This window comes from Candidatus Nitrospira bockiana, from assembly GCF_965152565.1.
In genome coordinates, this window is the sequence record NZ_OZ224215.1 from 1180209 (window position 1) to 1237879 (window position 57671).

Annotated in this window: 57 protein-coding genes (2 of these 57 cut by a window edge); 52 read left to right on the plus strand and 5 right to left on the minus strand. The window is 57.2% G+C overall.

The features are described 5' to 3' along the window. The 16 genes from ACWHYV_RS05855 to ACWHYV_RS05930 all read left to right on the plus strand — a co-directional run. Positions 1 to 926: the 3' portion of an O-antigen ligase family protein gene (locus tag ACWHYV_RS05855; RefSeq protein ID WP_447979720.1), read on the plus strand. 361 nt of this gene lie to the left of the window's left edge; the window shows 926 of its 1287 coding nt (coding positions 362-1287); its start codon lies off the left edge, out of view; it ends in the stop codon at positions 924 to 926. Positions 927 to 950: 24 nt separating this feature from the next. Continuing rightward, a complete protein-coding gene (locus ACWHYV_RS05860; RefSeq protein WP_447979721.1) occupies positions 951 to 1733 on the plus strand; it encodes an ABC transporter permease in 783 nt (260 codons plus the stop codon). Beyond that, entirely contained in the window at positions 1730 to 2479 is a 750-nt protein-coding gene (locus ACWHYV_RS05865; RefSeq protein ID WP_447979722.1) for an ABC transporter ATP-binding protein, read from the plus strand. Before ACWHYV_RS05860 ends, ACWHYV_RS05865 begins: the two co-directional genes overlap by 4 nt. A gap of 86 nt (positions 2480 to 2565) precedes the next feature. Further along, on the plus strand, positions 2566 to 3885 hold the full coding sequence (locus ACWHYV_RS05870) for a phenylacetate--CoA ligase family protein (protein ID WP_447979723.1): 1320 nt from the start codon (positions 2566 to 2568) through the stop codon (positions 3883 to 3885). After that, complete coding sequence (locus tag ACWHYV_RS05875; RefSeq protein ID WP_447979724.1) at positions 3882 to 4628, plus strand: class I SAM-dependent methyltransferase; 747 nt, start codon at positions 3882 to 3884, stop codon at positions 4626 to 4628. Before ACWHYV_RS05870 ends, ACWHYV_RS05875 begins: the two co-directional genes overlap by 4 nt. Further along, positions 4625 to 5659, plus strand: a complete 1035-nt coding sequence (locus tag ACWHYV_RS05880) for an NAD-dependent epimerase/dehydratase family protein (protein WP_447979725.1) — start codon at positions 4625 to 4627, stop codon at positions 5657 to 5659. The genes ACWHYV_RS05875 and ACWHYV_RS05880 overlap by 4 nt, the downstream gene beginning before the upstream one ends. An 8-nt stretch (positions 5660 to 5667) precedes the next feature. Further along, the gene (rfbD, locus tag ACWHYV_RS05885) at positions 5668 to 6534 is read left to right on the plus strand and encodes a dTDP-4-dehydrorhamnose reductase (RefSeq protein ID WP_447979726.1); all 867 of its coding nucleotides are present in this window, start codon (positions 5668 to 5670) and stop codon (positions 6532 to 6534) included. After that, complete coding sequence (locus tag ACWHYV_RS05890) at positions 6510 to 7742, plus strand: glycosyltransferase family 4 protein (protein WP_447979727.1); 1233 nt, start codon at positions 6510 to 6512, stop codon at positions 7740 to 7742. Before rfbD (ACWHYV_RS05885) ends, ACWHYV_RS05890 begins: the two co-directional genes overlap by 25 nt. Further along, on the plus strand, positions 7739 to 8713 hold the full coding sequence (locus ACWHYV_RS05895) for a glycosyltransferase (RefSeq protein ID WP_447979728.1): 975 nt from the start codon (positions 7739 to 7741) through the stop codon (positions 8711 to 8713). The genes ACWHYV_RS05890 and ACWHYV_RS05895 overlap by 4 nt, the downstream gene beginning before the upstream one ends. A gap of 21 nt (positions 8714 to 8734) precedes the next feature. Beyond that, the gene (locus tag ACWHYV_RS05900) at positions 8735 to 9382 is read left to right on the plus strand and encodes a histidine phosphatase family protein (protein WP_447979729.1); all 648 of its coding nucleotides are present in this window, start codon (positions 8735 to 8737) and stop codon (positions 9380 to 9382) included. 146 nt (positions 9383 to 9528) lie between these two features. Continuing rightward, entirely contained in the window at positions 9529 to 10440 is a 912-nt protein-coding gene (locus tag ACWHYV_RS05905; protein WP_447979730.1) for a glycosyltransferase family 1 protein, read from the plus strand. Between the two features lie 5 nt (positions 10441 to 10445). Continuing rightward, the gene (locus ACWHYV_RS05910; RefSeq protein WP_447979731.1) at positions 10446 to 11303 is read left to right on the plus strand and encodes a hypothetical protein; all 858 of its coding nucleotides are present in this window, start codon (positions 10446 to 10448) and stop codon (positions 11301 to 11303) included. A 107-nt stretch (positions 11304 to 11410) separates the two neighbouring features. After that, positions 11411 to 12562 (plus strand): glycosyltransferase family 4 protein, encoded by a 1152-nt coding sequence (locus tag ACWHYV_RS05915; RefSeq protein WP_447979732.1) that lies wholly within the window; start codon positions 11411 to 11413, stop codon positions 12560 to 12562. A 100-nt stretch (positions 12563 to 12662) separates the two neighbouring features. After that, positions 12663 to 13475, plus strand: a complete 813-nt coding sequence (locus ACWHYV_RS05920) for an IS1595 family transposase (protein ID WP_447979733.1) — start codon at positions 12663 to 12665, stop codon at positions 13473 to 13475. Between the two features lie 51 nt (positions 13476 to 13526). Further along, entirely contained in the window at positions 13527 to 14855 is a 1329-nt protein-coding gene (locus ACWHYV_RS05925) for a glycosyltransferase family 2 protein (RefSeq protein WP_447979734.1), read from the plus strand. 26 nt (positions 14856 to 14881) lie between these two features. After that, complete coding sequence (locus ACWHYV_RS05930; RefSeq protein WP_447979735.1) at positions 14882 to 16741, plus strand: glycosyltransferase family 4 protein; 1860 nt, start codon at positions 14882 to 14884, stop codon at positions 16739 to 16741. Positions 16742 to 16752: 11 nt separating this feature from the next. Here ACWHYV_RS05930 and rfbC read toward each other — a convergent pair whose 3' ends face one another. After that, positions 16753 to 17310 carry a dTDP-4-dehydrorhamnose 3,5-epimerase gene (gene rfbC / locus ACWHYV_RS05935; RefSeq protein ID WP_447979736.1) on the minus strand — a complete coding sequence of 186 codons (558 nt, stop codon included), beginning with the start codon at positions 17308 to 17310 and terminating at the stop codon, positions 16753 to 16755. Between the two features lie 309 nt (positions 17311 to 17619). On the opposite strand from rfbC, the gene ACWHYV_RS05940 reads away from it, so the two are divergent. The 35 genes from ACWHYV_RS05940 to ACWHYV_RS06110 all read left to right on the plus strand — a co-directional run bounded on the left by ACWHYV_RS05940 (position 17620) and on the right by ACWHYV_RS06110 (position 53070). Beyond that, on the plus strand, positions 17620 to 18801 hold the full coding sequence (locus tag ACWHYV_RS05940; RefSeq protein WP_447979737.1) for an AZOBR_p60025 family cell surface glycopolymer formation protein: 1182 nt from the start codon (positions 17620 to 17622) through the stop codon (positions 18799 to 18801). Positions 18802 to 18817: 16 nt separating this feature from the next. Further along, on the plus strand, positions 18818 to 19528 hold the full coding sequence (locus tag ACWHYV_RS05945) for a glycosyltransferase family 2 protein (RefSeq protein WP_447979738.1): 711 nt from the start codon (positions 18818 to 18820) through the stop codon (positions 19526 to 19528). Further along, entirely contained in the window at positions 19525 to 20268 is a 744-nt protein-coding gene (locus tag ACWHYV_RS05950; protein WP_447979739.1) for a class I SAM-dependent methyltransferase, read from the plus strand. The genes ACWHYV_RS05945 and ACWHYV_RS05950 overlap by 4 nt, the downstream gene beginning before the upstream one ends. Positions 20269 to 20340: 72 nt before the next feature. Further along, a complete protein-coding gene (locus tag ACWHYV_RS05955; protein WP_447979740.1) occupies positions 20341 to 22035 on the plus strand; it encodes a hypothetical protein in 1695 nt (564 codons plus the stop codon). Beyond that, the gene (gene wecB, locus ACWHYV_RS05960; RefSeq protein ID WP_447979741.1) at positions 22032 to 23159 is read left to right on the plus strand and encodes a non-hydrolyzing UDP-N-acetylglucosamine 2-epimerase; all 1128 of its coding nucleotides are present in this window, start codon (positions 22032 to 22034) and stop codon (positions 23157 to 23159) included. The genes ACWHYV_RS05955 and wecB overlap by 4 nt, the downstream gene beginning before the upstream one ends. A gap of 378 nt (positions 23160 to 23537) precedes the next feature. After that, positions 23538 to 24359, plus strand: coding sequence for a glycosyltransferase (locus ACWHYV_RS05965; RefSeq protein ID WP_447979742.1), 822 nt, complete (start codon positions 23538 to 23540; stop codon positions 24357 to 24359). A gap of 50 nt (positions 24360 to 24409) precedes the next feature. Continuing rightward, positions 24410 to 25567 carry a glycosyltransferase gene (locus ACWHYV_RS05970; RefSeq protein ID WP_447979743.1) on the plus strand — a complete coding sequence of 386 codons (1158 nt, stop codon included), beginning with the start codon at positions 24410 to 24412 and terminating at the stop codon, positions 25565 to 25567. After that, positions 25561 to 26961 (plus strand): undecaprenyl-phosphate glucose phosphotransferase, encoded by a 1401-nt coding sequence (locus tag ACWHYV_RS05975; protein ID WP_447979744.1) that lies wholly within the window; start codon positions 25561 to 25563, stop codon positions 26959 to 26961. The genes ACWHYV_RS05970 and ACWHYV_RS05975 overlap by 7 nt, the downstream gene beginning before the upstream one ends. 252 nt (positions 26962 to 27213) lie before the next feature. Then, complete coding sequence (locus ACWHYV_RS05980; protein ID WP_447979745.1) at positions 27214 to 27453, plus strand: DUF433 domain-containing protein; 240 nt, start codon at positions 27214 to 27216, stop codon at positions 27451 to 27453. A gap of 2 nt (positions 27454 to 27455) precedes the next feature. Beyond that, positions 27456 to 27791, plus strand: coding sequence for a DUF5615 family PIN-like protein (locus tag ACWHYV_RS05985; RefSeq protein ID WP_447979746.1), 336 nt, complete (start codon positions 27456 to 27458; stop codon positions 27789 to 27791). An 88-nt stretch (positions 27792 to 27879) separates the two neighbouring features. Beyond that, positions 27880 to 28968, plus strand: a complete 1089-nt coding sequence (locus ACWHYV_RS05990) for a glycosyltransferase family 4 protein (RefSeq protein ID WP_447979747.1) — start codon at positions 27880 to 27882, stop codon at positions 28966 to 28968. Positions 28969 to 29479: 511 nt separating this feature from the next. Then, positions 29480 to 29941, plus strand: coding sequence for a nucleotidyltransferase domain-containing protein (locus tag ACWHYV_RS05995; protein ID WP_447979748.1), 462 nt, complete (start codon positions 29480 to 29482; stop codon positions 29939 to 29941). A gap of 24 nt (positions 29942 to 29965) precedes the next feature. After that, positions 29966 to 30973 carry a UDP-glucuronic acid decarboxylase family protein gene (locus ACWHYV_RS06000; RefSeq protein ID WP_447979749.1) on the plus strand — a complete coding sequence of 336 codons (1008 nt, stop codon included), beginning with the start codon at positions 29966 to 29968 and terminating at the stop codon, positions 30971 to 30973. Positions 30974 to 31005: 32 nt separating this feature from the next. Then, complete coding sequence (gene hepT, locus ACWHYV_RS06005; RefSeq protein ID WP_447979750.1) at positions 31006 to 31383, plus strand: type VII toxin-antitoxin system HepT family RNase toxin; 378 nt, start codon at positions 31006 to 31008, stop codon at positions 31381 to 31383. Next, positions 31367 to 31780: a nucleotidyltransferase domain-containing protein gene (locus tag ACWHYV_RS06010; RefSeq protein ID WP_447979751.1), complete on the plus strand. Its 414-nt coding sequence runs from the start codon at positions 31367 to 31369 to the stop codon at positions 31778 to 31780. The genes hepT and ACWHYV_RS06010 overlap by 17 nt, the downstream gene beginning before the upstream one ends. A 103-nt stretch (positions 31781 to 31883) precedes the next feature. Then, entirely contained in the window at positions 31884 to 32615 is a 732-nt protein-coding gene (locus tag ACWHYV_RS06015; protein WP_447979752.1) for a sugar phosphate nucleotidyltransferase, read from the plus strand. A gap of 150 nt (positions 32616 to 32765) precedes the next feature. After that, entirely contained in the window at positions 32766 to 33134 is a 369-nt protein-coding gene (locus ACWHYV_RS06020) for a four helix bundle protein (protein WP_447979753.1), read from the plus strand. Between the two features lie 19 nt (positions 33135 to 33153). Further along, entirely contained in the window at positions 33154 to 34182 is a 1029-nt protein-coding gene (gene rfbB / locus ACWHYV_RS06025) for a dTDP-glucose 4,6-dehydratase (RefSeq protein ID WP_447979754.1), read from the plus strand. Further along, entirely contained in the window at positions 34167 to 35015 is an 849-nt protein-coding gene (gene rfbD / locus ACWHYV_RS06030) for a dTDP-4-dehydrorhamnose reductase (protein ID WP_447979755.1), read from the plus strand. The genes rfbB and rfbD (ACWHYV_RS06030) overlap by 16 nt, the downstream gene beginning before the upstream one ends. A 19-nt stretch (positions 35016 to 35034) precedes the next feature. Beyond that, positions 35035 to 36012 carry a GDP-mannose 4,6-dehydratase gene (locus ACWHYV_RS06035; RefSeq protein WP_447979756.1) on the plus strand — a complete coding sequence of 326 codons (978 nt, stop codon included), beginning with the start codon at positions 35035 to 35037 and terminating at the stop codon, positions 36010 to 36012. A 270-nt stretch (positions 36013 to 36282) separates the two neighbouring features. Further along, a complete protein-coding gene (locus ACWHYV_RS06040) occupies positions 36283 to 36858 on the plus strand; it encodes a KdsC family phosphatase (RefSeq protein WP_447979757.1) in 576 nt (191 codons plus the stop codon). Then, the gene (locus tag ACWHYV_RS06045; RefSeq protein ID WP_447979758.1) at positions 36855 to 38294 is read left to right on the plus strand and encodes a mannose-1-phosphate guanylyltransferase/mannose-6-phosphate isomerase; all 1440 of its coding nucleotides are present in this window, start codon (positions 36855 to 36857) and stop codon (positions 38292 to 38294) included. Before ACWHYV_RS06040 ends, ACWHYV_RS06045 begins: the two co-directional genes overlap by 4 nt. A gap of 130 nt (positions 38295 to 38424) precedes the next feature. After that, a complete protein-coding gene (locus tag ACWHYV_RS06050; RefSeq protein WP_447979759.1) occupies positions 38425 to 38850 on the plus strand; it encodes a four helix bundle protein in 426 nt (141 codons plus the stop codon). Positions 38851 to 38867: 17 nt separating this feature from the next. Further along, positions 38868 to 40268 carry a phosphomannomutase/phosphoglucomutase gene (locus ACWHYV_RS06055; protein ID WP_447979760.1) on the plus strand — a complete coding sequence of 467 codons (1401 nt, stop codon included), beginning with the start codon at positions 38868 to 38870 and terminating at the stop codon, positions 40266 to 40268. Positions 40269 to 40286: 18 nt separating this feature from the next. Further along, positions 40287 to 41069 carry a DUF3108 domain-containing protein gene (locus ACWHYV_RS06060; RefSeq protein WP_447979761.1) on the plus strand — a complete coding sequence of 261 codons (783 nt, stop codon included), beginning with the start codon at positions 40287 to 40289 and terminating at the stop codon, positions 41067 to 41069. Positions 41070 to 41249: 180 nt separating this feature from the next. Next, positions 41250 to 42269: a class 1 fructose-bisphosphatase gene (fbp, locus tag ACWHYV_RS06065; RefSeq protein WP_447979762.1), complete on the plus strand. Its 1020-nt coding sequence runs from the start codon at positions 41250 to 41252 to the stop codon at positions 42267 to 42269. 210 nt (positions 42270 to 42479) lie between these two features. After that, the gene (locus ACWHYV_RS06070; RefSeq protein WP_447979763.1) at positions 42480 to 43403 is read left to right on the plus strand and encodes a class I fructose-bisphosphate aldolase; all 924 of its coding nucleotides are present in this window, start codon (positions 42480 to 42482) and stop codon (positions 43401 to 43403) included. Between the two features lie 102 nt (positions 43404 to 43505). Further along, the gene (locus ACWHYV_RS06075; protein ID WP_447979764.1) at positions 43506 to 45062 is read left to right on the plus strand and encodes a DegQ family serine endoprotease; all 1557 of its coding nucleotides are present in this window, start codon (positions 43506 to 43508) and stop codon (positions 45060 to 45062) included. 48 nt (positions 45063 to 45110) lie between these two features. Next, positions 45111 to 46133, plus strand: a complete 1023-nt coding sequence (locus ACWHYV_RS06080) for a PIN domain-containing protein (RefSeq protein WP_447979765.1) — start codon at positions 45111 to 45113, stop codon at positions 46131 to 46133. Positions 46134 to 46341: 208 nt separating this feature from the next. Then, a complete protein-coding gene (ispD, locus tag ACWHYV_RS06085) occupies positions 46342 to 46989 on the plus strand; it encodes a 2-C-methyl-D-erythritol 4-phosphate cytidylyltransferase (RefSeq protein ID WP_447979766.1) in 648 nt (215 codons plus the stop codon). 114 nt (positions 46990 to 47103) lie between these two features. After that, entirely contained in the window at positions 47104 to 47586 is a 483-nt protein-coding gene (gene ispF, locus ACWHYV_RS06090; protein WP_447979767.1) for a 2-C-methyl-D-erythritol 2,4-cyclodiphosphate synthase, read from the plus strand. Positions 47587 to 47589: 3 nt separating this feature from the next. Further along, positions 47590 to 48234 (plus strand): serine O-acetyltransferase, encoded by a 645-nt coding sequence (gene cysE / locus ACWHYV_RS06095; RefSeq protein ID WP_447979768.1) that lies wholly within the window; start codon positions 47590 to 47592, stop codon positions 48232 to 48234. A 347-nt stretch (positions 48235 to 48581) separates the two neighbouring features. Further along, a complete protein-coding gene (locus tag ACWHYV_RS06100; protein ID WP_447979769.1) occupies positions 48582 to 50177 on the plus strand; it encodes a DHA2 family efflux MFS transporter permease subunit in 1596 nt (531 codons plus the stop codon). Beyond that, positions 50174 to 51682 carry an efflux transporter outer membrane subunit gene (locus tag ACWHYV_RS06105; RefSeq protein WP_447979770.1) on the plus strand — a complete coding sequence of 503 codons (1509 nt, stop codon included), beginning with the start codon at positions 50174 to 50176 and terminating at the stop codon, positions 51680 to 51682. Before ACWHYV_RS06100 ends, ACWHYV_RS06105 begins: the two co-directional genes overlap by 4 nt. Then, on the plus strand, positions 51679 to 53070 hold the full coding sequence (locus ACWHYV_RS06110) for an HlyD family efflux transporter periplasmic adaptor subunit (protein WP_447979771.1): 1392 nt from the start codon (positions 51679 to 51681) through the stop codon (positions 53068 to 53070). Before ACWHYV_RS06105 ends, ACWHYV_RS06110 begins: the two co-directional genes overlap by 4 nt. A 281-nt stretch (positions 53071 to 53351) precedes the next feature. On the opposite strand, the gene ACWHYV_RS06115 is transcribed toward ACWHYV_RS06110, so the two are convergent. The 3 genes from ACWHYV_RS06115 to ACWHYV_RS06125 form a co-directional block, all read right to left on the minus strand. After that, a complete protein-coding gene (locus tag ACWHYV_RS06115) occupies positions 53352 to 54368 on the minus strand; it encodes a class I SAM-dependent methyltransferase (RefSeq protein WP_447979772.1) in 1017 nt (338 codons plus the stop codon). A 35-nt stretch (positions 54369 to 54403) separates the two neighbouring features. Then, complete coding sequence (gene truA, locus ACWHYV_RS06120; RefSeq protein ID WP_447979773.1) at positions 54404 to 55141, minus strand: tRNA pseudouridine(38-40) synthase TruA; 738 nt, start codon at positions 55139 to 55141, stop codon at positions 54404 to 54406. 243 nt (positions 55142 to 55384) lie between these two features. Continuing rightward, entirely contained in the window at positions 55385 to 56680 is a 1296-nt protein-coding gene (locus ACWHYV_RS06125) for an N-acetylmuramoyl-L-alanine amidase (protein ID WP_447979774.1), read from the minus strand. A 126-nt stretch (positions 56681 to 56806) separates the two neighbouring features. On the opposite strand from ACWHYV_RS06125, the gene ACWHYV_RS06130 reads away from it, so the two are divergent. Next, complete coding sequence (locus tag ACWHYV_RS06130; RefSeq protein ID WP_447979775.1) at positions 56807 to 57322, plus strand: NYN domain-containing protein; 516 nt, start codon at positions 56807 to 56809, stop codon at positions 57320 to 57322. 44 nt (positions 57323 to 57366) lie between these two features. Here ACWHYV_RS06130 and ACWHYV_RS06135 read toward each other — a convergent pair whose 3' ends face one another. Further along, positions 57367 to 57671: the final stretch of a TatD family hydrolase gene (locus tag ACWHYV_RS06135; RefSeq protein ID WP_447979776.1), read on the minus strand. The gene runs 535 nt beyond the window's last position; 305 of the gene's 840 nt are visible here — the last part of the coding sequence; its start codon lies beyond the right edge, outside the window; its stop codon occupies positions 57367 to 57369.

The window sequence follows — 57671 nt, forward strand, 5'->3', positions numbered from 1 at the left end:
TTGTCCTCCGAGACCAGGCCCCGGAAACAGTCGCCTCAAGGGTGCTGTTCGCAGTGCTGGTGGGGGCGGGCGCTTTGTCCTGTGTGTCCATACAAGACTTTATCGCGCGCGGGGGAACATGGCGGGATCGAGTGGTCAGGGCCTGGGCGCTAGGGTCGGATTACAACTGGCTGACAACCTACATGGTCATCGCCATTCCGCTCATCGTGTCGGCGTTCGCTTCGTTTAAGGAGCGCTGGAAGCAGGGGCTAGCCGTACTTGTCGCTGCAGGGGCTTTGATAGCCCAAGCGGCCTCATACACGCGTGCGGGTTGGCTTGGAATGGTAGCAGAAGGGTTAACACTGGCTGCTCTGACAGCCCGGCGGAAGATCGTGGTCGGCATAGTACTTGGAATCCTGCTCAGCACTGCCGGGCTATTCTATCTGGCCCAACTCGGGTATCAGAAGCAGACTGTAGATCCGTGGACATTCGATGCTCGGCTAGCCGTGTGGAAGTTACAAGCCTCGGAGGTACTGGAGCATCCTCTAACGGGTATTGGCTACGGCAGTCAAACGTTCATGAAGCGGTTCGAGAGCTACGAAGAAGCTCAAAAGGCCAACGGACCGCATAGTACGTTCTTGATGGTGGCGATGGGGAGCGGTATACCTGCCGTCCTTTGCCTGCTGTGGGTCTTTATCGCTTCTTGGCGAGCGCTATTGGCAGTGGCAAGGAAATCAAGTGGAGTACAGCACTACTTCCTACTAGCAGTAATCGTGATGCTGGCTGGCTTTTTCATCCGCAACCTTTTTGACTATATGTTCGCCGGGAGTTTGGGGTATCTGTTCTGGGTTGTCCTAGCTGCCGGCCATGTCATTATCACATCAATGCATTCTCCAAGATCTACTGTTACCGGACGCCACATTGATCTCCTAAAATCTGATTCCTAAGTATTGCTGGGCGGAGGAAAGAAGTTGTTTGTAGCGAGCGAGACAATTGAATATGGGAAGGATTTGTTATGCGTTCTTCTTCAGAAGGAGTTGAAAGTCCGCTATAAGAGCAGCTGGCTGGGGTATGCATGGTCAATCGGTAACCCCCTTGCATTTGCGCTTCTATATATTCTGGCTTTTGGAGTATTTATGCGTGTCCAAGTGCCTGGAGTTCCGTACGCGCTGTTTCTGATAGCCGGACTTTTCCCTTGGCAGTGGGTGGCTAATTCCATCAATGCGTCGCCGACCATCTTTCTGAACAATGCCACGCTCTTGAAAAAAGTTCGGTTTCCTCGCCAGATCCTCGTGGCGGTCACTGTACTTAATGATGCGTTGCATTTCACGCTCGCGGTACCCGCTATCACAATCTTTCTCTTTATATACGGCTTGAAGCCTTCCTGGATTTGGTTGGTTGGCATCCCAATCATCGCGATCGCTCAATTCTTGACGGTTTACGGCATTGCCTTGGCCTTGGCCTCCACAAACTTGTTCTTTCGCGACTTGGAGAGACTCACGGTTTTAGGTGTTACTTTCCTGTTTTTCCTCACACCAATCGTCTATTCCGCAACAATGGTCCCAATGCAGTATCGCGCAATTCTGGAACTGAACCCTATTGCGCCATTGATCCTGAGTTGGCAGCAACTATTCCTGTCGGGATCTCTTGACCTTGAACTGATAGTCAAATCCTATATCAGTGCCGGTTTCTTCTGGGGCATCGGTGGCCTAATCTACCGCAGGCTGTGCTGGCGCTTTGCAGAGGTCGTGTGACTGTCATCTCGTTTGATCATGTGACCAAGTGGTATCTCCGATACCATCATGTCCTGACAGGGATTAAAGCTTCGCTTCTGCATTTGCCCGAAACACTCCGCGCATTTCGCAGGGAGCGTTTTAAGGCTCTGGACGACGTATCCTTTCAGATTAAGCAAGGAGAGGCTGTCGGTATCATCGGTGCGAATGGATCCGGCAAGAGCACCTCACTTGCCCTAATGGCGGGTGTTCTGAAACCGCAACTGGGGAATGTAGAAGTGCGGGGACGAATCTGCCCTTTGCTTGAGCTCGGTGCAGGATTTCACCCGGAACTGACCGGTTACGAAAACATCATTCTGAACGGAGTTCTCCTCGGGCTCCGGCGTAACGAGGTCCTAACGAGGATGAAGGATATTATCGCGTTCAGTGAGCTGGAAGAGTTTTTGGATCAACCGATCCGTACATATTCCACCGGTATGGTGACCAGATTGGGGTTTGCAGTGGTAGCACATCTCGATCCCGATGTCTTACTAGTCGACGAAGTGTTGGCGGTCGGTGACCTTCATTTTCAGGACAAGTGCTACAAGAAGATTCTGGAATTTAAGAGACAAGAAAAGACGATTGTGCTAGTGTCCCACGCAATTGAAGAGGTCCGGCGCCTGTGTGATCGGGTGATTTGGTTGAGAGGGGGTAAGGTGGCCGAAGACGGGGAGACTGACCAGGTACTGGCTCGTTACCAGGAGTTTCAGATGCAGTCGGTTGGTTAATAACGGATGGAACGTTGTTCGTCTCAAATCAGCTTTAGCAACTCTTCCTTGGAATGCTGAGAAGTCTTCTCACCCAGCATGTCTATGTGCCCCTGTACGAGTTACAGGCGGAACGTAAGATCCGTGAGCGCGTTCGCGAGATCGAGGGGCTTCAATGGCTTTCCCCACAGGGATTGCAAGCTTATCAGCAGGAGCGGTTTGCACAACTCATTCACCATGTTGCTAAGGATGTACCTTACTATCAGCGAGTTTTTAAGGAACAGGGCATCCTGGCATCTGATATTCAGAGGCCTGAGGACCTACGTTACATTCCCGTTCTGACTAAGCAGACCATCGTCGAGCATGGTCAGGAGCTTGTTGCCGGGTCTGCGCAAGGAAAACCTCTAGAGTTGAGACAAACCGGAGGGTCCACGGGACCTTCTATGAAGATTTATTACGATCGTGCGGCACTCGACCTTACAGCCGCCGTTAATATTCGCAACTTGAGTTGGACGGGTAAGCATCTTGGCGATCGGGAAGTGCACATTACTAATGCGAATCCGAATACCCCGCAGTTCCGTGACAAGGTGAGGGAAGCGGTTAAATGCCATTTCCTAAATCGCGTGAACATCTTTGTGCTGAATCTCGGCGAAGCGGGACTAGATCATCTGTGGAAGGCGTTGCGCCGGGCGAGGCCGGTCTTAGTTCAAGCGTACCCCACTATTTTGGCTAGCCTTGCCGAACACGTGCAGCGCCACGGAGGCCTCAGTGCTCCGCTCTTTCGTGTTGCAGAAGTTACAGGGGAGACACTCTTTGAGTGGCAGCGGACCAGCATAGAAAAGGAGTTGGGCTGCAAGGTATTCAATCGTTACGGCCTTGCAGAATTCGGGATCATTGCCCATGAATGCGAAGCGCACTCAGGGCTTCACGTGAACGCTGATACAGTGATTCTTGAATGCTTGGACGGCAATCGACCGGTCAAGCCCGGAGAAATCGGGGAGTTGGTCATTACTGGATTGACCAACTATGCCATGCCATTGATTCGCTATCGCACAGGAGATTGCGCGAGGGTTCTGGATAAGTCGTGTGTGTGTGGGCGAGGCTTCCCTCTCGTCTCCGATATCCAAGGGCGAGTACACGATCGAATCCAAACCCCAAGAGGCGGCCATTTGTATGGCCACTTTTTCCAGGATTTGATGCTCGCTATCGGTGGTGTTCGCCGGTTTCAAATTATTCAAATGAAGCTTGATCAGCTTGTCGTAAAAATCGTCCCGGGGGATGGATTTGCGGACGACACTCGAAAACGTATCGATCAGTGTCTGCGGGAGGCACTGGGGGATGGTATCAACGTAGACCTCCAGGTGGTTAGCGAGATCGATACGACAAAAACCGGCAAATATCGGTATACGGTTTGTCAAATGTCATGAAGGGTCCATTGCGTCATTGCTTACCGGAGGTTCCGATAGCCCGTGGCGACCGAGTCCTTGAAATCGGCAGCGGACACGCCCCGAGCCAGCGAGCCGATGTTCTTTGCGACAAATACTTGCATACGAAGGAACGACCAGAAGACAAGCTGGTCGTTGACCGTCCGCTCGTGATAGCAGATGCTCACAACCTGCCCTTCAAATCCAAGAGCTTCGACTACATCATTTGCAGCCATGTCCTAGAGCATGCCGAAGACCCCAAGCAGTTTCTGGCCGAACTCGAGCGGGTTGGAAAGGCGGGCTACATCGAGACACCAAGTGAGATCGCAGAAAACCTCTTTTATTTTGAGTATCACCGGTGGTCTCTCGTCATACGTGATGAGACCCTCATATTGAAGAGGAAGGTCCCTGGAGTGATCTGGTCGGGGAATCTGTTTCACCATCTCTTTCAAACCGACAAGGCTTTCCGATTCTTTTTTCATAGCCATCCGGATATGTTCCGCATCAAGTATTACTGGCGAGATCACATTGACGCGATGATTGTGGAGCAGGGCACGAACACCATGCCGGAGCTTGAGGATTGGGAGTTTCTAAAGGGATTCACTCGGGAGCCGTTCAACCTCATAAAAATGGCTAAACGGGCAGCGGTTCTTGCTTTACCGAGCCTCTGTATCAGAGGTTTGAAGTGGATCAGGACGGCCGTACTGCAATTGCACCAACCGCTCAATCGGAGGAGAGGCGTATGAAAGAGCAAATGATACTAGTTACTGGCGCCGCTGGTTATATAGGTTGCGTGCTAGTAAATAAGTTGATAGACCGTGGCTATCGTGTCCGGGCATACGATAAGCTGTATTACGGTGATGAAGGACTGCAGTCTGCTAGGGGAAAAATCGAAATTGTGCAAGGTGATCTCCGCTGGTTTGATGCAAAAGTCCTTGAGTGTGTGACCGGAGTGGTCCATCTTGCGGGACTTTCAAACGACCCGACTGCCCACTATAATCCGATTGCCAATTACAAGATCAATACGGTCATGACCGAGGTTCTTGCTAAAAGTTGCAAGGAACGAAAGATCAAACGATTCACGTTCGCATCCACGTGTTCAATTTATGACCTGGGGCTGGAGGCTGAGGATGTGCTCAAGGACGAGGATAGCGACGTAAACCCACGCGCGCCATATGCGACTTCTAATTATGAAGCAGAGCGTATTCTCTCGCATTTAATGGATGACGACTTTTGTCCTGTTTCCTTGAGACAAGGGACGGTTTATGGTTATAGCCCACGGATGCGATTTGATCTGGTTGTCAACACCTTCGTGAAAGATGCGCTAACTCGCGGATCGATTAATGTAGACTGCGGCGGGGAGATGTGGCGGCCATTAGTCGACGTGGGGGACGTTGCCGAAGCACACATTGCATGCCTTGAAGCTCCAATCGAAAAGGTGAGAGGGCAAGTTTTTAACATTGTGTATCAGAATTACCGGATTTTGGAATTGGCGCATTATGTCGTTGATAGCCTTAAGAATGACGTGCCTGTTAAGATCAATGTTGATTATTCTCATCGCCGATCACGTAGTTATCGCGTTTCTGGTCACAAAATCAAAACCTACATTGGTTTTCAACCAAAGATTGGCGTCAAAGAATCGTTAGCCGACATGGTCATGAAGCTGCGTGGACGCAACTATTCAGAATTTCTTCATCCAAAGTATTACAATATTCAATGGATGACGATTTTGGATTATGCTGAGAAGCTGATCCGTCAAGCTGGGCCAATTTTTTAAGGAGAGCTATGACTCGTTATCTCTTAATAGGATCCCGAGGCCAACTTGGCAGTGATCTGTCCAAGGCTTTTCATGGACGAGGGGAACTAGTCACCTGGGATCACAACGAGATGGACATTTGCGAAACAGCGAAAGTCCGGCAAGGACTAGAAGCAGTGAAACCGAGCGTCGTCATTAATACAGCTGCGTTTCATAAAACCGATGTATGTGAACAAGAGTACAGGCGAGCCTTTGAAGTAAACGGGTACGCAGTCGGAGAACTTGCCCGCGTATGCCAAGCAATTGGTGCAAAGATTGTACATTTCTCTACAGATTATGTGTTTAGCGGGAATTCAAAACGCCCACTCTTAGAAACAGATGCTACTGATCCCATCAACGCTTACGGCTGTTCGAAGCGAGTTGGAGAAAGTCTTATTGAGGCTTGGACATCTCGATACCTCATCTTTCGCGTGTCTGGGCTGTATGGGATTGCGGGAAGCTCTGGGAAGGGTGGAAACTTTGTCGAGCTGATGTTGAAGTTGGCTCGTGAAAGAAAACCCATTCGTGTCGTTGATGATCAAATTCTCACTCCAACAGCGACATCAGAAGTGGCAGCAACCGTGTGGAAGCTCATCGACATCGACGCGGATGGAACATACCACTGCACCAATAATGGACAGTGCAGTTGGTATGAATTTGCACAGGAAATTTTCCGTCTAGCAAAAGTAGACGCGAATTTATCACCACAGACAACCCAGGAATCTGGGGCAAAGGCAAAGAGGCCGTGTTTCTCTGTCTTGCAGAATAAACATTTGCAGGAGATTGGGCTGGACGCGATGAGCGATTGGAGGGATGCCTTGGCGCAGTACATGTGGCGCCGGGAGTTTATGCAGTGATCTCGTCTTTGTTTGATCTTCCTTGGCAGGAGTGTCTTCGACGGCTCGGTGCCACCTCGGCTGCCGTCAGCTTCTCTGGTCGCGTTCATCTAGTTACGAAGAACCTCTTTCCCTTCGACGCAATATCCCGCTTTATTATGGAGATCGCCTTTCTGCTCAGAGCGAAGGGGATCAACTGTCTTCTATACATGCAGCAGTGCCCAGAAATAGATCGGGCAGCTTTGCATCATGTATCAGAACTTCCTAGCATGGTGGACCCTGGGAGGGACGTGCTCCTTTATCATTATTCAATTGGCGATTCTTATCTTGAGATGCTTAGCTCTTTACCGATACGAAAGCTTGCATATTATCATGGAATCACGCCGCCGAATCTGTTGACGGAATTTGCTAAAGAGGTGGCCGCGGAATGTGAACAAGGGAGAAATGCGGCCGCCGGCCTGCTTGCCTTCGACGCTCTTGTATTTTCTTCAAAATATCTCAGGCGTGAATTGCTAGAATGCTGCCGGGATCAATTGAAGAAGAGTATCACCCTGGACGTATCAACCTTTCTGAGTCCCCCATTTTTGTCACTTTCTAAGTTGGACTCAGTCGAGCCTGACTATCATGGCGTTGAGTCATTTGCTGACGGGAGCGACAATTTGCTGTATGTGGGTAGGCAATACCCACACAAGCGAGTCGAGGACGTCCTGCAAGTGTTTAAGGTCTATCATGAGATTCGTCCAGATTCTCGCCTTATTCTTGCTGGTAGCGAGCATGTATCTAGCTACCGCCGCTACCTACAGGAGGTTGTGTTGGATCTTGGTGACGCAGGGAAAAAGGTAGAATTTGTGGACAACCCGAGTGACGCGAAATTGCGTGCTTGTTACAAGATAGCTCATGCGGTCATCTGTATGAGCGAGCATGAAGGGTTTGGCATTCCTTTGGTTGAGGCAATGAAGTTCGGGGTGCCGATCGTCGCCTATGATGCAGCCGCAGTTGAAGAGACATTGAGCGGGGCTGGCTTATTGTTCAAAACGAAGGACTACAAGATAATAGCAAGGGAAATGGCAATGCTTCAAAGTGATCCTGCCCGCCGTAAGGCTGTAGTTTCTGCACAGGAAGATGTCTATGCAAGGAGATATCGAGATGATTTAAATGTGGAGCATTTCCTGCAGGCTCTTACTTATGTAGCAGGCCTATCAGGCAATGAAAGGAGGAACTCATCGTGACCTCGCCGCAGCGCGTCGTTGTAACTACCTATCCATATGCTTTCTTCAACCCTGGTGGAGGGGAAATTCAGATCTTAGAAACAGTTGCTAACGTGAAGGCGCTCGGCATTGGTATCGATATTTACAGTCATCTCTCCAAGCACATATCGGAGTATAGTGTAGTTCATCACTTCTCTGTGCATGGAGGAAGTGAGCATATTATTGAATACATCAAGCGATACAACAAGAGGCTAGTCATCTCACCGACTATTTGGCTCGATGAACCAGACAAATACCCCACCGAGTACATCCGACAGCTTCTATCGCTTGCCGACATGATTCTGCCAAACTCAAAGATGGAGATGGATCAGTTAAGGTCATACTTCAATATTCCAGAGGAGAAGTTTACTGTCATTTACAACGGAGTAGATCCTTGTTATGCAGAACCAGCTGACCCGCATATTTTCAAAACGGTTTATAGCGTCGACAATTACATTCTCTGTGTCGGTATGATTGAGGAGCGAAAGAATCAATTGCGATTGATAGAAGCCCTCAAGGACTACCCGGATCCGGTTGTCTTTGTGGGGAACTACCGCGATCGCCAATACTACGATCTGTGCCGGAGAGCGGCACCATCTCACTTCCGGTTTGTCCCATATCTTCCACCGAAATCAGAAATCCTAAGGTCAGCCTTTCAAAGTTGCCGACTCTATGTTCAACCGTCACTACTTGAAACGCCAGGGCTGTCGGTCCTCGAGTCAGCAGTAAGCGGGAAGCCCGTAGTTGTCACCGAAGGCGGGTCAACTCGAGAATATTTGAAGGATCTCGCTATCTATGTAAATCCATATTCCTTGGAGTCCCTTCGCGAGGGCATTCAAAAAGGGCTTCAAGAAAAGGAAGGGGGCACGACTCTAAGAAGCCATATCCTAGAGAACTTCATGTGGCCGACTGTGGTGAAGCCACTGATAACGGTATACCAGAACTTGGGGTAACTAACCCAATTGAGACTGTGGATGTACTTAGTTCGTCATGGCCAGTCGGTCGGTAACGCATTAGGCCATGTCACTGGCGCCTATGGATGCCCCCTGACCGAGCAGGGAAGGTCGTCTGTTCTGGATCTGCGAAGACTCTGTGAAGCTGTCCAATTAGAATGGACGCATTACTATGCGAGCCCAATGGCTCGGGCCATAGAAACCTCGCGACTCTTAGTTCCTTCAGCCCGATTCGAAATAGTACCCGCGCTTGAGGAGACAGACGCAGGTATCTGCGCTGAGTGGACGCTATCCCGGTTCAACGCCGAATACCCTGAGTTCTTTTCTGACTTCCGGCCAGAGCGATGTTATCCAAAAGGAGAGTCGCACCATCAGCTCTACGCCCGGTGCACTCGGTGGTTCGAAAGGATGGTGGGGAGAGCAAGCGACGGCGACCGTATCCTTATTGTGGCTCATGGAGGTTCAATTAACTCAATTCTTCACTATGCGCTCGAAATTCCGTTGAGTAAGTTTCCTTGGTTTAATCTTCTCCCTGCATCTTTGTCAATTTTGCGCGTCGAAATTATGGCCGACTCATATCACGCACAGTATGCATTGGAGCAGGTAAACATTTTTCCCTCACAAGGGGCATCGCTAAAACTAATAGGCGGGAAGCGAGGGGAGAATTGAAGAAGCCGTCGATTCTTGTTGTTCAGCGACAGTCGCACGTATCGTCAACACCATTTTCTCGATCAGTTGCAGCAAGAATTACAGAGCCACTAAGCTATCTTGAGCAGCAGGGTAGCGTGAGGTGGACACAGAAGGATGAAAGGACTGTGTCCGATGATCTTATTGAGCAAGCGGATGCAGTCATTTTTAGTAAGCATATAAGTCTTGAAGGTTTAAGAATAGCCGCAGCATCCCGAAGGAATGGAAAGATAATGATCTATGATTTAGATGATTGGGTCCCAGGCTTTCCAAAGTATAGCGGCGCCTCAATTGATGCAGGAAAGCTGAAACGTTTTGAGCAACACCTGGAGTATGCGAGTATTGTTACTGTCTCTAATACAGCATTGTTGCAGAAGGTGCAAACGATTCATCCACGGGTCGCTCTAGTTCCTAACGGGTTCTTTGTCGAGAAATATATTTCGTTCTATCCGGGAGGGCTTGTTCGTCATAAGAAGATAGCGTTCTCGAATGCGGACAACTTGAAGCTTGTGAAGTTCAAGCAAGATTTCATTCGTGTCTTAAACGACTTGGTTGAAAAACACGAGGATTGGGACATCGACTTTTATGGTGATCCGTTTCCTGAGATGACTGAGATTAAGCGATTGCGCAATATGGGCTCTCTCGCATACGAGGAACACAAACGTTGTTTAGTGTCTTGCGGTTATGCCTTTGCCATTGTTCCATTGGGAGGGTATGAGGATCCAGAAAATCTGGAGTTTAACTCCTGCAAAAATCCCTTCAAGTACTTGGAGTACGGGGGGCTTGGGATACCAGCTATCTTTTCTCGTAGTCCTATCTTTGATGGCACGGTCAAGCACCAGGAAACGGGGTGGATTATTGACAACACAAAAGAAGAATGGCACGCGGCGCTTGAAACTTTTGTGTCCGACGCGCAACTCAGGGAGCGTGTAGCTTTGGCTGCCTTCCGCGATGTAGTAACGAATCATCATGTCAAGGTTCCGGCGAGCAAATTCCTTGAATTGATCCAGCGCGAATTGGGTTGTCAGGAAGGGAGATAGCCAGGGTGCCAGCTACCATAACAGTCTATCAGAATTATTATAAGGCTGAGCAGCGGGAAGTCTTGGACCCGGCATTTGTGCCTCATGATTGGCGTCATAATCCGTTCCCGGAATATCGAGAAGTAGCCGTGTTCCTAAAGTTATATGAGACAGGCGAGTATAAGGAGAGCGACTATACAGGAATAGTTTCCGCGAAGTTTGGGGCTAAGACAAAGATCCGTGGAAGAGAATTTATTGAATTTATCGAAAGGAACCCCGGGCATGACGTTTACTTCATAAACCCGTTTCCTCAGAATGCCTACCATTCATTCAATGTTTGGGAGCATGGAGAAGCGTATCACCCAGGTATTACTCTGCTTGCGCAAGAACTGCTGGATCAGGCCGGTTACCGGATAAGGCTTGCAGAGTTAGGGAGAAACAAGCATGATACGCTTCTCTACTGCAACTATTGGGTTGGAAATACGAAATTTTGGGAATCCTATATCCCCTTCATCTTACAGCTCCACAGGCATGTAACGGAGGAAATGGCGGGAAATGACAAGGAGAAATATTTTGCGCTGACCCAACATATCACTCAAACACCAATCTTGCCATTCATTTTCGAGCGTTTGTTTTCAACATACTTGCAACTGAATCGGGGCATTTCGGGTAAAGCCTACGACCATACAGATGACGAAGTAAGAATGGCATGCCTGCATCAGAACGAGTGGGACATCGTAAGGTATTTCAAACGAGTAATAGACGAATGGGATGCTAAAGGTGTATATGGCCCGCAAGAACGTGCGGTCTTTGCTGGACTCTTGAAGCTCGCGCACAACTACAATGTGTTAAAGACAAAACACGAGGGTCCACTGTATGAATAAGTCTGCCCTTTCGTGCGTTGAAGTATGGCGATGGTGATATGGCCAGATGCGATGTGGATTCTGCGTTGGTAGCCTGAGCGAGTGCTTCGCCTGTCGGCAGATCGGAAATGGACATTCTCTTTGTTAGCCACAATCTAAATTTAGAAGGTGCTCCAAAGTTCCTCTTTAGGCTCGCCAGGAGTTTATCCCAGAACTACTCGATTGCGCTCCTGTCTCATTCTCCGGGTACTTTGGTGGATTCCTTCAATCTATCTGGTATTCCTGTTATGGACTTGGGGGGGGAGGTGCCCTCGCCGGGTGAGGGCGCGTTTAATGACAAAACCGAGACAGTGGCTAGATTGATATGCTCGAGGCTCGGAAGCCCTAGGCTTGTTATCTTTAATACAGTCGACTGTCTCTGGGCTAGCGCTCTCGCGCGGTCACATGGAGTCCCCTCCGTCGGAATCATTCACGAGAGTATTGATCCATTTATCTACTTTCATATTCAGACTGGTAACCCTGTTCCTTATCTCGATCTTCTGAGAGCTGTTAGCACTACAGTCTTCGTTTCTGAAAAGACAAGACAGCTCTATATTGGGTTCCTAGAGTCTTCAGAAACGCAGGTAATCCAAAATGGTATAGATTTGTCAGATTACGATCAGGCTGCTAAAAGGTTGACGCCGGCAGAAGCCAGGAGCCGGTTGGGGGTCGCGCCTCATGAGATAATGGTTGTTCAGATAGGAACGGTTTGTCAGAGGAAAGGGCAGATTATAACCATGCGGGCGGCGGTAGAGGTATGGCGTCGCAGGCCGGATTTGACAGTGAAATTCTTCTTTGTCGGTGATCGTGGTGCGAATGCAGATGAGGTTTCCGTGAGTGCCAGCATTCAAGCCACAGCGTGCCGGGTAAATAAAAGTGACAACATTGCTTTGATAAGAGAGACGTGTGACATTGCTCAGTATCTGCTTGCTGCCGATATTTTCGTCTTTCCATCCTTGAACGAAAGTTTCCCGCTAGCCACTCTGGAAGCTATGGCATTTCGACTCCCCATAGTGGCGAGCCGCGTGTTTGGGCTGGTCGAGCAGATAGAGGACGGTTGGAATGGGTTTTTAATCGCTGCAGGAGACGCCGATGCATTGGCAGATAAGCTGTTAGAACTATCCGATAGTGTAGCTCTAAGGAAGGCACTCGGAAGTAACGGGCGAAAGAAGGTGGAGGAGTTCTATCAGGAAGACCTGATGGTAGCCCGTTACGGGGACATTGTGAGGCGTTACGTATAAGTTAGGGCTAGGGCTTAACAACAGTCATTCAGTCAACGAGTGAGAATTGGGAGGGTGATTACTAATTTCTGGGCCAGGCCTAAAATGGAGGCCTTGGCCCATGACACAGACGGCGCTGTCGGTTCGGCTCGTCGACGAACGATTGAGACGACATCAGTGTGTGCGGTGCGGGACACCGCATCGGCAGTATCGTCCGGGGGCGCGCACCCGCTGCCTCGCTTGCCGGTGGCGGTATCGACCCGATCGGGTCGCCCGTGAGCTGCAGATCTTGCAGCTCTTCTGCTTGGAGATCTCGGCGCTGCGGACGGCGCGAGAACTGCGCAGGAGTCCCTTGCCGATCTGGCAGCGCTTTATGGCCTACCGCCGCTGGATGGCCACGATGGCCGAGACGGAAGCCCGGCCGCTGACCGGGGAACTGGAATGCGATGAGAGCTATTTCGGCGGCCGTCGCCGCGGAGGGCGGCGGGGGCGCGCCCGTGGCCCAAAAGTCATTGTCTTCGGCATCTTGGAACGGCAGGGCCGGGTCAGCACCGTCGTCGTCCCCCAGGCCGATGCAGCGACGCTGATGCGGGAAATCGAACGTCGAGCGCTCAAAGGTGCCGTCTTCTACACGGATCGCTTTAGCAGCTATAAATCCCTGCGGCGCTACGGCAAACACCTGCCGGTCGACCATGGGCAGACCTATGTGCAGCGGGGGCGTCATTACCTTCGCCACATCAACGGCATTGAAGGGTTCTGGAGCTACGCCAAGGAACGCTTGCGCAAGTATCATGGCGTCAGCCGCTTGCACTTCCCGCTCTATCTGAAGGAAATGGAATTTCGGTTCAATCATCGCCGGGATGATCTGTTCGAGTTGCTTGGGACTCACTTGTTGAAGGTCTTGTTCGAGTATCCGATTGGCTATTCCACCTAAGGAAAAAGAGGCCTTGGCCCAAGATTTAGCAATCACCATTGGGAGTTAGGCATGGCGAGCGTTATCGAATCTGTCGAGGAGCCATTGCGGGTCCGTCTGATGATGGATGAGCCGAAGGACATGAGTGATAACGGGTTGCCCGTTGTTACGTTCATTGATAGGCGTGGAAATCGATACTCCCTTCAAGGGAAAGCGGACCGAGAGGGCTGTATCGACCTCCTGTTCCCTAAGGAGATTCTCCTCGTGCCTGGCGTTCTCGACGTCAGTTGTTATAAAGGAAAGCCAGCACTGATGATTCCGTGGACGCCTGGTCTCTCCTTCATGTCCAAGGTAGTCAGGCTAGAAGATTATGATCTAAGTTATTTCCGAGACGTTGAGGCGCGGCATCCTGGCATAGGTGAACGACCTCCTTGCGACGTATCATTTGTTGTCCTGGCCAAGAACGAGGAGAAGTATCTTTCTGCAACACTAAAAGCAATTAAGGCTCAAGATGGCCTTGCAGACTATGAAATAATTGTCATAGACTCTGGCTCCCGTGATGGCACTCCAAATATTGCCCTACAAGAGCGGGCTTACTTAATACGAATTCAACCAGAAGAATTCGGCCACGGCCGGACGCGGAATCTTGGTGCATATCTGGCGCGAGGTACGTTTGTATGCTATCTCAACGCTGATGCCATTCCAGTTAATCCTCAGTGGTATATAAGTCTAAGACGTCACCTGGACAACGGTCATGTTGTGGCAGCCTGCTCGCGGCAAGTCCCTCGGTCCACTTGTGACCCTTTGCGCAAGCATGAACTATTGTCCTGGCCTTTCCCTCAGGCGGTCCGTGAGCCCCAGATAATGTCCATGGGGCAACCGGCTGAGTTTTTGAGTCTATCTCCCGTTGAGAAGAGACAGCGTATTTATTTTGAAACCGTTAGTTGCTTGGTCCGACGGGCAACCATGCTCGAATACCCATTTGCAAATGTCCCATTCGGGGAAGATTTCGAGTGGGCCAAGCGAATGATGGAGAACGGAGCGAGCCTAGTGTACGAACCTCTGTCGATGGTTGAACACTCCCATGACCTTTATCGATCCCTAACAGTAGCTTTAAGGAAGGCTTTCGACGATCACTCTTTTCTTTGCAGGACAATTGGCCCACAGGTTAATAGAGAGTTCAAGGAATTGGTGCGCCACTTTGGAGTCATGATCCGAGTTGGTTGGACAGTGGCATGGAAAGAAGATCTCTCGCTTAGAGACAAAGTGAGTTGGACGATTTGGTTGCCCTTTGTGTCCGCCGCAAGGGCCATAGGGCTTTTTCTTGGCAGCCTTCCGTGCGCGACTGATGCACGAATGAGCCATTTATTATCACTGGTCGGGGCTCTAAAGCGGCGATAGGCCGTTGTCGACCGCAATGAAGGATTATGGAAAGAGAACGCAAAAGGTTTAAGTACTGGTTTACAGAGCCGTTCTGTGTGGGAAGGCAGCACACTCTCTCGCTTCCGCGCGCGCTCTACCTCATTTGGCAGCATCGCGTTGATCTGCAGGCACTCTACAATTTGGACACTGAATCAGGGTATGGCGGGTTTGTGGTGTGGTGGATCGGAAGCGGGCGGAGAGAGTATCCAGGGCTGGCCAAAGAGCTGGACGAGGCGATGGCTCCATATCTTTGTGAGCCGCTCCGTGCGGGAAGACAGCACAGTCTCTCGCTTCCGCGCGCGCTCTACCTCATTTGGCAGCATCGGGTTGATCTACAGGCACTGTACGATCTGGAGACAGAATCGGGGTATGGTGAGTTTGTGGTCTGGTGGCTCCAAGGTGGCTGGAAGGAGTATCCAGGCCTTGGAGAGGAGTTCCATCGGGGACTCGCGGCATACCTAACACAGCCATCGACAGGAATTGTGCATGACCCAGACCAGATCATTAGCATGCTCTTGTTCCTCACACGGGTCGTTTGTCCTGATGATCTTCAGAGAGGGCTTAACCTGAGGACGGAAAAGGGACGCCGATCTCTTCTTCAATGGTGGAAGGAATCGGGCGAGACTCAAGCCCGGAACCTGTTAGGTTTCTTTTCTCAAGACGACACGGACAGACTGAATCGCGATACGAATGTTCCAGCAGGTCAAGCACCAGACACCCAGGTTCCGAATGGTGTAAATCTTGTCGGTTGGGTGCGTGGTGAACTCGGAATCGGTGAAGATGTTCGAATGGCGGCGGCCGCATTGACAGCAGCGGGGGTCCCTCACGTTCTTTTCGATGCGCCCATAACATGTAATGCTCGGATGATGGATGGCCGGTTAGCCAATTCTGTGGTCAAGGAACCCTGCTACCGCGCGAACGTTGTTTTCATGCCAGCGTTTGAGACATTTCGCCTTTTCCTCGAGGCGGGGCCGGGCCTGTTTGAGGGAAGGTTCACGATAGGTGCATGGCAATGGGAGCTGCCATACGGCCCGGACCAGGCCTCCGGGTTCTATCGGTTGGTTGATGAGATTTGGGCATCAACGCGATTCACAGCAGACTCTTTCCGATGCTCGGCTTCGGTTCCCGTCTTAGAAATGCCAATGGCTGTATCCTTGGAGCCGTGTGAAAAGTACGCACGGAAGCACTTTTCGCTCCCCGATAGACGGTTTCTTTTCCTTGTGATGTTCGACGGCCATTCGTGGCTGTCACGTAAGAATCCAGTAGCGGCCGTTCGAGCTTTTGTATGCGCCTTTCCAAAAACCAACCGGGATGTAGGAATAGTTATTAAAGCAATGCATGTGGAGAGACACTCCTCGGAGTGGGAAGAGATTCTTCGCTATGCGGCTTCTGATGAACGAATTACAATCGTGGATGAGGTCTTCGATCGTGACCGTGTAATCGGGCTGATACAGTGCTGCGATTGTTATGTCTCGTTGCATCGTGCTGAGGGCTTCGGACGGATCATTGCTGAAGCGATGCTTCTTGGGAAGCCGGTGATTGTCACAAATTTTTCTGGTAATACCGACTTTACAACACGGGAAACTGCGTTGCTCGTCGATGGTCCTCTAGTCCCACTAAATGCAGGAGATTACTTCTTTGCCGATGGCCAGTACTGGTGTGATCCGAACGTTGATGAGGCAGCTGAACAAATGCGGACTTGCTTGGATCATTCCGAACTAAGGCAGAAGATTTCAAAAGCTGGGCAGCAGTTTATCCGTGAGCACTATAATCCGGAAGTGGTCGGTCGAAGATATAGAGACCGGCTGGAAAGCCTTGGCCTGATCACTGGGTATAGAGAGGCAAAAGCGAGAATGACCTGCTAATCAAGTAGATTTTAGCTTCCGTAGAGAAAATTGTTATCGGCGTCTCTTAGCCTCGGCGCATTAGCGTCTTTGGATGAAACTGAGGGACTCTGTATTGGCCAATGGATGCCGAGATCAGGGTCATTCCACACTATTCCCCGATCGTGTTCTTGTGAGTAATACCCTGTCATTTTATAGAAGACATCAGCAATGTCAGAGAGAACGCAAAATCCATGTGCGAAACCAGGCGGAACATATAGCATTTTGTTGTTCTCTTCGGTCAGATCAACTCCAACCCATTTCCCGAAATGTGGGGATCCTTTTCTCATATCGATGGCGACATCAAAGATGTGACCGCGAAGGCACCTCACTAATTTACCGATACTCGCCGGTTCCTTCTGGTAGTGTAATCCTCTAAGAATGCCCTTCATGGAGCGAGAGTGGTTGTCCTGAACAAAATGAGGAATACCAAATGCAGAAAAATCTCGCTCCTTGTACGATTCAACGAAAAAGCCTCGCGCATCTTTAAACATTTCATGCTCAATGAGAACCAGATCAGGAATTGCAAGGCGTGTGGACGAAAATTTCATTGTCACTCTCCCTATGTTCAAATCCGACACAACGTGCAACTCTACCCGTATCGCCTATGCCCGTCAAGTGCATTTTCCCTGCGCTAACAGGTAGCGGAATGTATCGATGTGCGAGCCTAATCTAGGAAGTACGGAGTCAGCGCGGTGTCTTGCCGAGAAGACATGATCTTGTCGAGACACCGAATCAACTATCGGTTGTCATGAATTGCCAAGTAGTATTAGTCGCGCCATGAAGGAGAATTACCCGATATGGCTAGAATCATTGGAGCACAAGTTAAATAGCAGGAGACAGAGAGCCCAAAGGCATTGATGAAACATCGGCTTAACTCCCCTGTAGTCACTGCGATCATTACTGCTCTTCTCTATGGATTATTCATTGCGGCTCGGTTGTCGCAGGTTAACTTTGACGCTTCTGCTTTCGTGGTTGCCGGTGACCGATTTTGCGACCCCAGCCAAGTTCCGACCGGTTTAAGAGTTATTTCCAAATCCGATGGTTATGACGGTCAGTTTTACTACCGGCTGGCTTTAAATCCCTTCACGTCAAAGCCTGCAGAGTTCGGGATTGAACTCGATAACCCATTCTTTCGTCAGCAGCGGATCTTCTATCCACTGCTTGTCTGGTCCTTGTCGGGTGGCAATGAAAGGGCGGTTGTTCTGTGGTTGCTGTTGGTAAACTTCATTGCCATAAGTGTTCTTGCTCTCATCGCAGGCTTAATTGCCCAAGTGTCGGGGCGGCACGCTCTCTTGGGCTTGACTTTCTCGCTGTATCCCGGCTTCCTTTTTACCATTTCTCGAGATCTCACGGAGATCCTTGCTATCTGTTTTGTTCTGGCCGGTATCCTGCTTGTCCGAAAAAAGCGATTTTCGCTCGCAACGATGCTGTTGACTTTCGGGATCCTTACGAAAGAGACCACCCTTCTCTTCAGCGTCGGGTTAATTATGATGAGTGTAGCATCTGCTCTGGAACTCACTGCTCGCGCCGAGGGACGGATTCCATGGTATGTGGGTGGTATGCCTCTTCTAGTCTACGGAGCCTGGCGAGTGGTGTTAACGTATAACTGGGCGGATGTGCTACATGCCTATCCGGATAGGAGCCGAGGCGCTATTGGCCTGCCATTCAAGGGGCTGACAACCTTCATCAGTCAAGGCCTCGATTTTTCGGCGCCCATCCACATCCGTTGGTCTGTTGGCTTGCTGTTCATCCTGGTGTTCGTCTCTATTGCTTTAAAGGCTTTTAGAACATCGGGTGCATCGGTCGGTGAAAAAGCTTGTTTCGTGTTTTATGCCATGCTCGCCGCGGTGCTTACTAGATGGGTCTGGGTCGAAGACTGGGCGTTCATGCGAGCACTTACGGAGTTCTACATGGCTGGCAGCCTCATTGTCGTTCAATCATCGAGCACGCTGTCCCGAGTAGCATTGGCAAGCTGCGCTGGTGTTTGGGCTTTCTTGGCTTCAGCCCTATTAGGAAGATTTGGAGCGGAATTGATCTAACTCAGGGGGGGTGCGCATGAATCATCCAACACCAAGCGTTTCCGTCGTCATGCCCGTTTACAATGAGTTGCAGTTCATTGAACAGGTGATCGAGCGAGTTATGGCGACGAGGATCCCTTCCGAGCTGGTGATCGTCGATGACTGCTCCACGGACGGTACTCGCGAGCTGCTAAAAAAGCTGGTCGAGCGCGAGGGAGGCCGGTGCTCGATGAAGCTGGTATTACAGGAAAAGAATAGTGGCAAAGGCGCTGCTCTTCAGCGGGGGTTCGATGAGGTGAGCGGGGATGTTGTCATTGTTCAAGATGCAGACCTCGAATATGATCCCCGTGATTACCCCAGTATCTTGCAACCAATCCTGGATGGGAACGCTGATGTCGTCTTCGGCTCCCGATTCCTCGGTGGCGCTCACCGGGTCCTGTACTTCTGGCATGCAGTGGGTAACAAGATGCTTACTCTGCTCTCGAATATGACTACGAATATTAATCTTTCCGACATGGAGACGGGCTATAAGGCTTTTCGGGCCTCGATTCTCCGAGAAATCCGCTTTAGGTCTTGTCGGTTTGGATTCGAGCCGGAGTTTACAGCAAAAGTTGCGAAGAGGGGGTATCGCATTTATGAGGTGCCCATCAGTTACAGCGGCCGCACCTACAAGCAGGGAAAAAAGATTACATGGCGAGACGGGCTGGCGGCGCTTTGGTGGATTATCCGATATAGGATTGCGGATTGATTTGCGAAGCAGCCTGCGGGATTGATATGGCTCCTCCGGTTGAGTATCCAGGAAACGAATTAGCGGCAATGGCTGCGGCAGGAAATTACTACCGATGGATCTTCAATCAGTTTAGACCGTTCATCGGGCGTCGAATTCTGGAAGTTGGTGCCGGGCTCGGGACCTTCTCATCCCACTTGCTGGACTGTCAACCGGACCAGCTTTGGTTGATTGAACCAGCACCTAATCTTGTAACACACCTCCAGGCTCGTTTCGTCTCATACACCACGGTTCGAGTGTTGCAGGGTGATCTTTTAGACGCTCAAGAGGTTCTTGCAAGTAACGTTGTTGATACGATCATCAGTGTCAATGTGTTAGAGCATATCGAGGACGACCAGAGCGCCCTACAGATTATGAAAGAACTACTCTCTAATAAGGGTCATCTTCTGCTTTTTGTTCCTGCGCTTCCATGTCTCTACAATTCACTGGATGCAGCCTTCGGCCACCATCGGCGTTATCGCAAGCAGGACCTTATGCACAAGCTTACCGCTGCCGGTCTCCTCCCAATTCATTCGCGCTATGTCAACATGATTGGTATGCTGGGGTGGTGGTATAGTGGGGCCGTCCGCAAGCAGCGGAACCTTTCAGTGTCTGCGGTTGGGTTTTATGACCGGTATGTTATTCCAGCCACCATGGCTCTCGAAAGCAGACTCTCTCCCCCTTATGGCCAGAGCCTCTTAGCAATTGCGCGAGCGGGTTAGGAACCTTTTCATTCCGTTGGCCTTCTGTACTCGCATGGAAATCGCTGATTTATGATCTGACTCCGGTCATCGATGCTGCCTGCCTATACCGTCGCGATTATCCGTGCCGATTCTTCTCCAGTGGGGCATATACTTTGCGCTGCGTTTTCACATGCATATAGCCCAAGCCAGGTGATCGTCAGCGATGCAGTGGACGATGTAAGTGACGCAATAGTCCTGAGCAAAGCGAGTCACGTGCAGTCTGTTGACGATGTGAAGACCTTTCTTCACCGTGGTGGCAAGGTGATCGTTGCAGGTCAGGCCGATCCGACAATCGAAAGTCTTTCAGGAGTTCGATACCGGGGTAAGCTGCACCCCTCGTTAGGGGAGATCAAGGCTGATGCTCATGGCGCTGCTTCACACTCTCTTGCCGAGCTCGTCTATGAGCCCGCTGTCCTTCGGCTTGGGGGCAGTCCTTGGCTCCGACGTTGGCTCGTCCGTCATGATTATGAAAGGAGCTGGAATAATCTTGGATTTGGTCCGATCACTACCGATGGCTCACCGTGGGCGGTGTCCGGCGAATATCAAACTGTGGCCGCGACACCAATCGCGTACATTGAGAGCCAAGACAGTCGCATCACCCCGTTCATGGCGATTAGGGATATTGGCCGAGGGGCGATCCTATGGGTGAATCGACCTGTCGCCTTTTCGGATTCGATCGAGATGGTTCTGCTTTATCGGTTTATCAGTTTCTATCGAGCAGGCGAAGCAAAGTGTCCGCCGCTCCTGCTCCAAGTTCCCAATGGACTGAGCTCGGGCGTTACCATGCGATTTGATTGCGATGAAGATCTGGACAGCGGAAGAGATCTATTTCATTCGCTTGCCTCATCGGGCATGAAACCGTCCGTTGCCGTCGTGGCTGCTCTACTCAAGGAACCTCGTCATGTTCTTGGACTCAAAGAGATCAAACAACTGGACGGAGCCGTCCTTAGCCACAGCGTGACTCATCCTTCCTCATGGGGAGGAAGTTATGACGCTGCTCGGTATGAGGCTGAACAGTCCCGGTCATTAATCGAGGCAGTGTTGCAGAAGACTAGCCCCGTGATCGGCGCCGTCTCCCCCTTCCATCAGAATCCACCATTTGCGTTTCATGCCTTAGCAGATGCAGGCTATGTCGGTGTGGCAACGGGCTTGGCTTCCTGCGATCCAGAAGCATTGGTGGGATGGGGCGGGCGCTATCCTATGCAAGCAAGGGGGGCTCACATTATCGTCCACGCCCAACAGTGCATGCTCCATGGTGATATCGTGCATGAGCAGAAGGGAATCAACGAATATGTCAAAAGTTTTGATGCACAGCGGTGGGGATGGTCGATTTTCGGTTATCTTGATCATCCTCCCAGTGAGCGGTATCAGTATGGTTGGGCGAGCAAGGATGAACAAATTGGCGCGCATCGGCTCTTAACACAACACATCCTCATGCACCGCTCTGATCTATGGATTGCGAATGAAGACGAAGTGATGCTTTACCTATCCGCTCTCAGCCATCTGAACGTTATCAAGGAGGAGCATTCTGACAGAGAGATCCTGGTAAAGATTGATACCGCAGGCCTTTCGGCAAAAGAAAAACAATTCATGGCGGGACGATTCTTTACGATGGCCGCCGCCCCGGCTCTGCTTGTTGTCCCAGTCCATGGTGCTTCAGTTATGACTGGCCATTCACCTTTCGAACACATACGCATACTGATCGCAGGAGACGGCGGCCAATTTCGTTACACGAGGGCTTCGTGAAGACGGTCATGGTGACGTTCGGGACAAGGCCTGAGGCAGTAAAGCTCGCGCCTGTTGTCTCGGCCTTAATGGCCGAAAAGTCATTTCGGACGGTTGTTGTCGTTACGGGACAGCATCGCGAGATGCTGGACCCGCTCTTGAAACTCTTCGACATCAAGCCTGAGTTCGATCTTCGAGTGATGACGCACAACCAGACCTTATTCCAGTTGACCGGGCGGGTGCTCAGGAAGATAGAGCGTGTCCTTCATGAGGTACAACCTGACTGTGTGCTGGTACAAGGAGATACGAGTACGGCTTTCCTGACCGCTCTGGGGTGCTACTACAAAAAGGTCCCAGTTGGGCATGTTGAGGCGGGGCTTCGGACAGAAAACAAATATTCCCCTTTTCCTGAGGAGATGAACCGTCGTCTCATCGCGAGTATTGCAGAATGGCATTTCGCCCCAACTGAACGGGCGCGTGAGGCGCTTTTAAAAGAACATGTCAATCCCGCTAGCATTTTTGTAACCGGCAATACCGGTCTCGACGCCGTTCTTCAAGTCAGCCAATGGGCTCGAACGGAACGGCTGGCGAAGTTGCACAAGGATTTCCCGTTCTTGGCTGACGAGGGATTGAAGATCGTCTTGGTAACCGCGCACCGACGTGAAAATTTGGGCCACAACCTGCGGGAAATCTGTGTTGCGATCCTAGAAATTGTTCATACGTGGCCAAATGTCCGTGTTATTTTTCCGGTCCATCTAAACCCGGCGGTTCGCCGTGTCGTGCTACAGCTTCTCGATGGCCATGACGGAATTGTTTTGTGCGAGCCGGTGGACTATCCAGAGTTAATCTACATCCTTACACGTGCATACTGCGTCCTTACGGACTCTGGTGGAATCCAGGAAGAAGCGACTTTTTTGGGAAAGCCGTTCCTCGTTCTGAGAGACTGCACCGAGCGTCCGGAAGGAATAACGCAAGGGCCAGGAAGACTAGCAGGAGTTCGGGCTGGTCAGATTCTAAAGGAAGCGGCGGTACTCCTCAATGACGTCGTTGAATACCGCCGTCGTTCGAAAAGGTCGAGAGTATTTGGCGATGGTCACGCTGCTGCGCAAATTGTCAGAATTCTCAAGCAGGTCATCAATCGGTGAGATGATCTAATTTACATGCTTACAGATCAAGACATTGTGTGCTTCGCTTCAGCGCACTTTTATCAACAGTCCAGGCTCACGGTCCACCATCTGATGACAGGGCTGGCGAAGTCCAACCGCGTTTTATTTGTTGAATCGCTCGGTCTTCGCAGCCCCTCAATGACGAGCGCCACGGATGTGCGGAAAGTCCTCCATCGTATATCTGGTTGGTGCGGGGGGGTGAGAAAGGAAACCGAGAATCTTTATGTCTACTCGCCCATCGGGATCCCGTTTCACGGCTGGTCCTGTGTTCGATATTGCAACGCAATCTGGCTCTCACGGTCGCTCAAACGGATCATGAAGGGCTTGAGGTTTCGAAGACCCATTGTTTGGATGTTCTTGCCGACCGCCGCCGGCGCGGCACAACAGCTCGCTCCCTCGCTTGTTGTCTATCATTGCGTTGATGATTATTCAGCCAACCCTTCGGTTGATGCTCCTACGATAAGTCGGCTCGAGTCCCAGGCGATCAAAGCGGCTGATGTTGTGTTGACGACATCACCTAAGCTGTTTAGGGAAAAGCGAGCCGTCCATCCCAGGACCTACTATTTTCCAAATCTGGGGAATATCGAAGCCTTTCTCGAAGAGGGGCATCGGGCTTTGATCCTCATGGACGAAATCGCAAGCCTCCAACGGCCAGTGATCGGATTCGTGGGAAACGTATCGGGGTATAAAGTCGACCTAGAGCTTATCGCTATGCTGGCCGACAGCCGACCCAAGTGGAATTTTGTGCTCATTGGTCCTATTGGAGAGGGTGATCCATCTACTGATGTCCGATTGCTTCAGGACAAACCGAATGTCCTTCTCCTCGGACCTCGTCAGGCAAATGAAGTACCGCAATATGTCCATGCTTTTGATGTCTGTCTCATCCCTTATCGGGCCAACCAGACGACTGACAGCGTTTTTCCACTGAAATTCTTTGAGTACTTGGCCTTGGGGAAGCCGGTGGTAAGCACCGAGCTCGAATCGTTACTCGACTATAAGGACTTGTGCTATCTCACCAGCCGCGAAAAGTTTCTCTCTGCAATTGAGGCGGCCCTAAAGGAAGATGGTAATGAAGCGAGGAGGCGAATCGAGTACGTTTCTGGTTTGTCCTGGAGCCGTCGTATTAACGATGTGGGCACCATTATTCAGGCTGCACTTGATGGCCGCGGGGAGAAGTAGAAGTAGCTTGGCATCCGAGAAACGAATGTTCTCGTTGAGGTTCTTGCCGCTTGAGAGTCGCCATTGTTCATGATTGGTTGACAGGCATGCGTGGCGGGGAGCGATGCCTGGAGGCACTGTGCGAGCTTTTCCCAAAGGCACCGATCTACACGTTGCTTCATGTCCCAGGGAGTGTTTCGGCAGCCATTGAGGAGCATCAGATCGTCACAAGTTTTGTTCAATCCCTGCCCTGCGTCACGTCCTGGTATCGCTACTACCTCCCGATTTTTCCATCTGCGATCGAACGATTCAATTTCGACGACTTCGATGTCATCCTCAGTTCAAGCCATTGTGTGGCCAAGGGCGTTAGAGTGCCTAAGGGGGTGTGCCACATTTCGTATATTCATACCCCGATGCGCTACGTATGGGATCAGTATGACAGCTATTTTGGCAAGGGGCGGTGCGCTTTCATCACGCGCTCAGTGATGTCAGCAGTCCGCGTCAGCCTACAAAAGTGGGATGTTGCATCTTCTAGTCGGGTTCATTATTTTGTCGCCAACTCTCAGCACGTTGCTGATCGCGTCCGGCGTCATTATAGCCGTCACTCGTCGGTCATCTGCCCACCAGTTGACTATGGAGCTTTCGCTATTTCCGACGAGCGACAAGATTACTATCTAGTTGTTACGGCCTTTGCCCCTTACAAACGAGTCGATCTTGCGATAGAAGCATGCAATCGCTTGAGCCGTCCCCTGAAGATCATTGGAAGTGGTCAGGACGAACAGCGGTTGCGAGCACTTGCAGGTCCAACCGTTGAGTTTCTAGGCTGGCAGCCGGATGAGGTCCTTCGTCGGCACTACAGTCGCTGTAAAGCATTGTTGTTTCCAGGGCAGGAGGATTTCGGTATAGTGCCCCTGGAGGCAATGGCATCTGGGAGGCCAGTCATTGCGTATGGAAAAGGTGGGGCTCTCGAAACAGTTGTGGCGATGAACCCGGTTGAACCGGGAGTCGGAGGGTCTGGAGCGGCGGCCCCGACGGGTGTCTTCTTTTATCAGCAGACCACGGAGGCGGTTTGCGAGGCTATTCAGTTGTTCGAAAAGAATGAACGGCGATTTGACCCTGAGGCCATTCGACAGCATGTAGCACGCTTTGATCGGGCATGCTTTAAGAACAGAATGCATGACTTCGTGCATTCGTCGTATGAGGAGTTTACGAGACAACGCGAATGTTGAAGCGACGGGCTGAATTTCTTAAAAGCTTGCTGTTCTTGTTCGACCTTGCGCTCATCTGCCTCTGCTGGCTGGGAGCGTATGCGATACGGTTTTCTGGAATACTAGAGCCAGTGACGAAAGGTGTCCCACCGCTGGAGCCTTATCTATGGTTATTGGTTCCCATTGTGCTCGTTTGGGGGTTTTCCTTCCAAGCATTTCGTCTGTACCGTCCGCGGCGGATGGGCACCCATATCGCCGAATTTGTTGACCTGGCGAAGGCGAATACCCTGTCAGTGCTCATCTTGGTGGCGCTGACGTTCTTTATTCGTCAGTTCGAGTACTCCCGGCTAGTACTACTTTATTTCTGGCTTCTCAATCTTGTCGCTCTTGGATTCTCACGTGTCGTGTTTCGAGAAGCTCTCCGCTTCGCTCGTAGGCTTGGATTTAATCAGCGATACGCATTGATAGTGGGAGCAGGGAAACTAGGACAAAAGCTGGTGTATTCGCTCCAACAGCATCCGGAGCTTGGGGTAAAGGTTCGAGGTTATCTCACACGAAGGCCGGAAAAGTTGGGTGCGGTTTTTGAGGGAGTAAGCGTTGTTGGCACATATGACCAACTGGAAGAGAAGGTAGGTGCGGGTATCGATATAGTCTTCGTGTGTTTGCCGCCTGAAGCTGAACTGTATGCTGAGAAAATACTGGCCTATTTGACGACAACGCTTGTTGAGGTCAAGGTGGTGCCGGCCTTCTATGAGTTTATGACCGTGCGTGCTGATGCAGAAATGTTTGAAGGCCTACCGATTATTACCTTACAAGGCACGCCTCTACATGGTTGGAACGTCGTCATTAAACGCGCTATGGACATCGCCGGTGCTGCCCTAGCCATCATCTTATCATCGCCGATGTTTGTTCTGGCAGCGGTGTTGATCAAATGCACGTCTCAAGGGCCCATCTTTTTCCGTCAGGTCAGAATGGGCCTGGACGGGCGGGCCTTCGAAATGTTGAAGTTTCGTTCAATGCGTGTTGATGCGGAATCGGTGACCGGGCCCGTCTGGGCTCAGGTTGGTGATACGAGGCGGACGTGGATCGGATCTTGGCTAAGACGGACCAGTTTAGATGAGCTTCCTCAATTTTGGAATGTCCTCAAGGGGGATATGAGCATCGTCGGTCCTCGGCCCGAACGACCTGAGTTTATCGCGGAGTTTCGTGCGAGATTTCCACAATACATGCTCCGACACAAGATGAAGGCCGGTATCACCGGGTGGGCTCAAGTGAACGGGTGGAGGGGAAACACCTGCTTGGAGAAGCGCATCGAGCATGACCTCTATTACATCGAGCACTGGTCCGTTCTTTTTGATCTCAAGATCATGTGGTTGACGATCTGGAAGGGGATGGTCAACAAGAATGCCTACTGAACCGCCCTTCTTCTTGCCCCGTTTACTTCGTTCATCTCTACACCTCACGGGCACGTGAAGATTCGTCTCGCCGCGTGGCACCTGAGAGACTTCAACGTCGGTTTGGGGCGGATGTCGCCAGTACTCAGCATCCCGGTCTTCGAGCGTAGTGCCTGGGAGCAGGCGGTCTCTCTGTTTCCTGAAGGGAGAAATGATTTGCTCATGTTGAACGTGATGAAGTAAAGTTGAACATGCTGTTTTGAAGGTAACACAATGGCTCAAAGGTTGGACCGCATCACTGTCGATCCTGAAGTCTGTATGGGACAGCCTGTCATTCGCGGATTGCGGATTACTGTCTCGTTCCTTTTCAAGCAATTGGCCGGCGGCCAGACAATACCAGAAATTTTAGAAGCTTATCCTGAGCTGGAAGAGGAGGATCTGAAGCAAGCGATGCACTATGCGGCTTGGCTTGCCAGCGAATACTCACGGCCCTTGCCATCCCCGGTTAATTGACCTTGCCCCTGAAGCTGGTCGCAGATCTTCATATTTCTCCAAAGACGGTTGATGCGCTTCATAAGCAGGGCTATTTTATTGCTCGGGTCGCAGACGATCTTCCTCCTACTGCCACAGACCTGCAGATTGTCGAACTGGCCAAACGTCTCGATGCCTCAATCCTGACCCAGGATCTCGATTTCTCTTCGCTTGTCGCTCAAGCCGGAACATCCTTCCCGAGCGTCTTGTCACTCCGTGTTCAAAATGTCTCCCACCAACACCGTGACGGATCTTTTGTTGGCGGTCCTTCCTACGCTAAGAACGCAGTTGGAACAAGGGGTGCTTATCTCGGTCGATGATGCCGGCATCAGAATTAGATCGTTGCCAGTCACATAGGAATCTGCAACTTAGTGACGGCGATTGTTCGGGCGGAGGCTTAGCAGCATTGTGAACATCCGTCTCGCCGCGTGGCACCTGAAAGACTTCAACGTCGGGTTGGGGCGCTATGCTCGGAGTCTCATCGAGGCGATTGGAGCCGTTGACCGGAGTCACCAGTATGAGATTTTCATGCCGGCGTCGGCGATCATCTTTCCTGCTCGTCCGAATGTCCGCTATCACAAATTGACCATTCCGGTCTTCAAGCGCCGGGTCTGGGAACAGGCCGTCTCTCTGTGCCCAGGCGGCTATGACGTGCTCCACTTCCCTTATGACTCCTGTGTGCTGTGGAAGCGGGGACGGTTCCTCGTCACGATCCATGACGTCAAGCCGTTGCTCTTCAACTTGGGACGGCCATCGCCGCCGTGGCTGGAGCGGCTTCTCGTCCGTGACCGCCGGGCGATGATCGACCATGTCATCACGGATTCGGAGTCATCACGCCAGGATATCGTCAAGCACCTGGGCTATGACGAGGATCGTGTCACGGTGGTCTATCCGGGGGTCGATCTGCTCCGGTTCCGGCCGAAAACCGATCGGCCGGCGGCCGCAGCGCGTCCCTACGTCCTGTCCGTGGCCGGGAACGATCCCACCAAGAATGTCGAGACCCTGATCGACGCGTTCGCCCGGCTGCCTGCCGCATTACGGGATTCGCACCACCTGGTCCTTGCCGGCGATTTCCGCCGACGGCCCGACCTGAAAGAGCGGGTGGCTCAGGCAGGGCTGGAAGGCCGAACGGTATTCACCGGCGTCGTGAGCGATGAGCGGTTGATCGACCTGTATCAGGATGCGGCGCTGTTCGTCTTTCCCTCGCGCTACGAGGGGTTCGGGCTGCCGGTGTTGGAAGCGATGGCGTGCGGATGCCCGGTGATCAGCTCGAATGCGTCGTCTTTACCCGAAGTGGCCGGGGCCGCGGCGATCCTGATCGATCCAGTCGACGTCGAGGGACTGGCTCAGCAGATGGGACGGGTTTTGGAGGATCAGGGCCTTCAACGCGCGTTGCGCGAGCGAGGGCTGGCCCAGGCGGCTCAGTTTTCCTGGGAGCGAACAGCACGAGAGACCATTGCGGTGTATGAGAAGGTGGCGGGCCTAACAGGATGTTGAAAAAGGCCCCCAGCTTTGTTCTCGCGTCGCTCAGGACCTCAACGTACCGCACCACGGGAACAGAGCTGTCTTGGCAGCTCGGGGTGGGCGGGTGATGAGGAGACGCCTCGGCCAAGACACTGCCGGCTCACCATCTCGCCGGCGTGCACAAACGTGTCGTCACTTATTCGTGACGACGTGCACCTCGCTGCGGCCGCGCTGGATGGCCTTTTTGAACATCCTGTGGGTCATTCTGCTACAGCACCATTCTCCTGAAGTTCCGAGTCTCTGGGTCCTCAAAATAGCTTCCGACAGCCTGCTAGAGAAAGCCTGAGAGCAGGGCCGCGACGGAAACCGATTGAGCTTTATCCCGCTGTTCAGTATCCTACGGCGCTGCGGCAAACGATCTGCGGAGGGCTTCGTCGTTTCAGCCGAAGGGCCTGCGGCCTCGCATCTACCCGCACCGCCTCGCCCGGCCGCGAAGGCCTACTCGGACTTCTCGGCCTAGTTAACCTTACGAAGGACCACGACTGTGGATTCGCATGCTCGATCACGCAGACTCTCCCACAGTGAGAAAGAACGTGTTGAGCAGGAACTGAAAGCGGCGCTTGGAAAACGCCCCGAAGTGCTCTTTGCGTTTCTGCACGGCTCATTTATCCAGGAAGGGACGTTCCGGGATATCGACCTTGCCCTGTATATCCACTCTGAACGGCCGCACATCTCGAGCTACCGAGAGTATGAAGTGGATCTCGGAGTTCACCTCACCTTCCAGATACGAATTCCAGTCGATGTCCGTGTCTTGAATGATGCCTCGGTGGCGTTTCGATATCATGCGTCCAAGGGCCGCGTCCTGCTCGTCAGGAACGCTGACTTGCTGGATGAATTCCGTATCAGGACATGGGATGAATATTTCGACTTTGCTCCCTTTGCCCGACGCTACCTGTGGGAGGCGATGGGTGGCGAGATCTTGAGGGGTAGTGGGGTAAAGGGGTAGGCGGTAAGCGGGAAGGCCTAAGGCATGCATATCCTCATCACCGGCGGCGCCGGATTTCTTGGGAGTCATCTCTGTGAGAGCCTGATCGGCCAGGGGCATCAGGTTCAATGCCTGGACAATCTGATCACCGGGCGGGCCGAGAATATCGCCCATCTCCTCGGACACGAACGGTTCAGCTTCGTCAAATACAACGTCTGCGACTACTTGCACGTCGACGGCCCGCTGGACGCCGTCCTGCACTTTGCCTCGCCTGCCAGCCCTCAAGATTATCTCGAATATCCGATCGCGACGCTGAAGGTCGGTGCGTTGGGGACGCACAAGGCCCTGGGCCTCGCGAAGGCAAAAGGGGCGCGCTTCCTGCTCGCCAGCACCTCGGAGGTCTACGGCGATCCACTGGTCAATCCCCAGCCGGAAAGTTACTGGGGGAACGTCAATCCCATCAGCCCGCGCGGCGTCTACGACGAAGCGAAACGGTTTGCGGAAGCCATGACGATGGCCTATCACCGCTACCACGGCGTCGATACGAGGATCGTCCGGATCTTCAACACCTTCGGCCCGCGAATGCGGCCCAACGACGGCCGGGTCGTCTCGAACTTCATCGTCCAGGCGCTGCAAGGTCAACCCCTGACCGTCTTCGGCGACGGCCGGCAGACGCGAAGCTTCTGCTATGTCGATGACCTCGTTCGGGGCATTATTGCCCTCGCGATGACGCCATCCGATAAGACGGTGGCGCAACGCACCGACCGCAGCGGGTTTCTTTCCGAAGGGCGACCGGCGAGCGAGAGCATCCACGACCCGGTGAATCTCGGGAATCCGCGGGAGCTCACGGTGATCGACATTGCCCAGCTCGTGCTCAAGCTGACGGGGTCCTCGAGTCAGATCAAGCATCATCCGCTCCCGGTGGATGACCCCAAAGTCCGGCGGCCGGATATTCGGCGGGCGAAAACCCTGCTCGGCTGGGAGCCGGCCGTCACGTTGGAAGAAGGCCTCGCGAAGACGATCAGCTACTTCCGAACGATCGTTCACGGATGAAGAACGGGATAGTGGCTCGAAAATTAGCGGAGATGGAAGACACACTGCGCCGTCTGCGCGAGCATCTCCCAACCGACTACGAAGAATTTCGAAAAGATTGGGCTCGTCAAAAACTGGTCGAACGAGCTCTCCAAATCATGATTGAGGCGATGATCGATATCGGCGAACGTGTGATCGCGTTGACGGGCGGAGCTCCTGCTGAAACCTCCGTGGCGGTGCTGGAACGGTTGCAAGTGCTCGGGGTCATTCAAGACGCGAGTCGATATGCCCCTATGGTTCGCTTCAGAAATTTTCTGGTTCATCAGTATGAGGAAGTGGATTTGAGCATCGTGTATGGGATCATAACGAAGAAGCTTGGAGACATTGAGGCGTTCGCAGCAGAGGTCAAGGCCTATGCCGAAAGTCATTGATGTGCAGCGGCTGGAAGAGGTGATGAAGTCGGTTGCCGGCGCCGAATTCTCCCTGCTGTTCGGGTCCGGACGTAGCGGACATCTGCCTAAGGTCGATTCGGATATCGATGTCGCGATCTACTTGGATCATCCGCCTGATCTCGATGAGCGATTGCATATTCTCGGGCTCATTCAGGACTCCCTCCATACGGATCGAGTGGACTTGGTCTTCCTGAATGTGACCGAGAACGTGACGCTTCAGCGGGAGGCGCTGAAGGGACGATTACTCACGTGTCGTGATCCAGAAACCTATGCCTCCTTCTTCTCTTTGGTAGATCGCCGTGGCCGCGATGAGGAGGAGCGAATCAAGCGCGCCTGGGCGATGCGCCGGGAAATAAACAGTGGACGTTCATCGTGAATCGTTAGTGGTCAACAGAAGGGCAGGAGATGCCGTGGTTTTCAACGAGGGTCTCCTGCGATTAACGATTCACGTTTAACGATTAACATTTCCAGGAGGTCTCATGAAAGGCGTGGTTCTCGCCGGCGGGCTCGGTACGCGGTTACACCCATTGACACGGGTCACGAACAAGCATCTCTTGCCGGTCTATGACAAGCCGATGATCTATTATCCGATCCAGACCTTGGTGAACGCCGGCATCCGGGAGATCATGCTCGTGACGGGAGGCAACAGCGCCGGGGATTTCCTCAAGCTCCTGGGGAACGGGAAGGAGTTCGGGCTTCATCACGTCGATTACACCTTTCAGGAGGGTGAGGGCGGGATCGCCGACGCGCTCCGGCTGGCCGAGTATTTCGCCGACGGCTGTCCGATCTGCGTGATCCTGGGCGACAATCTCATCGAGAACAACATCATTCGCGCCGCCCGGGCGTTTCGCGAGCAGCAGCGCGGAGCCAAGATCCTGCTGAAGGAGGTCAAAGACCCCCAGCGGTTCGGCGTGCCGGTGCTCGAAGGCGACCGCGTGGTGAAAATCGAGGAGAAGCCGAAGAACCCGCGCTCGTCGTACGCGGTCACCGGCATTTACTTCTACGACGCCCGGGTGTTCGACATCATCAAAACCCTGCGGCCGTCCGGGCGCGGAGAATTGGAAATCACCGACGTGAACAACGCCTACATCGAAAGCGGCGAGCTGACCTGGGACGTGCTCGACGGCTGGTGGACGGACGCCGGCACGATCGAGTCCCTCTTCCTTGCCAATCAACTGGTCGCCCGGACGGGAGCGAACAAGGTTGGATAGGGGTAATGGGGTAAGTTGTATGGTGGTAGAGGTGCGCCCGAAGAGCTGAATATGGGAAAGGGGATGATGGTAGTGACAGAAGAAGGGATTGCGGGACAGCGGGAAGCGTGACTGGACAGGGAGAAACAGGGAGAGATGCACTGGAGGGACTTGGACGTCTGGAAGAACGCACACTCGATGGTGCTGGACACGTATAGGTTTGCTGATCAGTTTCCCGAGACCGAAAAGTTCCGGCTGACCACACAGCTTTGCCGAGCAGCAGTGTCAGTGCCGGCGAATATTGTGGAGGGAAGCGCAAGGCAATCGACAAAAGAATATCTTCACTTCCTTGCAACAGCGAGAGCATCCCTGGAAGAGACGAGATACTTTGTGTTATTGGCGAAGGATCTTGGTTATCTCCAAGAAAATGACTATGATGACCTCGAGTTGAAAATGGCGACCGTCAGTCGTCTGCTCAACGGCTTGATTCGCTCCCTGCGAAAGAAACGAACGGGCCTGCTCATAACCCATAACCCATAACCCTCTATCCCTACCAACCATGATTATCTTACTGACTGGTGGCGCTGGTTTTATCGGGTCGCATTTGGTTCGGCGGTTGTTGGCGAGCGGGCATCGGGTCATCAATGTCGATGCCCTGCGCTATTCGGGGAATCCGGACAACCTGCGTGACCTCGAAGGCCATGCGAGCTATACCTTCGTGCACGGGGACATTTGCGACGCCACGCTCATCGCCCGACTGTTCGGCGACCATCGGATCGACGCGGTGGTGAATTGCGCGGCGGAGACGCACGTCGACCGGTCGATCCTCGAGCCCGGTGGCTTCGCCAAGACCGACGTCGTGGGAACGGCGACGTTGCTGGAGGAGGCACGGCGGGCGAAGGTCTCCCGATTTCTCCAGGTGAGCACCGACGAGGTGTACGGCAGCGTCGAGACCGGCTGGTCCAAAGAGGACGACGCGCTCGAGCCGCGCAGCCCCTATTCGGCGAGCAAGGCCGGCGCCGATCTCCTGGTCCGGAGCTACTGGACCACCTACCGCTTCCCGGTCGTCATCACGCGGGGCAGCAACACGTACGGTCCCAACCAATACCCTGAAAAGTTCATCCCGCTCTTCGTGACCAACGCCATCGAGGATCAGCCGCTTCCGCTCTACGGGGACGGCAAATACCGCCGCGACTGGCTCTCAGTGTTCGACCACTGCAGCGGGATCGAGTTCGCCCTGCAGCACGGCGAGCCGGGGCAGGTCTACAACATCGGCGGTGGGAACGAACGCGAGAACATCGACGTGGCCACGAGCATCCTCACCCATCTCGGCAAGCCCTCGTCCTTGATTCGCTACGTGCAGGACCGCCCGGGCCATGATCGCCGGTACGCGATCGATTGCAGCCGGATTCATGCCCTCGGGTGGAAGCCGGCCGTGCCGTTCGAGGAGGGATTGCGGGCGACGATCGACTGGTACCGGGACAACCCGGGCTGGTGGCAGAAGATCAAGTCCGGCGAGTTCCGGCAGTACTACGAACAGATGTATCGCCAGCGCTTGGCGGAAGGGCGATCATGCGCGTCTTCCTGACGGGCGCGAACGGGCAGCTCGGTCATGAGCTGCAGCACGTCCTTGCCGGCCATGAGCTCGTCCTCGGTGTGCGTCCCGCCTTCGATCTTCTGACCGCCGATGTCGAAGCCCTGATCGCCACATCCGAGCCGGAGGTGGTGATCCACGCGGCCGCCTACACTCACGTCGACAAGGCCGAGCAGGAGCCGGACCTCGCGATGGCGGTCAATGCCGCCGGGACGGAGCGGGTGGCGCGGGCCGCGCAGAAGGTCGGCGCACGGATGATCTACGTCTCGACGGATTACGTCTTCGACGGCGGGAAGGACGCCCCCTATCTCGAGTCCGATGACCCCCACCCATTGAATTGGTACGGCCGCTCCAAGCTGGAAGGGGAGAGGCGGGCGCAGGCGCTCTGTGCCCGTACGGTGATCGTCCGGACGTCCTGGGTGTACGGCGCCCACGGAGCGAACTTCGTGAAGACCATCATCCGCTTGAGCAAAGAGCAGCCGGCGCTCAGGGTCGTGGCCGATCAGCGGGGGACGCCGACCCATGCCGGGGACCTCGCGGTGGCCATCGGCCGGATTCTGGAGCGACCTGACTTGAGCGGGATCACGCATGCGACCGGGGCGGGAGACTGCACCTGGTATGACTTTGCCGTCGCCATCGTCTCCGAGATCGGCGCGCCCGTACCCGTGCTGCCCATTACCACCCAAGAGGCGAATCGTCCCGCCCCACGGCCGGCCTATTCGGTCTTGGCAAACCGCGTGCTCATGCAGGCGGGGATCGTCTTGCCCGACTGGAAGGACGCGCTCTCCCGCTACGTGCGTGACACTCGATCGGCCCAATCACACTAATGTAAGTAAGGCAGGGAACATGAAACGGGCACTGATCACCGGCATTACCGGACAAGATGGTTCGTATCTCGCCGAGCTCTTGCTGGAAAAAGGCTACGACGTGCACGGCATCATTCGCCGGGTCGCGATCGAGGATCCCGAGCATCGGCTGTGGCGCATCCTGCACTTGCGCGATCGTCTCCATTTGCACGCGGCGTCGCTCGAAAGCCTGCCGAGCATCTATCGCGTGTTTCAGGCCGTGCAACCGGATGAATGCTACCATCTGGCCGCGCAGAGCTTCGTGACCTACTCCTTCGAGGACGAGTTTTCCACGCTCAACGCGAACATCAACGGCACCCATCATGTGCTCTCCGCGCTGCGAGACTGCACGCCGACGTGCCGGTTCTACTTCGCCGCCTCCAGCGAGATGTTCGGAAAGGTGGCCGAGGTGCCGCAAACCGAGAAGACCCCCTTCCATCCGCGCTCGGCCTATGGGATCTCCAAGGTCACCGGGTTCCACCTCACCCGCAATTATCGCGAGGCCTACGGGATCAAGGCCTGTGCCGGCATCCTCTACAACCACGAATCGCCGCGGCGCGGGTTCGAGTTCGTGACACGCAAGATCACCTCACATGCCGCCCGCATCAAGCTGGGCCTCGCCAAGGAATTGCGCTTGGGGAACCTGGATGCCAAGCGAGACTGGGGTCACGCACGCGACTACGTGGAAGCCATGTGGCTCATGCTCCAGCGTGAGCCGCCGGGGGACTATGTCGTGGCAACCGGTGAGCAGCATTCCGTCCGCGAATTTGCCGAGACGGCGTTCTCGCACGTCGGGCTGAATTATCGCGATCACGTGGTCGTCGATCCGCAGCTTCTCCGTCCCGCCGACGTCGAAACGTTGCTGGGGGATGCCTCCTTGGCACGGCGGGACCTGGGATGGACCTGTCGAGTCGGGTTCAAGGAGCTGGTGCGCGAGATGGTAGAGTCCGATCTGCGGCTCTTCTCTTCTTCCCGCTAGGCAGGATGTTGAAAAAGGTCCCCAGCTTTGTTCTCGCTTCGCGCAGGACCTCAACGTACCGCAAAGGGTACGCTTCGGCCCTTCGCTTTGCTGCGGCCGCGCTGGATGACCTTTTTGAACATCCTGTTAGGAGTTTTCCGGGCCAAGAACATCCCGAGGTTGCCGATCGTTTGCCGCAGAATGGCATACCGCGGACAGACTCCTGGCCCTCAGCTTCCCTTTATTGTCTTGTCCCAGGGCCTCTGCTAAGATCGTCCTGCCCAGTTACTTATGCCGCGCACCCGACGCACACGTCCATCGCCCGCCCGCGCCCGTGCTCTCTCGACGATCCTCAAGCGCATCCGCCTCTTCGCCACCGACGTCGACGGCGTGCTGACCGACGCCGGCATGTACTACACGGAAGCCGGGGATGAGCTGAAGAAGTTCAACACGCGCGACGGGATGGGCATCAAGCTCCTGCAGCGCGCCGGCCTCGTGACGGCCTTGATCACGCAGGAAGAGACCAAGCTGGTCGCCCGGCGGGGAGAGAAGCTCGCGATCCCCGAGGTGCATCAGCGGGTCCATGACAAGCTGACCCGCTTGCGCGAGCTCGCCGAGCGCTATCAGTTGACGCTCGACCAAGTCGCCTACATGGGGGACGACGTCAATGATCTCGACGCGCTCACGGCCGCCGGCTTCTCCGCCACGCCGGCCGACGGCATCCCGGAGGTGCAGCGGGTCGTCCATTACGTCTGCCGGCACAAGGGGGGGGAGGGCGCCGTCCGTGAGGTGGTCGACCTGATCCTTGCGGCTCAAGTGGGATCGACGGAACGAGTGTGGAGGATGAAACGAGAGGCAGGGCCATGAGCGCGACGTCCCATCTGTATGCGGTGATCCTTGCCGGTGGAAGCGGCACGCGGTTCTGGCCGTTGAGCCGGCATCTCTATCCCAAGCAGTTGTTGCGCATCATGGGCGGGGAGACGCTGATCCAGCAGACCATGCGGCGGGTGCTGAGTTGCGTCGCGCCCGATCACGTGATCATTTCCACGAACACGATGCAGGCCGATTCCATCCGCTTTCAGCTCGCCGAGTGGAAGGACGCGCTCCACGGCAACTTTTTCCTGGAACCGGAGGGCCGCAACACCGCGCCCGCGATCGCCTACGCCGCCAGACGCCTGCTGGACCGCGATCCCGACGCCTGCCTGTTGGTGTTGCCCGCCGATCACGTGATCAAGGAGACGGCGCGGTTCCGTGCGGCCGTCGCCTTGGCCGTGGAGATGGCGGAGCGAGGGCACCTGGTGACGTTCGGCGTCAAGCCGACCCGACCGGAGACCGGATACGGGTATATTCAGCCCAAGCGGCGCGTCCGGTTGGCCGCCGCGCGCACCCTCGTCGGGCATCCCGTCGCTCGCTTCGTCGAGAAACCGGACGTGAAGACGGCGGAACGGTACCTCCGCTCAGGGAACTACTATTGGAACAGCGGCATGTTCGTCTGGCGGGCCTCGGTCGTGCTCGACGAGCTCATGCGCCACCAACCGGGTCTGATGAAAGGCATGCGGCGGCTCTTCGACCTCGATGCGGCGACCGCGGGCGAGGCCTTTGCCGAGGCCTACCGCCGGCTGCCGTCGATCTCCATCGACCACGGCGTGATGGAGCGGTCCTCGCGCGCGGCCGTGATCCCCGTGACCTTCACCTGGTCGGACGTCGGGAATTGGAGCAGCCTGGAGGAGGTGGCGCCGAGGGATCGATCCAACAACGTCGTGAGCGGAAAAGTCATCGATCTCGACAGCCGCAACTCGGTCCTCTATGCCGACCAGCGCGTCGTGGCGACGATCGGGCTGGCCGACATGATCGTGGTCGATACCGCCGACGCCACCCTCATTTGCCCCAAGTCCCGCGCCCAGGACGTCAAGCGGGTGGTGGAGGTCCTCAAGAAGCAGGGCGCGCCGGAGCACTTGGAGCACCGCACCGTGTTTCGGCCGTGGGGCTCCTACACCGTCTTGGAGGAGGGGCCGGGCTACAAGGTCAAGCGGGTGACGGTCAATCCCGGCGGGCGGCTGTCGCTGCAAATGCACCATCAACGGAATGAACACTGGGTCGTCATCGCCGGGACGGCGCGCGTCACGCGGGGCGACGAGGTGTTCGACCTGCCGGTCGGCCGCAACACCGTGATCCCCGTCAAGACGCCGCACCGCCTCGAGAACCCCGGATCGGAAACCCTGCACATCATCGAAGTGCAAAACGGCGCCTATCTCGGCGAAGACGACATCGTGCGCTTCCAGGATGATTATGGGCGGCGTTAGGTCGGTTGGTCCGTTGAGTCCGTTACGTCAGTTAATTCCGCTGTGGATTGAGCAAACAGAACGAACCGACTGAACAGACCAACGGACGAAACGGACTCAACGGAATAACAGCTTCAAACGCATAGACGCGATGAAGGTGGAGCGTTTCGAAGATTTGGATTGTTGGAAGCAGGCGAGAATCTTGACTCGACTCACGTACGAACTCTGTCGCAGTGGAGGACTAAAGGCGGACGGGAGGTTTCGTGATCAGTTGACCGGGGCATCGCTCTCCGTTATGAATAACATTGCCGAGGGTTTTGGGAGCCAATCGAACGCCGAATTCAGACGGTTCCTCACATACGCACGGCGATCGGTCTCGGAAGTTCAATCCTGCCTCTTCGTTGCTCTGGACTGTCATTCGGTCCATGAAGAGCGCGTCGAAGCCGTCTATCGGCAAGCGGAAATCACCAGAAAAGTCATTGACGGCCTCCTCCGATACCTGCGTGCTTCACGAACACGACCATCGGCTGATGAGCGACGACCGATCGAACGGACCAAACTGACCCAACGGACCTAACGGACCAAACAGAGATCATGGCTCTCTTTCGCGAATACGACATTCGGGGGATCGTCGGCCGGGACCTGACGGAGGACGTGGCGGAGCGCATCGGTCGGGCGTATGCCACCGTGGCGCGCGGTCAGGGCGTGAAGACGATCAGCGTGGGGCGAGACGGCCGGGCGAGCTCGCCGATGCTGCGGGAGCGCTTGCTTCGCGGCCTGACCGCCGGCGGGCTGGATGTGATCGACATCGGCCTGTGCCCGACGCCGGTCTTGTACTTCTCCCTGTTCACGTTTCCGGTGGACGGCGGCGTGATGATCACGGGGAGCCACAATGCCGGCGAATACAATGGCTTCAAGCTCTGCATCGGCAAGGAAGCCTTGCACGGCGAGGAGATTCAGCAGCTCCGGACGGTGATGGAGGCCGGCTCGTTTTCATCCGGCGCCGGCACGGTCACGGCCCGTCCGATCATCCCCGAGTATCTGGGCCATCTGAAGCAACACTTCGCCGCCGTCGATGCCCGGCGGCTTCACGTCGTCATCGATTGCGGGAACGGGGCGGCGGCCTTGGTCGCCAAGGACGCGCTGGAACAGCTCGGCTGCCGGGTCACGGCGCTCTATTGCGAGGTGGACGGGCGGTTCCCGAATCACCATCCCGATCCCACCGTCGTGGAGAACCTCGAGGATCTGATCCGGACGGTGAAGGAGACCGGGGCGGACGTCGGGATCGGTTACGACGGCGATGCCGACCGAATCGGCGCGATCGATGAGCAAGGGGAGATACTCTGGGGCGACCGGCTGATGGTCATCTTTTCGCGCGAGATCCTGGCGGCCCGTCCGGGAAGTACGATTCTCTCGGAAGTGAAGGCGTCGCAAAGCCTCTACGACGATATTCAGAAGCGCGGCGGGCGGCCGATCATGTGGAAGACCGGCCACTCCTTGATCAAAGCCAAGATGAAGGCCGAATCGGCCGTCCTGGCGGGAGAGATGTCCGGCCACATGTTCTTTGCGGACCGGTACTTCGGTTACGATGACGCCATCTACGCCTCCTGTCGATTGGTCGAGATCCTGGCGAAGGCCGGAAAGCCGTTGTCCGCGCTGATCGAAGACCTGCCGGTCACCGCGGTCACCCCGGAAATCCGCCTGGACACTCCCGATACGATCAAATTCGACCTGGTGAAGCGGGTCCAGTCGCGTTTGGTGGAGCAGGCTCGGTCCAAGCGCCCGATCGGTCCCGGCCTCACGATCCGGGACGTGGTGACCATCGACGGCGTCCGGGTGATCTTCGACGAGGGGTGGGGGCTGATCCGCGCGTCCAATACGCAGCCCGCGCTGGTTCTGCGGTTCGAGGCGTCGTCACAAGACCGGCTCAACGCCATCCGCCGTGCGATCGAGTCCGAGCTGGAGTCGGCCCGTCAGACCTTGAACAGCCCGTGAGCCATGCGGGCCAGCCGAGTGACACGACCAACCATCGGACCTCGCTGTTCATTCCTGGCCCCCTTCCTCGTGTCCGCGGTCCTGGTGCTCTCCGGCAGCGTCGCGCGCTCCGAATCCACGCCCGCCTCGAATTCCATCCACCCCTTTGCGGTCGGTGAGCGGCTGACCTATGCGATCACGTTTCTGAACCTGCGGGCGGGGACCGCGGTGATGGAGGTGCAGGAGTCGGGGCCCGTGGAGGGGCGGCCGGCGCTGAAGCTCCTGTCGACGGCCGTGTCGAGCCGGGTCGTCTCGAAATTCTATCCGGTCGACAACCGCGTCGAATCGGTCATCGACGCGGAAACGATGGCGCCCTTCCGCATGGTCTTTCACCGCCGGGAAGGGAGGAAGAAGAATGACTTCGACGTCACCTTTCGCCATGCCGACGGACGGGTGGTGTCGATCAAGGACGGCGTAGGGGAGGTCCTCCCGATTCCGCCGGCGACGCACGATCTGATCTCATGCCTCTACTACATCCGCCACGTGCCGTCGCTCGACCCGGGAACCTCCGTCGTTCTCAACCTCCATCATGACAAGAAGAACTATCACGTCGAAGTGCGGGTCGAAGCCGTGGAACGGCTGCGGACGGCGGTGGGGGAGGTGGAGACCCTTCGATTGCTCGTGATCATGCCGTTCCAAGGGCTCTTTCTCAACGAGGGCAACATCCGAGTCTGGCTGACCCGAGACGCCCGACGGCTGCCGGTCATGATGAAGGCGAAGATCATCATCGGTTCCGTCATGGCCCGACTGATCGACTCCTGATCTCAGCGTGGCTTCCAAGGGCCCTCGCCTCCCGCTCCGCCTCGTTCACGCTCCTCGCTCCAGCCTTCCCCCGAGACCGCCTTTAGAGGGTGGCTACTAGGTCCTTCCGGTACATCAACGTCTGATTGCGCCTTCTTGCACAAAACCATATAATCGTAAAAACGCGGAGAAGGGGGAGCGATGCATCAAACACCCGTCACCTTGACGAGGCACCTCATCGAGCAGCAGGCCGTCCACCCGGCTGCCACCGGGGAATTCTCGACGATCATGGCGCAGCTCGCGCTGGCGGGGAAGATCATCAGCCGGGAGCTGGGGCAAGCCGGCCTGACCGACGTCCTCGGGCTGACGGGAGAGACCAACGTTCAAGGTGAGCAGGTTCAGAAGCTCGACAAGCGCGCCAACGAGACTTTCGTCCGGGTCTTCGAATACTACGGCGGCCTCGTCAAGGCCTTGGTGTCCGAGGAAATGGAGAAGCCGTGGGAAGTCGGGGGGTATCCCTCCACCGAGCGACCCCACGGCAAGTACGTCATCTTCCTGGATCCCCTGGACGGCTCCTCCAACCTCGACGGCAACCTCACCGTCGGCTCGATCTTTTCGGTCCATCGGTATCAACCGCAGGTCCCCGGCGACCTTCAGGGTGGCCTGCTCAAGCCGGGGGCGGAGCAGGTGGCGGCCGGCTATCTGCTCTACGGGCCCAGCACGCTCCTGGTGTACACGAGCGGGGCCGGGGTGTATCAATTCACCTTGGATCCCGGGATCGGCGAGTTCGTGCTCTCGAGGAGCCGGATCAAGATGCCGGCGCGTGGAAAGGTCTACAGTGCGAACGAGAGCAATATCGAGAAGTGGCCGCAGGGGGTTCAGCGGTTCGTGGCCTACCTGCGGGAGAAGGACCCGGCGTCCGGTCGGCCCTATTCGTCCCGGTACTCGGGCTGCCTGGTGGCCGACGTGCACCGGTTTCTGAGCAACGGCGGCATCTACCTCTATCCCGGCGAGGCGAACAAGCCCGAGGGCAAGCTTCGGCTCATGTACGAGGCGGCTCCGCTGGCCTTCGTGATCGAGCAGGCCGGCGGAAGCGCAAGCACGGGGACCCAGAAGATCTCCGAGATCCGACCGACCACCGTACACCAGCGGGTTCCGCTCATCATCGGAAGCATCAAGGACGTCTCCACGGCGGAGGCGTTCATTCAGGGGAAGCGTTGATTGTAAAGAACCGTTAGGTCGGTTAGATCAGTTGAGTCCGTTTGAGTTGTAAAGACCGTTAGGTCCGGGAGGTCGGTTATGTCAGTTTTGTCCGTTGGACTCCAAGAACCGACTTAGCGGACTGACCTAACCGACCTAACCGACTCAACGGACCTAACGGCCTCAACGGTCCTAACTGACATACGCTCTTTTTTATCTTCGGAGGTCATCATGAGCCAGCGCGTGCGTGACATCTTAAGCTGGTATGGAAGCGATAATCCGGGCACCAAGGCCAACCTCGCTCGGCTGCTCCAGCATGGAAAGCTCGGCGGGACCGGGAAACTCGTCATCCTGCCCGTCGACCAGGGCTTCGAGCATGGCCCCGCCCGGAGCTTCGCGCCCAACCCACCGGGCTATAACCCCCTCTACCACTTCGAGCTCGCCATCGAGGCCGGCTGTAACGCCTATGCGGCGCCCCTGGGATTCCTCGAGGCCGGAGCCGATCACTATGCCGGGACGATTCCTACCATCCTCAAGCTGAACAACCATGACGTCCTCCATGAGGACAAGGATCCGATTCCAGCCGTCACCGGGAGTGTCCGGGATGCCTTGCGCCTGGGCTGTTCGGCGGTGGGCTATACGATCTATCCCGGCTCGGTCCATTGCACCACCATGTACCAGCAGCTCCGGGAGATCGCCGAGGAGGCCAAGGCCAACGGATTGGCGGTCGTGGTGTGGTCGTATCCGCGTGGCTCCGGCTTGAGCAAGGAAGGCGAGACTGCAATCGACGTCGTCGCCTATGCCGCGCAGATCGCCGCCCAGTTGGGGGCGCACGTCATCAAGGTGAAGTTGCCGGCCGACCACATCGAGCAGTCGGCGGCCAAGAAGGTCTACGAGGCCGAGCAGATTCCAATCAAAACCTTACCCGAACGGGTGCGCCACGTCGTGCAGAGCGCCTTCAACGGCCGTCGGATCGTGATTTTCTCCGGCGGCGCAAAGAGCGCCGAGGCCAACGTATTCGAGGAAGCCCGGGCGATTCGCGACGGCGGCGGGTTCGGGTCCATCATCGGTCGGAATTCCTTCCAGCGTCCGAAAGCGGAGGCCGTGAAGTTCCTGCAGACGATCATGGGCATTTACGCCGGCGAGATCCCGTGAGAAAGACCGAAGCTGAGGGTCAGGTTGAGGAGCGACGATGATGGCGCTCAACCTTATCCTCAGCCTTCACCTCAACGTCAACCTGCCTTCCATCGAGCGCACGTGAACGGCTACGAACCGCCCAGATCGGGACGCCGACGAGTTTCGTCCCTCGGGATCAGCGCCTTGCTCCTCGCGGTGGGCGTCATCATTGGGCTGGCGGTCGCGTCGGACCTCGGATGGCTGCCGTTCGGGCATGCCGTCCCGGAGTCCACCGAGCGCCGTGCTGCTCCGGCCCCGACCCCCACGCCCGTCGCCGTTCCCCCGGCCGTCGTCGTCCCCGATACCGACCACAACTTCGTGCGGGTGGCCAAGGCGGTGACGCCGGCCGTCGTCAATATCTCGACCACGCGATCGGGGCGCGAGGGCGGCGGCCATGCCATGCCGTTCGATGACCCGCTGTTCCGTCGATTCTTCGGGGAGGAATTCTTCCGCCGGTTCGAAGCCCCCCGGGAACGTCGGGAGCGCAGCCTTGGATCGGGCGTCATCGTCGATCCCAGCGGGTTGATCATCACGAACAATCACGTGGTGAATCGCGCCGATGAAATCAAGGTCGTCCTGTCGGACAAGCGGGAATTCCGGGCCAAGCTGATCGGGATGGATACGAAGACCGACCTCGCGCTGCTCAAGGTGGAAGCCGAGGGACTCCACACGATTCCGTGGGGCGACTCGGACGGCTTGGAGGTCGGCGAGTTCGTGCTCGCGGTCGGGAACCCGTTCGGACTGAACCAAACCGTCACGATGGGCATCGTCAGCGCCGTCGGACGGGCGAGTATGGGGATCGCCGAGTACGAGGACTTCATTCAGACCGACGCGGCGATCAATCCGGGTAATTCGGGGGGCGCGCTGGTCAATGCCCGCGGCGAGCTGATCGGGATCAACACGGCGATCTTCAGCCAAAACGGGGGCAACATGGGGATCGGTTTTGCCGTCCCGAGCAGCATGGCGCGGTCGATTCTGGAGCAACTGGTCCGGACGGGCAAAGTGGTCCGTGGGTGGCTCGGCGTGTCGATTCAAGAGCTGTCCGGCGATCTGGCCCAACAGTTCGGAGTCGTCGACGTCAAAGGCGTGCTCGTGAGCGAAGTGCTGGAGGGCAGCCCGGCCAAGCGCGCGGGGATCGAGCGCGGCGACCTCATCGTCGAGTACGACGGTAAACCCGTTGAAAGTCCCACGCAGCTCCGAAACGCCGTGGCGCGGACCGCGGTCGGCAAAAAAGTTGCCGTCAAAGTAGTCCGCGACAAACGCCCCAAACAGGTGGACGTCACGATCGTGGAGCAGCCGAGCTCGGTGGCCCAGGCGGGAAGCGACGAGCCCGAACCGTCGGTCGCGCCCGCCGGCGTCTTGTCCGATCTCGAGGTCCGTGACGTCACCTCGGACATCGCGCGTCGCCTGGGGCTGGGGCGGAGTGAAGGAGGGATCGTGATCGTGAAGGTTCGCCCGGGCGGTGCCGCCGAAGAGGCCGGGCTGAAGGACGGCGACCTCATTCTCGAGGTGAACCGGCGTCCGATCACGAATCTGAAGGCCTATGAGCAGGCCGTTTCCCGCCTGCCGAAAGACCAAGCGGTGCTCTTGCTCATCAAGCGGCAGGGCCGAACGAGCTTCGTCACGGTCAGGCCGTAATCGGGGCACATGCGACCACAACCAAACGACGAAAGGGGGTGGAACGCCATGATACGACGAATAGCCTTCGTCTTGATCAGTGCGCTCGCCGGCATGGCCCTCTTCATTCGTGGTGGAGAACCGAACAGCACGTTACTGGTCGAGGGGTTTATTCTCGGTGCGGCGACCGGCGGACTCATTTTGTTGGGCGAATATGCATTGCAGCGGCTGTCGTTCGGCGTCATTGCGGGAGGGACGGCGGGTCTGGCCGTCGGGCTTCTTTTGACCGGATTGGTGGAATGGGTCGGCAGCGTGGTGTTCGACGTCCAGACCGTGCTGTTTCATATCACGGGCCTTGTCTTCTTGTTGGGGCTGCCGTATTTGGGGCTCGTCCTCGGCGCCAAGTTCGGGCATGAAAAAATCGCCGGACCGCCGAAGCGGCCGGAGCAGGGGCTCGATGTCGTCAGCCGAAAGATTCTGGATACCAGCGTCATCATCGACGGCCGCGTCGCCGACCTCGTCGAGACGGGATTCTTGGAGGGGACGTTCTTGGTCCCCCAGTTCATCCTGCACGAGCTCCAGCACATCGCCGACTCCTCGGACTCGCTGAAGCGGGCTCGCGGGCGACGGGGATTGGATATCCTCAACAAGATGCAGAAGATGGTGGACGTGGACGTCCGGATCGTGGACGACGATTTTCCGCACGTGAAGGACGTCGACTCGAAGATCGTCGTGCTCGCCAAGAAGGTGGGCGCCAAGGTCATCACCAACGATCTGAACCTCAACAAGGTCGCCGAGCTGCAGGGCGTCCGGGTCCTCAACATCAACGAGCTCTGCAACGCTCTGCGGCCGGTCGTCCTGCCGGGCGAAACCATCCGGGTCTTCGTGCTGAAGGAGGGTAAGGAAGCGGGGCAGGGTGTCGCCTATCTCGACGACGGCACGATGATCGTCGTGGACAACGCCAAGCGCTGCATCGGACGCAACGTCGACGTCGTCGTCACCAGCGTGCTGCAGACGACGGCGGGCCGGATGATCTTTACCCGCCTCAAGGAGGAGACCGAGAAGGAGGAATTCCAGATCGCCCGTGGGTAGCCGGAGTGTGTCGGACAGTGACGCGTCGTCGACAAAGCCCAAGCACTCGCGGCCGCCGGCACGGCTCTCGGCCCCGAAAGAGACGGGACGTCGTGCCTCCGTGTCGGGCGCCGACAGTGTGAGAGAGGCCCCTGCGCAGCGCGACCAGGGGCCATTCCAGCACCCTCGCGCCGCTGCCGTCGTTCCGGCGGCGGGGCGGGGGCTCCGCATGGGGGGAACCGTCCCCAAACAGTTCCTGGCCTTGGGCGGGCTTCCTCTTCTCGTGCATTCCCTCCGCGTGCTCGAGGCGTCCCCCGCAGTCACGGACATCGTTCTTGCGGTTCCATCCGCCGAGCGGCAGTACTGCCTCGACGAGATCGTCACCCGCTATCAGCTCCATAAGGTCCGCAAAATCGTCTCGGGGGGAGAGCAACGGCAGGATTCGGTCCGCCACGGACTCCTGGAGGTCGAATCCGATGTCGAGGTGGTCCTCGTGCACGATGCCGTGCGGCCGCTCCTGACCGGCGACATGGTGACGAAGGTGATCGAGCAAGCGGCCAAACACGGCGCCGCGATCGTCGCGATTCCCATGCGGGATACCGTCAAGCGCGCGGGAGCCGACGGCATGATCGAAGGGACGTTGGACCGAGGCCGGCTCTGGCTCGCCCAGACGCCGCAAGCCTTCCATCGTGCCCTGCTCCATGACGCCCATCGCAAGGCGCAGCTCGATGGGTTCCACGGGACCGATGATGCCCAACTGGTGGAGCGGTTGGGGCACCGGGTTGCGATCGTCGAGGGCAGCAGCGAGAACATCAAGATCACCCGGCCCGAAGACCTCGGAATCGGCGAAGCCATCCTGGCGGCACGGGGCGGGTGAGGCAAGAAAGGAAGTAAGTAACTGGTAAGTGGTAACTGAGCGTGCCGGGAAACCACTTCCACTTACTGAGTTACTCACTTACTCAATTACCATTTCCATTTTGGAGATCTCTTCATGCGCGTCGGCTTGGGGTATGACATCCATCCTATGGCGCCGGGACGGAAGCTGATCCTCGGCGGGATCGAGATCGCCCACACGCAGGGGCTCGTCGGGCATTCGGATGCCGACGCGCTCGTCCATGCGGTGTGCGACGCCCTGCTCGGGGCCATGGGGGAAGGGGACTTGGGAACGCACTATCCGAGCTCGGATGCCCGCTACAAGGACGTGTCGAGCCTCACCCTGCTGGAAGATGTGGCGGGGATGCTGGCACGGAAAGGCTACCGGCTCGTCAACCTCGACACCGTGATCATCGCCCAAGCGCCCCGCCTCGGCCCCCATCTCGCCCGGATGCAGGCTCGGATCGCGGACGTGCTCAAGGTGAAGGCCGACTGCGTGAACGTGAAGGTGAAGAGCGGCGAGGGGCTGGACGCCATCGGGCGGGAAGAGGCGATCGCCGCCCACGCGATTTGCATGATCGAATCGTCTGCGGTACCCTGAGGCATGCTGCGAGCAATTCGGCAAGACCTGCGCGCCGTCTTCGATAGGGACCCGGCGGCCACCAGCACGCTGGAGGTCATTCTCACCTATGCCGGGTTTCACGCCCTGCTCGCGCACCGTCTCGCTCACTGGCTCTGGACGCACCGGGTTCCCTTCCTCCCCCGGGCCATCTCCCAACTCGCCCGCCTGCTCACGGGGATCGAAATCCATCCGGCCGCGACCATCGGCAAGGGGTTTTTCATCGATCACGGCGCGGGAGTGGTCATCGGGGAGACCGCCGAGATTGGGGACTATGTGACCCTGTTCCAGGGGGTCACCCTGGGAGGGACCGGAAAAGAACGAGGGAAGCGGCACCCGACGCTCGGCAACCACGTGGTGGTCGGGGCGGGGGCCAAGATCCTCGGCGGCATCCGGATCGGCGACAACGTCAAGGTCGGGGCCAACTCCGTGGTCCTCAAGTCCGTTCCACCCAATTCCACGGTCATCGGCGTCCCGGCGCGGGTCATCAAGATGGAAGGGGCGCGGCTCCCTGAAGCCACCATGGACCATACGAACATCCCGGATCCGATCATCGAGCGGTTCGAAGCCCTCGAGCGCGAGCTGATCGAGCTGCGCAAGAAGCTGGACGATCGCGAACCCTCCCGCTGACCCCTGCGCCGAGCGCGCTCCCGCCTCATGTGCCTCCGTCACCCGGTCGTGACTCCGCTCGGTACCTCTCCGATGCGATATCCATGGTTCTGCCCGGCCGTCTCTAGGTCGCCAGGCAGGACGTCGTGAGTGAGCGATTCAGCACAGCCCGCTCGGCTCACTCGTGATCACGGTGTGCCGTCACAACACGGGTCTTTTCGGCCTCAGCCAGGCGACGGGCGGCCCACCGACGTGCAGCCAATGTGATGCCAATAATATTCCTGGCTTATGGGCAAGTCCCTTGCTCTTTGTCGCGCGAAGCCGTGCTCGCTGGTTGGTGGCGCACAAGTTGCTGAAGTGCATCACGGATGCCTGTCTTGTTTCCCAAACGACTCAAAGGGTGGCGCTTCGTTCTATTCAATCTGGTCCTCGGCCTCGGCCATGCGGTCGTGCTGTTCGGGGCCGGGGCGTACATCGCGCTGTTGCCCCACGTCGCCGGTAACTTGGGCGGAGTCTTGCCCAGCTTCGGGACGTGGGCGCAGACGGATTTCATGATCGCCCTGGCGCTGGCCTTCCCGGTCGCACGCTGGCTGGGGTGCCGCGTCGGGGAATATCGATTGTTCATCGGCGCCTTCGTCGGCTATGCCGTCGCGTCCTACCTCTGCGGCGCGAGCGACAACCTTGCGACGTTTCTGCCGGCCCGCCTGCTGCTCGGATTCGCCGGCGGCTTGACGCTGCCGATCGGCCAGGCGCTGTTGCTGAACGAGTACCCCGATCGCCGCAAGCCGTTGGGCCTGGCGATCTGGGGCGTCTTCACGCTGCTCCCGTTTACCGTCGGCTTTCCGTTCGGTGGGTGGCTCGCCGACGAAGTCGGATGGCGGGCCTTGTTCTATGTGAACGTCCCGGTGGCCCTGATCATCGCCGGGGTGACCGGCGCACTGCTGTATCGCCGCGGCTTCGAATCCACATGCAGGCCGTTCGATGCGGTGGGGTTCATCCTGCTGGCGGTGATCCTCGGCGGCATTCAAACGATCTTGAATCAGGGAAACGACTACGATTGGTTCGATTCACCGTTCCTCCGCCACGTGCTGATCGTCGTGGTGATCGCCGTCCCCTGCTTCATCATCTGGGAGTTGGGCGAGGTGCACCCGGCGCTGGATCTCGGTCTCTTCCGTCACCGCAACTTCGTCATCGGCGTGATCGGGCTGGCGGCCGGATTTTTCTCGCTGCAGGGGGTGCTGTCGCTGTTCATCGTGCAGCTCCAGTTGTTGATGGGCTATTCCTCGACGCTCGCCGGCCTGGTCTTCCTCCCGATGCTCCTGCTGGGCGCCCCCGTGATCTGCGTGATGCACGAGCTGGCCAAGCGTGTGGATGCGCGGTTATTGGCGTCCCTGAATCTGATGGGGCTTGCGCTGACGTTCTATTGGATCGGGCTCTTCGACGATCCGCATTCGTTCGATCAAATTTTCTGGCCGATGATCGTCGAAGGGGTCTTCCTCGGCTCCTTCTTCACGCCGTTGACGGTGCTGACGCTGCACGGCCTGACCGGCGATCAGATGCTGCGCGCCGCGGAGACCGTGAATCTCGTCCGGATCGCCGCCGGGGCGTTCGGGATCACGTCCCAAGGCGTCGTCCTGTTCCGGCGCACGCCGTTTCACCAGATGAACCTGGCCGACCATTTCGGCGGCCGTATCTCGGTGTCGTTCGACGGCTTGACCGATCTGACGACGAAGCTGGAACACGCGGGCGTGGGGCCGGGCATGGTGGAAGCGAAGCTGCACCAGCTCATCAAACAAGAGGCGGCGATCTTGGCGCTGGACGACGCCTTCTTGCTCGCCGCCTATCTTTGTGCGGGGCTGGCGGTCTTCGTCTGGCTCGCACATTCCACGCGCCGCCCGGTGCCGCCTCCGGCACAAGAGGAGCTGCGCGAATGGCGGGCCGAAGAATTGATGGAGCAACCATGAGGAGCCGGAGCAGCCGAAGCCTGTCTCGCCTGGCCCGAGCCGCGGCGTTCGGCGTTCTCCTGACGGGGTGCGCGTGGATCCCCAAAGGCGATCCACCGGCCGAGTACCTCGAGCCCCCGGAGATGAAGGACACGCTCGCGGAGGTCACGAGCCGTCTCGAGAAATGGCCGGATGACCGCTGGTGGGAGCAGTTCGGCACCCCCGAGTTGAACGAGCTGATCGAGACCGCGCTGAAGGACAATCCGGGCCTCAAGCTCGCGGCGGCCCGGCTTCGCGAAGCGCAGGGGATGGTGCGTGTGGAGGGCGCGCGGCTGCTGCCGTTCCTCGAGGCCGATGCGTCCCTCACCTATGAGAGAATTTCGCAGCACGGTGTCTTTGCCGCTCTCAATCCGGAGGTGGCGGGCGCCCGGATCCTGCTGGGCATCGTCAATCCCCTGAGCTTCCGGTACGAGTTCGACTTCTGGGGCAAGAACCGCGCGGCGCTCGAAGCCGCGCTCGGGCAGGCGGCCGCCGAAGAGGCCGAGCTCGCCGAAGTCAAGCTGCGGCTCACGACCGGCATCGCCCGCGCGTATTTCCGGGGGCAGGCCCTCCGGCAGCAGCTCGAGATCGTCACAGCGATCGTCGAGGTTCGCCGTCGCCTGCAGCAACTCGCTGAAACGCGCTTCCGGTTGGGGCTGGATCACGACCTCGCGGTCAAGCAGGCCGTCGCCGAGTACGAAGCGGCCGTCAAGCGGCAAGCGGGCGTCCGCGACCAGCTCGACGTCCAGCGCCATCTGCTGGCGCGGCTGGTCGGCAAAGGCCCGGATGGCGCCGCGCATCTGTTCGCCAAACCGGTCGTGCTCATCCCTGATCGCGTTCCGGTGCCGGACCATTTGCCGATGGGGTTGTTGGTCCACCGGCCTGATTTGGCCGCGGCGCTGTATCGGGCCGACTCGGCGGCCCGCTTGGTCAAGGTCGCCAAGACGCAGTTCTATCCGACGATCGACCTGACCGCCTTCGTCGGGTTCAACGCCCTGACGCTCACCAAGGGCGCCGACAAGCTCGCCAACTTCTTGTTCAGCGGGCAGAGCTTCGCGTACGGCGTCGCGCCCGGCCTTCGCCTGCCGTGGTTCGAAGGCGGGCGGCTGCGCGGCGAGCTGGCCGTGCACCGGGCCGAGTACGACGCGGCCGTCGAGCTCTACAACGAGACCCTGCTGGACGCGATGCGGGAAGTGGCCGACAGCCTGAGCGCCTGGCAGGCCAGCCGCGACATGTTGGACTCGCACAAGCGGCTCCTCGCTTCACTCGGGGAGGACTGGCGGCTGGCCAAGGTGCGGCTGATCACCGGATTGGACGATGATCGGGAAGTCCTGCGCCATCGCTATCCGGTCCTGGAGCAGGAGTACGCGTTGAGAGCATTGGAGAGCGACCAACTGGTCGCCGCCGTGGACCTCATCGAGGCCTTGGGCGGCGGCTACCACAACCCGGACGTGGAGAAGAGACCGACACAGAGACCGAACCTATGACGCCGACCGCCGCTCCCGAACCCGTGATGCCCAAGATTCATCCGAAGGCGATTCGTGCGCAACGAAACCGCCGGTTGGGGCTCGTTGCGGTCGCCGTGGCGCTCGCCGGACTGGTCTACGGCGGGTATTGGTGGACCACCGGCCGATACTGGATCGAGACGGACAATGCGTACGTCACGGGAAACCTGGTCCCCGTGGCGGCGCAGGCGACGGGCATCATCACCCACGTGCTGGCCGAGGAGACGCAGTTCGTGAACAAGGGGGATCTCGTGATCCGTCTCGATGAGCATGAGGCCTATGCCGCGATGGGCCGCGCCCGCGGACGACTGGGCGACGCCGTGCGGCGGATCAACGCCTTGTTCATGACGAAGCGACAGGTCGGTGAAAAGCTGGCCGCACGCAAAGCCCGGCTCGAGGTCGTCCGTCACGATCTCGAGCGGTATCGGAAGGCGTCCCCGAGCGGCGCCGTCTCGAAGCAGATCGTGCAGAACGCGGAAGACCAGCTGCGGGCTCTGGAGGCCGACGTGCGGGAGACGCAAGCGGAATACGATGCGCTCGACGTCCAGATCGGCGGCACGACCGTGATGGAGCATCCGGCGGTCGAATTGGCCAAGCACGAATTCGTGCAGGCGTATCTCGAATATACCCGGCAACAGATCCGCGCGCCGGTCTCCGGCTACGTGGCCAAGCGCAAGGCGCAGGTCGGCGACCGTGTGAAGCCGGGCACCAATCTCATGACGATCGTGCCGTTGGATCACCTGTGGGTCGAGGCGAACTTACGCGAAACCGACATGCGCGAGGTACGGCCGGGGCAAGAGGCGCTGGTCCGCGTGGATCTGCACGGCCGAGACCACGTCTATCGCGGCATCGTCGAGGGCTTGGTGCCGGGGACCGGCAGCGCGTTTGCGCTCCTCCCCCCGGACAATGCGACGGGCAACTTCATTCACATCACGGAACGGGTGCCGGTCCGCATCGCCTTGGCCGCCGACGAAATCCGGGAGCACCCGATTCGGCCCGGCCTTTCGACCGTCACCAAGATCCGGGTGGGGGACTCCGGGAATTCGGTGTGGACGTCGTTGGCCAAGCCGGACACCGCCGAATACGAGACCGACGTCTACGGCGATGAATTGACCGGTGCGGAGACGCTGGCGCAGACGATCATGCAGGGCAACGTGGTGCCCGTCCACTCGGGCCTGACTGCCAGTGCGGGCACGAGCGCCGAGCGTATGGCGGACCAGGAAATCGAAACCCTCCGAAGCGGAAGCAAGGAGACGAGGGACACTCATGAAATGGATGATGCCGGGCGTCGCGGCGTGCTGCCTGGTCCTGGGGATCACGGCCGGCGGATACGGTCAACTGGATTCGGACAGAATGGATCGGGCCGATAGATCGGACGCCGGCCTCGGCCGTGTGCCGGAGCGGCCGGGGGTCGGGCCGAAATACGAGCATGGCACCGTCCCGCCGGAATCACACATCCCTCCACGAAGCCCCGACCTCGGCCGGCCCTCCTTTCCTCTTTCCCCGTCTATCGGTCCCGGCTCCGGATTACTGGGACCGGAGGCAGGACGGGGGCCGGCAAGGCTGAGGTCCGGAGCCGACGAGGGGAGACGGTCAGGAGAAAGGTAAAAGCACGGGAGGAGCGGCTGCTCAAGGGGAAGGCCCCGTATGTCTACGGGGGGCTTTTACCCGCCGACACGACCAACTCGGTTCCCAGGCCCAGATTGCCGGCAATCAGGCATACCGGATCGGCGATCAGCTTTTCGACCAGCTTCTTCGCCGTGCCCGAGAACCGAATCCCAAACCGGTGCAACAGGAACCGTTCGAGGCTGCCCATGAAGAAGGCGGTCCCGACCCCGGTCCTGGTCGCCTTCACGGTGAACCCCGCTTTCGCGAGGAGCCGGGTCAAGGCCGCGGCATCGAAGTGGTACAGGTGGCGAGGCGGATCCCAGTGCACCCACCAAGGCCCGAAGATCCGGCGCTCGACGCCGCCCGCGTTCGGGACGACGATGACGACCCGGCCGTGGTCCGCCAGGATCCTCCGCGCCTCCTTCAGGACCCGGAGAGGATCGGGCATGTGCTCGAGCGAATGGCTGAACAAGAGGACGTCGAAAAATCCGTCCTCATAGCCCGCCGTCTCCAGAACCCCGAGCTTCACCCGGTCGTCAAATACCCGGCGTGCTCGTTCGACGGCGACGGGGCTGAGATCGATGCCGTATACGTCCCATCCCTGGTCCTGGAGCGCGCGCATGTTCTGTCCTACGTTACAGCCCACGTCCAACAGGCGGCCTCGGCCGACCCACGGGATGGGGTGTCGGCCTGTGAGGCTGCGGCGTGTCTTCTCCGGCCAGAGCAGGAGCTTGCGAAGCGACCGAAACCGCGTGGAGGGGAGGGCCGGAGGGTAGCCATAGTAGTCTTCCCGGATCCATTGCTTGAGCGTTCCCGAGAGACGTTTGGCCGAACGCTCGAGCGCCGAACGATTCGCTGAAGGCGGGTCGGGAAAGTATCCGGACGGGTAATACCGGCCCAAGTTTGACGGGGAAGGGCGAGGATTCAGGTACCGGAGACCGCAGCCCTTGCACTGTACCACCATGAACTCCTGATCGGTCGTCTGATGGAGCCAATCACGACCATGGAGGAGCGGCGTCGAATGATCGCTGCCGCAGAGCAGGCAGGGAACGGTTTCCATCGATGGGGTGTCCGTCGCTGGATCCGGCCGGGGCATCAAGGATAGTCGATCCTGACCAAGTACAACCCGTGGGCTGGAGCGGTCTGGCCCGCCGCGCGCCGGTCTCTGGCCTCGAGCACGTCTTTCATCGATCCTGCCGGGCGCTTTCTCAAGCCGATCTCTACGAGCGTCCCGACGATGGCGCGCACCATCTGCTTCAAGAAGCGGTCCCCCTCCGCCTCGATGGTCACGAGCGCCCCGGCCCGGGACACGTCCAGGCGCATGAGGTGGCAGAGGGCATCATCGGTCTCGCTTCCCGATCCTTGAAACGAGCTACAGTCGTGGCGCCCGACCAGGCAGGTGGCCCCTTCCTGCATCGCGTGGAGATCCAGGTCGCCCCACACGTGCCATGCACGCCCATGCTCGAGGGCGGAGCGCTCACGGCGATTCAGGATTCGATACCGGTACAGTTTGGAGCGGGCCGAGTACCGGGCATGGAAATCCTCGCCGGCAAGCTCGGCCCCGAGCACAGCGATGTGGGCAGGGAGCAGCGCGTTCAAGCCCCGGACCAACAGCGGGGGGGCCAAGCCCCGGTCGCACCGAAAGCTGGCCACCTGCCCCAATGCATGGACCCCGGCATCCGTTCGTCCGCCTCCGATGACTGGAATAGACGTCTGGGTGAGTCGCTGAAGGGCGGATTCCACCTCGGCTTGGATGGATGGGCGGTCCGGTTGCCGCTGCCAGCCGGCGTACTCACTGCCGTCGTATTCCAGTGTGAGCTTGTACGTGGGCATCTCTTAATAGGGATAGAGGGGTATGGGGTAGGGGTAAGGGGTGAGGCATGAGGTAATGGGGTAATTGGGGTATGGGGTAATGGAAGATGGAGAACAGAGAATTACGAGGCTCGCATTTTTCGCTCCGCTCTATTGTGACTCTGTGCCTTCACCACAGCGCTCAACTATACCCTCTATCACCTATCCCTATAACCCATACCCCACTCTGGCCCTACCACTTACCCCCTTATCCCCACTTCTCCCCTATCCCTCTACCCCATACCCCACTATCCCATATCCCTTACCCCCACCCACGGCTACTTGCGGGGGAGTGATGAATGCTTTGATGCCCTCGAAGATCCCTTCGGCGATGCGATTCAAGAAGGCTTGACCTTGCATCAGCCGTTCTTCGCCCGGATTGGAGATGAATCCGATTTCTGCCAGGATGCTCGGCATGGCGGTGAAGCGCAGGACATAGAACGGACCGGTCTTGACCCCATGGTCCACCACGTCATAGTGGGTGTTCAAGTGCGACACGAGCGCCTGCTTGGTGGACCAGGCCAGTTCCAGGGATTCCTCCATCTTCTTGGTCGTGAGCAGGTCGGCCACCAGATACTGCCAGCCCACGCCCGTGTTTTCGATCGGGGTCCCGTTTTCACGGGCGGCGACCGCCAAGGCGCGCGGGTCGCTCGCTTCACCGAAATGGTAAATCTCCAGCCCTTTCGTCGACCGCTGTGGGTGTGAGTTCACGTGGACCGAGACGAACAGGTCCGCTTCGTGCCGGTTGGCGAATTTGGCGCGGTCTTCCAATTCGACAAAGACATCGCGGTCGCGGGTCAACAGCACCCGCTTGCCGAGCCGTTGCTGGATGAAGTCGCGCAGCAGCAGACTGACCTTGAGGGTAATGTCCTTCTCCGCCGTGCCGCCCCGGCCGACCGCGCCCGGGTCTTTGCCTCCGTGGCCGGCGTCGATGACGATCGTCTTGACGTCCCGTCCGACCGGGCGGCGGGTCGGAGGCGGTGCGGTCTTGATCGTCGGCGGACGGTCGACCATCGCCGTCTCGTCGATCGGCGGCTTGCTATAGAGGTCGACCACCAAGCGATGAGGGTTCGTGAGCGGCAGCAGCTTGTAGTCGGTGAGCGATTCCAGCTCGAGCGAGATGCTGACCGATTGAGGGCCGCCGTGGTTGGACTGCACCACCATGACCTCATCGGGCAGGTCTCCCTGGTTGACCCGGGCCTTGGCCACCTTCCCCAACGACGTATTGGGCAGGTGAATGACGAGGCGCTCGGGCTGCTTCTCACGCCGCTGAGTGAAGCTCACCTGCCGCTGAAGGTCGAACACCAGACGTGTATGATCCGGATACGGGGTGACCCGAATGTCTTGGATGAGGGCCGGGCCGTTGGCCGATTTCCGGCTTCGCTTGCGGGCGGCCGTGAGCATCGGCCGGTGGTCGCTTGGCGCGGCGTCCACCGCCGTGAGGCTCGGCACGACCTTGGCATCCAGGATGGGCTCCACCGGGAGGAGGAAGGCGAGAAACGCCGCAACGAGTACGGGCAAGGGGAAAAGTTCGTGCGGGCGAGTACGCATTCGTCTAGGTTTTCTCAGATGTTCCGGTGGTTGTCAAGGTCGGCGGCCGCACGGTCTCGGGTTGACACCGTGGGAGGCCGCGACTAGTCTCGGGCCATGACTCATCTGATCATCGACGGATACAATCTGCTCGGCCAGCGGGGCCAGGTCGGCCCGGACGCCGAACAGGCGCGAGAGCGGTTGCTGGAGGAGCTCGCGCGTTATCGGCAACAGAAGGGCTATGCGATCACCGTGGTCTTCGACGCCTGGCGACAGGGCCCGGGAGTCGAGCGGCACGAGCATCGGGCCGGCGTGGAAGTCATCTACTCGAAGCGCGGGGAGCAGGCCGATCAAGTCATCCGACGATTGGCGGCCGAGTTCGCGGCTGATTCTGCGGTCGTCTCTTCCGACCGGGAAGTGGCGGCCTCCGCCAAGGCCCACGGCGCCTTTATCATCGGGGCCGACGAATTCGAGATGCGGTTGCGGGGCGGCGGGCGACGGATCCCCAATGCGCTCGCCGGCAAAGGCGGGGACGAGGAGGAGCCGGTCGCGCGCAATCCCGAGAAGAAGGGGAATCCGCGAAAGCTGCCCAAGAAGCTCAGGCAGCGGGCCAAGCAGATGCGCCGGTTTTGAGTCGTCGGCCTTCACCCGGCGCCGTGGCCGCAGGACCTCCACGGTCAGGCGGCGGCCGGGTCGAGTCCCTTGCCGAGAAGGCGCACGGCATTCTCCGTGGTCACCGCTTCAATGTCGCCAACCCCCATCCCGCGCACGTGCCCCACCTGCTCCGCCACCAGCCTGACATGGGCCGGTTCGTTTCGCTTGCCGCGATGCGGGACCGGCGTCAAGTAGGGGCAGTCGGTTTCTACGAGGATCCGGTCGAGCGGCGCCATCTTCACCACCTCACGCAAGGCTTCGGCTTTCGGAAAGGTGATGATCCCTGAAAACGACAGCAGGAACCCCAGATCCAAGGCGGCTTTTGCCA

Coding starts and splice junctions, on each gene's coding strand:
- ACWHYV_RS06010 (WP_447979751.1), top strand. CDS start 31,367: ATGCCGAAAGTCATTGATGTGCAGCGGCTGGAAGAGGTGATGAAGTCG.
- hepT (WP_447979750.1), top strand. CDS start 31,006: ATGGAAGACACACTGCGCCGTCTGCGCGAGCATCTCCCAACCGACTAC.
- rfbD (WP_447979755.1), top strand. CDS start 34,167: ATGCGCGTCTTCCTGACGGGCGCGAACGGGCAGCTCGGTCATGAGCTG.
- rfbC (WP_447979736.1), bottom strand. CDS start 17,310: ATGAAATTTTCGTCCACACGCCTTGCAATTCCTGATCTGGTTCTCATT.
- ACWHYV_RS06130 (WP_447979775.1), top strand. CDS start 56,807: ATGACTCATCTGATCATCGACGGATACAATCTGCTCGGCCAGCGGGGC.
- ACWHYV_RS05940 (WP_447979737.1), top strand. CDS start 17,620: ATGAAACATCGGCTTAACTCCCCTGTAGTCACTGCGATCATTACTGCT.
- ACWHYV_RS06050 (WP_447979759.1), top strand. CDS start 38,425: ATGAAGGTGGAGCGTTTCGAAGATTTGGATTGTTGGAAGCAGGCGAGA.
- ACWHYV_RS06070 (WP_447979763.1), top strand. CDS start 42,480: ATGAGCCAGCGCGTGCGTGACATCTTAAGCTGGTATGGAAGCGATAAT.
- ispF (WP_447979767.1), top strand. CDS start 47,104: ATGCGCGTCGGCTTGGGGTATGACATCCATCCTATGGCGCCGGGACGG.
- ACWHYV_RS05955 (WP_447979740.1), top strand. CDS start 20,341: ATGCTGCCTGCCTATACCGTCGCGATTATCCGTGCCGATTCTTCTCCA.
- ACWHYV_RS05980 (WP_447979745.1), top strand. CDS start 27,214: ATGGCTCAAAGGTTGGACCGCATCACTGTCGATCCTGAAGTCTGTATG.
- ACWHYV_RS06115 (WP_447979772.1), bottom strand. CDS start 54,368: ATGGAAACCGTTCCCTGCCTGCTCTGCGGCAGCGATCATTCGACGCCG.
- ACWHYV_RS06080 (WP_447979765.1), top strand. CDS start 45,111: ATGATACGACGAATAGCCTTCGTCTTGATCAGTGCGCTCGCCGGCATG.
- ACWHYV_RS05925 (WP_447979734.1), top strand. CDS start 13,527: ATGGCGAGCGTTATCGAATCTGTCGAGGAGCCATTGCGGGTCCGTCTG.
- ACWHYV_RS06000 (WP_447979749.1), top strand. CDS start 29,966: ATGCATATCCTCATCACCGGCGGCGCCGGATTTCTTGGGAGTCATCTC.
- ACWHYV_RS06100 (WP_447979769.1), top strand. CDS start 48,582: ATGCCTGTCTTGTTTCCCAAACGACTCAAAGGGTGGCGCTTCGTTCTA.
- ACWHYV_RS06105 (WP_447979770.1), top strand. CDS start 50,174: ATGAGGAGCCGGAGCAGCCGAAGCCTGTCTCGCCTGGCCCGAGCCGCG.
- rfbD (WP_447979726.1), top strand. CDS start 5,668: ATGACTCGTTATCTCTTAATAGGATCCCGAGGCCAACTTGGCAGTGAT.
- ACWHYV_RS05930 (WP_447979735.1), top strand. CDS start 14,882: ATGGAAAGAGAACGCAAAAGGTTTAAGTACTGGTTTACAGAGCCGTTC.
- ACWHYV_RS05900 (WP_447979729.1), top strand. CDS start 8,735: ATGTACTTAGTTCGTCATGGCCAGTCGGTCGGTAACGCATTAGGCCAT.
- ACWHYV_RS05880 (WP_447979725.1), top strand. CDS start 4,625: ATGAAAGAGCAAATGATACTAGTTACTGGCGCCGCTGGTTATATAGGT.
- truA (WP_447979773.1), bottom strand. CDS start 55,141: ATGCCCACGTACAAGCTCACACTGGAATACGACGGCAGTGAGTACGCC.
- fbp (WP_447979762.1), top strand. CDS start 41,250: ATGCATCAAACACCCGTCACCTTGACGAGGCACCTCATCGAGCAGCAG.
- ACWHYV_RS06040 (WP_447979757.1), top strand. CDS start 36,283: ATGCCGCGCACCCGACGCACACGTCCATCGCCCGCCCGCGCCCGTGCT.
- ACWHYV_RS06110 (WP_447979771.1), top strand. CDS start 51,679: ATGACGCCGACCGCCGCTCCCGAACCCGTGATGCCCAAGATTCATCCG.
- ACWHYV_RS05875 (WP_447979724.1), top strand. CDS start 3,882: ATGAAGGGTCCATTGCGTCATTGCTTACCGGAGGTTCCGATAGCCCGT.
- ACWHYV_RS06035 (WP_447979756.1), top strand. CDS start 35,035: ATGAAACGGGCACTGATCACCGGCATTACCGGACAAGATGGTTCGTAT.
- ACWHYV_RS05920 (WP_447979733.1), top strand. CDS start 12,663: ATGACACAGACGGCGCTGTCGGTTCGGCTCGTCGACGAACGATTGAGA.
- ACWHYV_RS05945 (WP_447979738.1), top strand. CDS start 18,818: ATGAATCATCCAACACCAAGCGTTTCCGTCGTCATGCCCGTTTACAAT.
- cysE (WP_447979768.1), top strand. CDS start 47,590: ATGCTGCGAGCAATTCGGCAAGACCTGCGCGCCGTCTTCGATAGGGAC.
- ACWHYV_RS06055 (WP_447979760.1), top strand. CDS start 38,868: ATGGCTCTCTTTCGCGAATACGACATTCGGGGGATCGTCGGCCGGGAC.
- ACWHYV_RS06045 (WP_447979758.1), top strand. CDS start 36,855: ATGAGCGCGACGTCCCATCTGTATGCGGTGATCCTTGCCGGTGGAAGC.
- ACWHYV_RS06015 (WP_447979752.1), top strand. CDS start 31,884: ATGAAAGGCGTGGTTCTCGCCGGCGGGCTCGGTACGCGGTTACACCCA.
- ispD (WP_447979766.1), top strand. CDS start 46,342: ATGGGGGGAACCGTCCCCAAACAGTTCCTGGCCTTGGGCGGGCTTCCT.
- ACWHYV_RS05975 (WP_447979744.1), top strand. CDS start 25,561: ATGTTGAAGCGACGGGCTGAATTTCTTAAAAGCTTGCTGTTCTTGTTC.
- ACWHYV_RS05915 (WP_447979732.1), top strand. CDS start 11,411: ATGGACATTCTCTTTGTTAGCCACAATCTAAATTTAGAAGGTGCTCCA.
- rfbB (WP_447979754.1), top strand. CDS start 33,154: ATGATTATCTTACTGACTGGTGGCGCTGGTTTTATCGGGTCGCATTTG.